We start from the raw sequence: 57,671 nt of genomic DNA on the forward strand, positions 1-57,671 counted from the left end.
GCCACACAACAACAGTTGACCAAGATGATCCGACACACGCCAACGATTAGTCTACCCTTGTAGGGTAATTGATATTTCCCGGCCTGCCCACCACACCAGAAACATCAAACACAAAACCTTACATCAAAAGTCAATTAACAATAAATGAATAGCAAAACTGATATATCCGAACTATAAATCCACCGCTACCATATAAACTCTACACCCTAACAACCACCAACTAACACAATGAGAAAAGACGAACTAATATGAGTAAAAAATATGATAAAACTCAAACAACGAATCACCAACCCCATGACAGTCATCGCGATATTCGCAACACTGTCTGAAACATCGGCCGCCATCTCTCTACCCTTCCTCGATGACGAAGATAAAGAGATCTACATCTGGTTTTTGATCAGCTTTCCCTTTTATTTGCTTTTTCTTTTCTTCGCCACCCTTAACTTCAATTATCGATCGCTTTACGCGCCTTCCGACTTTGAAAAGGGAAAGCATTTCATAAAGGTGATGGACAACGCAGAGCGTTCAGGTAACGCGCAAGATCCGCCCGACGAGATCGGCTTACAGCCAAGTCTCTCGGTTCAGTACCCTATTCGGCTGCCTGAGTCACTCAAGGATCTGCACATCATTGATGCGCGGTGGATGAACAAAAAAAATGAGTTCCGCGCCCTTCTGGAAAAGCTTCGCCAGCCCAAGGGGAATCCGGCACACGTTGTCGTGTTTCTCGTTGTTGGCGAATCGGAGACGTTACTGAAAGAAAGCGCACTCAAGTTTTGCCGAAACGCAAAAAAACGCAGCAGCGCAACGTTCTGTATTGCTTACAATTTGAGTTCACGTGACGTGACGGTCATTGATCAATATTGCCGGGCTGACACACAGCAGGCAGTTGCTCTTTAGGATCAATGGGGGGCGGGCAGGAAGGAATTTAAAACAACAAGAATGTTGAATCGCAATGTCAGACAGAAAATCCCTGTTTTCAAATGTGTGGCCTTGTCCTGGACAAGGCCACACATTCCATCAGCGTGTCAAAGATCTCAGAACAGCTTGCGACCTTTGTTTGCCGCGATACGCATGCGCAGCGCGTTGAGCTTGATGAAGCCCGCCGCGTCGGCCTGGTTGTAGGCGCCGCCATCTTCCTCGAAGGTCGCGATGTTGGCATCGAACAACGATTCGTCGGACTTGCGGCCAGTGACGATCACGTTGCCCTTGTACAGCTTCAGGCGCACGACGCCGTTCACGTGAGCCTGGGACGCATCGATCATCTGTTGCAGCATCAGACGCTCAGGGCTCCACCAGTAACCGGTGTAGATCAGGCTGGCGTATTTAGGCATCAGCTCGTCTTTGAGGTGAGCCACTTCGCGGTCCAGCGTGATCGATTCGATCGCACGGTGGGCGCGCAGCATGATGGTGCCGCCAGGGGTTTCGTAGCAGCCACGGGACTTCATGCCCACGTAACGGTTCTCGACGATGTCGAGACGGCCGATACCGTGTTCGCCACCGATACGGTTCAGGGTCGCCAGCACGGTGGCCGGAGTCATTTCGACGCCGTCCAGTGCAACGATGTCGCCGTTGCGGTAGGTCAGTTCGAGGTACTGCGCCTTGTCAGGAGCCTTCTCCGGGGAGACGGTCCATTTCCACATGTCTTCTTCGTGCTCGGTCCAGGTGTCTTCCAGCACGCCGCCTTCATAGGAGATGTGCAGCAGGTTGGCATCCATCGAGTACGGGGATTTTTTCTTGCCATGACGCTCGATCGGGATCGCGTGCTTTTCAGCGTAATCCATCAGCTTTTCACGGGAGAGCAGGTCCCATTCGCGCCACGGAGCGATCACTTTCACACCTGGCTTCAAGGCATAAGCGCCCAGTTCGAAACGAACCTGGTCGTTACCCTTGCCGGTGGCACCGTGGGAAATGGCGTCAGCGCCGGTTTCGTTGGCGATTTCGATCAGGCGTTTGGCGATCAACGGACGAGCGATGGAAGTACCCAGCAGGTACTCGCCTTCGTAAACGGTGTTGGCGCGGAACATCGGGAATACGAAATCACGCACGAATTCTTCGCGCAGATCGTCGATGTAGATTTCTTTTACGCCCATGGCCTGGGCCTTGGCGCGAGCCGGCTCGACCTCTTCGCCCTGACCCAGGTCAGCGGTAAAGGTCACCACTTCACAGTTATAAGTATCCTGCAGCCACTTGAGGATCACCGAAGTGTCCAGGCCGCCGGAATACGCCAGAACGACCTTGTTTACGTCCGCCATGCCATCACTCCACGGGGTTCTACGGAAAGCCGTCAAGTCTACCGGTCATGCAGGATAATTTACAGAGGCGCGACAGCTTATGACGACGAAGCGACAGATTATGTCGAGCGGGCGACGATGACAGCCGGTTCAGTATGTCTTCGCGGGGCTCGCCGATGCGGTTGTCTGAGGCGCCGGTTGCTCGGTGGGTGCGACCCGCGCCAAGTGCACATTGACCCGACGGTTCTTCGCCCGATTGGCGGCATTGGTGTTGGGTGCCAACGGATAACGCTCGCCGTGGAAGCGCACGGTGATCTGCGATTCCTGAAAACCGTTGGCCTTGAAGAACTCCATGACCGCCAGGGCCCGACGCCGCGACAGGTCACGATTGGCCAGGCGATTGCCGCTGTTGTCGGAGTGGCCGTCGAGTTCGATGTGATTGACCGTCGGATCGGCCTTCATGAATTCCAGCATGACCTGCAACTGGGCCTTGGCCTGTGCGTCGAGATCCAGGCCGTCGCCGGGAAAGCCGATCTGCGTTTGTTTGACTTGCTCGAAATTCTTCGGCAGCAGCTTCGCCACACAGCTTTGATAATCGTTGAACGCCTTGCTGAACTTGACCGGCAACAACCGCACTTCCGACACCCGGCCATCGCCCGAAGAATGTCGAACGACCGGGCTGCGCCCGTCCATCAGGCCACTGATCAGGCGCCCGGCCTGAACTTGCGAACTGTTGAACAGCACATTGCCGCTGCCAATCTGCACGGAGCCCAGATTGATGTCGCCCCGCCCCGGCTGCCAGGGCGCTGCGGCTGCCAGCAGGGTCGCCGAGCCGCCGCCGACCATCGAGTTATAGGCTTTCAGACGAAACGTCGCCTGCTCGCCGGCGCGGCGCACGAACTCACCCGAACCGAAATCGGTGATCGGTTGAGTCAGGCGGCACTCGAACTTGTCCCCTTCGACCGTCCACTCGATGCTCTCCAGACGGGTCTGGAAAGTGAGCGCCATCGCGGGAAGGCTGGCAAACACGCTGAGCAAGGCTAAATAACGCTGGCGCACGGGAGGCTCCACTGGCTTCTACAACAAAAAGACCGACACACACATGTTTACGGCATACCTGTTGGATATCGGAAGCTTCCCGCAAAACTTGATAGCGAGTGCCTGAGAGAGTCTTTTCCGGTAGCATTCCCTTCAGTTTGACCCGCCTGGAATCCCCTCATGTCCGACCGCCTGACCCTGCTGCGTCCCGACGACTGGCATATTCATCTTCGCGATGGTGCCGTGTTGACCAATACCGTTGCGGATGTCGCGCGCACCTTTGGTCGCGCCATCATCATGCCCAACCTGGTACCTCCGGTGCGCAACGCCGCTGAAGCCGACGGCTATCGCCAGCGGATACTCGCTGCACGTCCGGCTGGCAGCCGTTTCGAACCGTTGATGGTCCTTTACCTGACCGACCGCACCCAGCCCGAAGAAATTCGTGAGGCCAAGGCCAGCGGTTTCATTCATGCCGCCAAGTTGTATCCGGCCGGCGCGACCACCAACTCGGACTCTGGCGTCACCAGCATCGACAAGATCTTCCCTGCGCTTGAGGCCATGGCCGAAGTCGGGATGCCTTTGTTGGTTCACGGTGAAGTCACCCGTGGCGATGTCGACGTGTTCGACCGCGAAAAAATCTTCATCGATGAGCACATGCGTCGTGTGGTCGAGCGTTTCCCGACGCTCAAAGTGGTGTTCGAACACATCACCACCGCGGACGCCGTGCAGTTCGTCAACGAGGCTTCGGCCAACGTTGGCGCGACCATCACCGCGCATCACCTCTTGTACAACCGCAACCACATGCTGGTGGGCGGGATTCGGCCGCACTTCTATTGCCTGCCGATCCTCAAGCGCAATACGCACCAGGAAGCCCTGCTCGATGCCGCCACCAGCGGCAGCGACAAGTTCTTCCTCGGCACCGACTCGGCGCCTCACGCCCAGCATGCCAAAGAAGCCGCGTGCGGCTGTGCCGGTTGCTACACCGCTTATGCGGCGATCGAGATGTACGCCGAAGCATTCGAACAACGTAACGCACTGGACAAGCTCGAAGCCTTCGCCAGCCTCAACGGCCCGCGCTTCTATGGCCTGCCGGTGAACACCGATCGCATTACTCTGGTCCGCGACGAGTGGACCGCCCCAACCAGCCTGCCATTTGGCGAGCTGACCGTTATCCCGCTGCGCGCCGGTGAAAAACTGCGCTGGCGCCTGCTGGAGGAACACGCGTGAGTGAAGACCATTACGACGACGAACAGGACGGTCAAGGCGGCGGAGGTGGTCCACGCCACCCGATGGCAGCTCGATTCCGTGGATACCTGCCAGTCGTTGTCGACGTTGAAACCGGTGGTTTCAACTCTGCCACTGACGCTTTGCTGGAAATAGCCGCTACCACGATCGCCATGGACGAGAAGGGTTTTGTCTACCCTGACCACACCTACTTCTTCCGCGTCGAGCCTTTTGAAGGCGCCAACATCGAAGCGGCCGCGCTGGAGTTCACCGGGATCAAACTCGATCACCCGCTGCGCATGGCGGTGAGTGAAGAAGCGGCGCTGACCGATATCTTCCGTGGCATCCGCAAGGCGTTGAAAGCCAACGGCTGCAAGCGGGCGATTCTGGTCGGGCACAACAGCAGCTTCGATCTGGGCTTCCTGAATGCGGCGGTTGCGCGCCTGGACATGAAGCGCAATCCGTTCCATCCGTTCTCCAGCTTCGACACGGCCACCCTGGCCGGTCTGGCATACGGTCAGACGGTGCTGGCGAAAGCCTGTCAGGCCGCCGATATCGACTTCGACGGTCGCGAGGCTCACTCGGCTCGCTACGACACCGAGAAGACGGCCGAGCTGTTCTGCGGCATCGTCAATCGCTGGAAACAGATGGGCGGCTGGGAAGACTACAACGACTGATCGGCTTTTCGTAGGAGCCGGCTTGCTGGCGATTCAGCCACTGCGGTTTGTCTGATTACCGAGGTGCCTGGATCGCCAGCAAACCGGCTCCTACAGGAATCACCGCTTCTCCGCCCATAAAAAAACCGGCCTCAACGGCCGGTTTTTTTGTGCCTCGAATGCGCCTTACAGGGCAGCAGCATTCTCGGTCAGGTAAGCCGCGACGCCTTCGGTCGAAGCGGTCATGCCTTTGTCGCCTTTTTTCCAGTTGGCTGGGCAAACTTCGCCGTGCTCTTCGTGGAATTGCAGAGCGTCGACCAGACGGACCAGCTCTTCGATGTTACGGCCCAGTGGCAGGTCGTTGATGATCTGCGAACGGACAACGCCTTTGTCGTCGATCAGGAACGCGCCACGGAAAGCCACGCCGCCTTCGGATTCAACGTCGTAGGCCTTGGCGATTTCGTGCTTCAGGTCGGCTGCCATGGTGTAGCGAACTTCGCCGATGCCACCATTGTTGACCGGGGTGTTGCGCCACGCGTTGTGGGTGAAGTGCGAGTCGATCGAAACAGCGATCACTTCAACGTTGCGGGCCTTGAAGTCGGACATGCGGTTGTCCAGAGCGATCAGCTCGGATGGGCAAACGAAGGTGAAGTCCAACGGGTAGAAGAACACCAGGCCGTATTTGCCTTTGATGGCCGACGACAGGGTGAAGCTGTCGACGATTTCGCCATTGCCGAGTACGGCTGGTACGGTGAAGTCAGGGGCTTGCTTGCCTACGAGTACGCTCATTGAATATCTCCTGGTGTAAAAACGTGAAGTTCCGGGTTTGCGCCAGCCTGCCACCCTCAGGCGACAGCCCTGTGACACCCACCCGCTTCATAAGGACCGGCCATCATACACTGCGTTTTTGAGCTGTCCTCAACGGATTTTCACCGACAGGCCAAATTCCCGGCGACACGCTTACTGGCAGATTGCCCGAAGAAAACCGTTCGTCAGTCACCCTCGCTTATAACGCAAAGCTTTCAGAAACCACTTTGACAATCATTCTCGTTAACATTAAGATCCATCGCAATTGAGTCATAACCAGCGACGGTTTCAGTTATGTATGTCTGCCTCTGCACTGGCGTCACCGACGGACAAATCCGCGAAGCAATCTATGAAGGTTGCTGCAGCTACAAGGAAGTCCGCCAAGCTACCGGCGTAGCCAGCCAATGCGGCAAATGCGCCTGCCTTGCCAAGGAAGTGGTGCGTGAAACCCTGACCAAATTGCAAACAGCCCAGGCTGCGATTCCTTTCCCTGTAGAATTTACTGCCGCGTAAATACCCTATTCCAAAGAAACGGACTTCATGTCCGCCTATATTCAGCTTTATATTTTAAAGAATACTATACAAAACAAGGGCTTGCAGCGATGCAGGCCCTTGTCGTTTCTGGTCGTGGTTACTCATGGGTTACGCTGGCACTTCATGCAAACGTACGATATTCGGTTGCCCCCGGTGTTCGGCCTGCCACAAGTCATAGGCTGCCTTCATGGCCAGCCACTGGCGGCCGGTGCTTATACCGGCGAGTTCCAAGCGCAGCGCTAGGTCAGCAGAAATCGCTGCATGACCGTTGAGCACGGTCGATAGGTGGCCACGCGAATAGCGTCCCCGCTTTCGACTTTGCTGACATTTCTCGTTCTCCTTCTCCTTGCTCAAGGGCCGACCAAAGTTGTTTGGCTACTGGGAGCTAAAATTTCCTGTTCCCTCCTGCTTTGATTTTCCGGCCGAGAGAGTTTCCTGCCGAATTGACGCAATCCAATGTCACTGCTACACAAATAGCATGCGACACAAACTCGGGGGAGGGCGCTTTGTTAAATCTCAGCCTGGTAAAAAACGTTTATGCGCTCATCCTGATTAGCGTCACGATATCCGCCTTTGCGCAGATCGCCCTCAAGGCCGGCATGGACTCCCCTTCCGTCCAGAGGGGGATCGCAGAAGGAGGGGCACGAGTATCAGCATTGCTCGATATTGCCCTCAACCCCCTAATATTGCTCGGCCTTTTCCTGTATTTCAGCAGTGCGGCGGTCTGGCTGATGGTGCTATCCAAGGTGCAGGTCAGTTTCGCCTATCCGTTCGTGGCACTGGGCTTTGTGCTAACGGCCGTGCTCGGCCGCCTCGTCTTCAATGACACCTTCTCCGCGGCCAAGGTCATCGGCACATTGCTGATCATGAGCGGGGTTGTCGTGATGGCGAGGGGGGCGTGACGTCATGACGAACATGAACGAAATCGATGACGCGCCGATTCCGCTTTGCGTGGATCTGGATGGCACACTGGTGCGCACCGACATGCTGCTCGAAACATTTCTGTTGCTTGCAAAGACCTCGCCTCTCTCGCTGGCCTCCCTGCCGGGCTGGCTCATGAAGGGCAAGGCGAGCCTCAAGCACCGCATCGCCGAGCGAGTAACGATCGATGCAGCTAGCCTCCCCTATCGCACCGATGTGCTAGTCCTGATCGAAACCGCCCGCGCAGCGCAGCGCCCTATCATTCTTGCCACGGCATCTTGCGCCGGCGTCGCCAATGGTATTACGGACCATCTGGGCCTCTTCGACGAGGTACTGTGCAGCGACGAAGGCACCAATCTTTCCTCCCACGCCAAGGCTAGTATGCTCGTCGAACGCTTTGGCGAACGAGGCTTCGACTATATCGGCAACGACAAAGCGGACTTGCCCGTATTCGCACGGGCGCGCCGGGCGTTTCTGGTTTCCTCACAGGACGGTCTGAGGCAAGCGGCGCGGGATAGCAATCACGACATTGATTTTATAGAGGATCCAAGCGGTGGTTTTCGTGTCTGGTGGAGAGCCCTGCGCATTCAGCAGTGGCTGAAGAATCTCCTTGTCTTCGTCCCCCTGCTAGCGGCGCATCAGGTGACGAATCCGCAACTATTGTTCTGGGCGATCCTTGCCTTCATCTCGTTCAGCCTGTGCGCCTCGTCCGTCTATCTGCTGAATGATCTGCTCGACCTGCCCGCAGATCGCAAGCATCACCGCAAGAAGAACCGGCCTTTTGCCGCTGGGACCTTGTCCGTGAAATCGGGCATCGCCGCCATCCCCTTGCTGCTTGGTTCATCCCTGATACTTGCGCTGCAATTGCCGCCACGCTTTCTCGTTGTGCTCGGTGTCTACTATTTTCTGACCGCTGCCTATTCCTTCCTGCTGAAGAAGCAGGTGATCGTCGATGTGATGATACTGGCCAGCCTTTATTCGATTCGTGTCATAGCGGGCGCCGCCGCGACGGATATCAAACCGTCCTTTTGGTTACTCGCTTTTTCCATGTTCATCTTCCTCAGTCTTGCCCTGGTGAAGCGTTACTCGGAGCTGCGGGATACTGCCTTTTCGGTCAAGTTGTTGCCTGGTCGCGGTTATCGTCCTGAAGATCTGCCGGTGGTGCTGGCGCTTGGCTCATCCAGCGGCATGATCAGCGTTCTGATCCTCGCCATGTACACGCAGGCCGAGATTGTGCCCGTCATGTATCCTTCGCACGAATGGTTGTGGTTTGCGCCTTCGCTCATGCTCTATTGGACTGCACGCCTGTGGATGAAGACTGTGCGAGGCGAGGTGGATGAAGACCCCGTGCTCTTCGCGGCGCGGGACTGGCAGAGCATCGTCGTGGTAGCACTGATGGGCTGCACCTTCTTCATGGCAATAAGTGGTCCTTCCTTATGGTGAACACAACATGGCTACTCGCACAGGCCAGCTTCAAGTCAGGTGTCTTGCCCATTCTGATGCTGACTTTTGCGATCCGGTTGATATGGGGACTATTGGTTCCAGTAAGCCCTGTATCGGACGCGAACATGTATCACAGCTTCGCGCAGGAAATCGCAGCAGGCCGAGGCTATGTCTATCCTGGTGGTGAAGCCACGGCTTACTGGCCTGTTGGCCCGTCCGCCCTTTACGGCGCCTTTTATGCGATGTTGGGCGTGCATGGCTGGGTAGTCATTCTTGTCAACCTGATTCTCAGCTCTATATCGGTAGCTGGAATCTATCAACTCGGCCTTTTGTATTTTGACAGGACGATCGCACGCATCGCGGCGCTGCTATTCGCCTTCTGGCCCGCATGGATCGCCTTCACCACCGTTCCAAACAGCGAATTGCCTCTCATGACGCTGGTGATCTGGGCTTTTGTGGCTCGTGGTACGGGGAAGTTGCCGCACTGGGCTCGCACCGTTCTGTCGACTGCTCTTCTGGTCGCCGCCGCATTCATGCGGCCGACGGCTCTACCGCTAATTGTTTTGCTACCGCTTCTGGATCAGCCCTTCCGTAAACCGGCGCAAACTGTTCTGCACGTCATTCTGGCGCTGGTCGTCGCAGCAATATTGCTGACTCCTTGGGCAGAGCGTAATCGCGCTTTATTTGGCGAGCCGGTACTTATTTCTGCGAATTTCGGTATCAATCTGTGGATGGGCAATAACCCCCAGGCAAATGGGGCCTATATGTCGGTGCCCGAAATAAATCTCAATACAAAAAACGAAGTAGTCCGCGATAACCATTACAAAGGTCTCGCGCTCGACTTCATTCGCGAAAATCCAGGTCTCTATCTTCGGTTATGCCTGAACCGGGTCGCCCACAGCTTTGATCGCGAAAGCATCGGCATAGCATGGAACCAGAACTCGCTAGCTCCTGCATTGCAACCGATACTCAAGGCTGGCTCTGCCGCCTATTGGTTAGCAATTTTCTCCCTCTCTCTCATTGGCGTCGGAGTATTTCTCCGGGAAAATCCTTTGCGTTTGTTCGATCCGCTGGTGGTAACGCCCGCCTTGTTTGCAGCCGTGGCTCTGCTGATCGTCGGCCAGGATCGCTATCATATGCCGATGACGCCGTTCATCGCCTTGTTTGCTGCCTTTTTCATCAATCACATCCTGCACCGTCGATCATCTCGATCAGTGCCGGATACTGCTGCTTAGTTATGATTCGTATGTTCATTTAAGTTTCAATAAGTTAGGTTTGACACTCTTAGTTGTGCGGCTCAAACTCTGGTTTATAGACAGCTATTACAGGGCAGGACCCCATCATGAAAGGCGACATTACAGTCATCCAGCATCTCAACAAGATCCTTGCCAATGAGCTGGTCGCGATCAATCAGTATTTTCTGCATGCGCGCATGTATGAAGATTGGGGTCTGAACAAGCTCGGAAAGCACGAATACCACGAGTCCATCGACGAGATGAAACACGCGGACAAGCTGATCAAGCGCATCCTGTTCCTGGAAGGCCTGCCAAACGTGCAGGACCTGGGCAAGCTGCAGATCGGCGAGCACACCCAGGAAATGCTTGAGTGCGACCTGCGCATCGAACGCACCGGCCACGCTGACCTGAAAGTCGCGATTGCTCATTGCGAAACCGTTGGCGACTACGGTAGCCGTGAACTGCTCGAAGATATTCTTGAATCCGAAGAAGAACATATCGACTGGCTGGAAACCCAACTGGGCCTGATCGATAAAATCGGTCTTGAGAACTATCTGCAATCGCAGATGGGCGACGACGAGTAATTTAGCGCCCGTTAGATTCAAGACAATAAAAAGCCCCGCTCTCTTTTAAGAGGCGGGGCTTTTTTATGCCTGTGCTGTTGTAGGAGCGAAGCTTGCTCGCGAAAGCGGTGTGTCAGGTACAACGCCTTCGCGGGCGAGCCTCGCTCCTACAGAAAGCAGGTCAGGCTTCGGTCTTGGCAGCAGCGGCGGCTTCAACAGCCGCTTTGATGGTGCTTTGCAGCGAACCGTCTGCAGCCATCTCGGTCATGATGTCGCTACCGCCGACCAGCTCACCACCGACCCACAGCTGCGGGAAAGTTGGCCAGTTGGCGTATTTTGGCAGGTTGGCGCGGATTTCCGGGTTCTGCAGGATGTCCACGTACGCAAACTTTTCACCACATGCCATCACGGCCTGTGCGGCTTTCGCGGAGAAGCCACACTGCGGGGCATTCGGCGAACCTTTCATGTAAAGCAGAATGGTGTTGTTGGCAATCTGCTCTTTAATCGTTTCGATGATATCCATGAAGCACCTCGGCTGAACTTTCCGACTCGGGGGTCGGCACGGTGGCGCATTGTAACGGAAAGCCGAGCGCCATGCTCGGTCTCCCCGACAGACTCAATCAAGCCGCCGCTACGGTCACCGGCACACCGTTCAATGCCGCATTCCCCGACAACTCATCGAGCTGACACTCGTCGGTCAGGTCATTGGCACTGGAACCTGGCTGGCCGCTGGCAATCGTCATCTGCACGCCAGGCCGCGCATGGCCCCAACCGTGCGGCAGGCTGACCACTCCTTTCATCATATCCTGACTGCCCAGCACTTCCACTTCGATCATGCCGACCCGGGAACTGACCCGCACCCGCTGCCCATCGCTGAGCCCGCGACTGGCCAGGTCGTCCGGATGCATCAGCAACTGATGACGCGGCTTGCCCTTCACCAGTCGGTGATAGTTGTGCATCCACGAGTTATTGCTGCGCACGTGACGACGGCCAATCATCAGCAGTTCATCAGCCGCCGGTGCTTGCAGCGCCGCAAATCGCGAGAGGTCGGCAAGGATCGCCGCCGGTGCTGCCTGAACGCGCTGGTTGGCGGTTTTCAGGCGTGGCGCCAGGTTGGATTTCAGCGCGCCAAGATCAACGCCATGCGGTTGATCAAACAGCGTCGCCAAAGACAGCTTGTGCGGCGAAGCGTCGCCATACAGCCCCATTCGCAAGCCACGATCGATCATCTGCGCTGGGGGAATCGTCGGTTTCAGTTCCTTGCCGGTCTTCGCGGCAAAGGCCTTGGCCAGCCCGACGAAAATCTCCCAGTCGTGCAACGCGCCTTCCGGCTTGGCCAGGATCGCGCGATTGAACCGGCTGACGTTACGCACCGCAAACATGTTGAACGTGGTGTCGTAGTGATCGTTTTCCAGGGCTGAAGTGGATGGCAGGATCAGGTCGGCATAGCGCGTGGTTTCGTTGATGTACAAATCAACACTGACCATGAACTCCAACCCGTCCAGCGCCTGCTCCAGTTGCCGGCCATTGGGCGTCGACAACACCGGATTGCCGGCCACGGTAATCAACGCGCGAACCTGCCCTTCCCCTTCGGTGAGCATCTCTTCGGCCAGCGCCGACACTGGCAGCTCGCCGCTGTATTCCGGACGCCCAGACACGCGGCTCTGCCACAGATTGAAATGCCCGCCCGAGGTAGACGCCACCAGGTCCACCGCCGGCTCGGTGCACACCGCACCACCGACGCGATCAAGGTTGCCGGTGACCAGGTTGATCAACTGCACCAGCCAATGACACAACGTGCCGAACGCCTGTGTTGAAACGCCCATGCGGCCATAACAAACCGCTGTCGGCGCCGCCGCGAAGTCCCGCGCCAATTGGCGGATCTGCTCGGCCGGCACGGCACACAACGGGCTCATGGCTTCGGCGGTGAAAGCCGCGACGGCCTCGCGCACGTCATCCAGGCCGTCGACCGGCAAATGGCTGTCGCGGGTCAGGCCTTCAGCAAACAACGTGTTGAGCAGCCCGAACAGCAATGCCGCGTCGCCACCCGGACGGACGAACAGATGCTGATCGGCAATCGCAGCCGTTTCGCTGCGACGCGGATCGACCACCACCACTTTGCCGCCCCGGGCCTGTATCGCTTTCAGGCGCTTTTCGACATCCGGCACAGTCATGATGCTGCCGTTGGAGGCCAGCGGATTACCACCAAGAATCAGCATGAAATCGGTGTGATCGATGTCCGGGATCGGCAACAGCAGACCGTGGCCGTACATCAAATGGCTGGTCAGGTGATGAGGCAACTGATCGACCGAGGTCGCGGAAAACCGGTTGCGGGTTTTCAGCAGGCCAAGAAAGTAATTGCTGTGGGTCATCAGCCCGTAGTTGTGCACGCTGGGGTTGCCTTGATAAACCGCCACCGAGTTCTGCCCGTGGCGCTCCTGTATCCCCGCCAGGCGTTCGGCGACCAGATTGAAGGCATCTTCCCACTCGATGGGCTGCCATTCGCTGCCAACGCGCAGCATCGGCTGACGCAGGCGGTCAGGATCGTTCTGGATGTCTTGCAGGGCAACGGCCTTGGGGCAGATGTGCCCGCGGCTGAACGTATCGAGGGCATCGCCCTTGATCGAGGTGATCTGCACATCGCCATCGAGCTCGGTGGTCTCGATGGTCAGGCCGCAGATGGCTTCACACAGGTGGCACGCACGGTGATGGAGAGTCTTGGTCATGGCCAGTCTCTGTCTTGTTCTGGGCGGGCAATAACGGCCGCGGGAACAAAACTATGGCGCGTGCCCCGCCACTGCGCCAGCGACGTTCGTCTTGTGAATCGGCGGCCATCAGGCCAGCCGATGACCGCTCGGGATCAGTTCGACGGCAGCCTCGGTGGCGCCTGCAACTGAATCTCCTAGATGGTTTCAATCTGTTCGTGGGCGACATGCACGCCGGTGAGCTCGCCGATCAGCCGCCAGTGCTCGTCGAGCCCTGTGCTGATGGTGGCCATGCGGTCGATCATCCGCCGGCCAGCGGCCCTGGTCACCTCGTCGTTACTTCGCAAAAGCTCAAAGGACATTGAGGTCATGGAAGCAGTGAGATGCGTCAGTGAGCGGGCCGTGAGACCTAGTAATTCCATCAATTGCTGTTCTTTCGATTCCATTCCGAAGGCTTCCTGCGTCGCTCGTGACTTAGTTATAACCCAGCACATTGCATTAGCAAGTGTTACAAACGAGGCACATTGCCATCAGCTGACTGGAATGCCGGGTCAGAAACCGACCATCAGCGCACCATGCCCGCCCTGTTTGATTGCAAAGCCCCGCAGCCGCAGTGTACAAATGAGCAGCTGCTGTCAGGAAACAGGCTTCAAAAGCGCTACTGCGGTCACCCCATAGCCCCTCTGAAATCCCCTAAAAACCGTAGCCCTATTGGTAAGACGCGACATTTAATTATAAGATCGCGCCTTCCCCTATTTCGTCGCCCTGTGCGGCTTACGCCGCAGGTCTCGCCCGTTTTCCAGTTAAACAAGGCTTTGAGCATCTGCGGTTTGTAGCAAAAAGGTAGTCAATGATGAGCGCAAGGCACTTTCTCTCCCTGATGGATTGCACGCCCGAAGAGCTGGTCAGCGTGATCCGTCGAGGCGTTGAGCTCAAAGACCTGCGTAACCGCGGCGTACTGTTCGAGCCCCTGAAAAACCGCGTGCTCGGGATGATTTTCGAGAAGTCCTCGACCCGTACCCGGATCTCGTTCGAGGCCGGCATGATCCAGCTCGGTGGCCAGGCAATCTTCCTGTCGCCGCGCGACACGCAACTGGGCCGTGGCGAACCGATCGGCGACGCCGCCATTGTCATGTCGAGCATGCTCGATGCGGTGATGATCCGTACGTTTTCCCACAGCACCCTGACCGAATTCGCCGCCAATTCGCGCGTCCCGCTGATCAACGGCCTGTCCGATGACCTGCACCCGTGCCAGTTGCTGGCCGACATGCAAACCTTCCTCGAACATCGCGGCTCGATCCAGGGCAAGACCGTTGCCTGGATCGGCGACGGCAACAACATGTGCAACAGCTATATAGAAGCGGCGATCCAGTTCGACTTCCAGTTGCGCATTGCGTGCCCTGAAGGCTATGAACCCAATCCTGAGTTCGTGGCCAGCGCCGGTGACCGGGTGACCATCGTCCGGGATCCGAAGGACGCCGTGCGCGGCGCGCATCTGGTGAGCACCGACGTCTGGACCTCCATGGGCCAGGAAGAGGAAACCGCCAAGCGCCTGAAGCTGTTCGCACCGTTCCAGGTCAACCGCGCCCTGCTGGACCTGGCCGCCGAAGACGTGCTGTTCATGCATTGCCTGCCCGCCCACCGTGGCGAAGAAATCAGCCTCGACCTGCTCGATGACCCGCGCTCAGTCGCCTGGGATCAAGCGGAAAACCGTCTTCACGCACAAAAGGCCCTGCTCGAGTTTCTCGTTCCGCCTTCGTACCACCACGCATGAGCCAGCCATTACTGCTTAACCTGCGCAACCTCGCTTGCGGCTATCAAGACCAGCGCGTCGTGCAGAACCTCAACCTGCATTTGAATGCCGGTGATATCGGTTGCCTGCTCGGTTCTTCGGGTTGCGGCAAAACCACGACGCTGCGGGCGATTGCCGGTTTTGAACCAGTGCACGAAGGTGAAATCACCCTGGCGGGCGAGACGATCTCAAGCGCCGGCTTCACCCTCGCACCGGAGAAACGCCGGATCGGCATGGTGTTCCAGGATTACGCACTGTTTCCGCATTTGAGCGTGGCCGAAAACATCGCGTTCGGGATTCGCAAGCATCCGCAAAAGGATCGCGTGACCGAAGAGCTGCTGGAACTGGTCAACCTGAAAAACCTCGGCAAACGCTTTCCGCACGAGCTTTCCGGCGGTCAGCAACAGCGTGTCGCCCTGGCTCGCGCCCTGGCACCGGAACCGCAACTGTTACTGCTCGACGAACCGTTTTCCAATCTCGACGGCGAACTGCGGCGCAAGCTCAGCCACGAAGTGCGCGACATCCTCAAGGCCCGTGGCACCAGCGCGATTCTGGTGACCCACGACCAGGAAGAAGCCTTCGCGGTAAGCGATCATGTCGGGGTTTTCAAGGAAGGTCGCCTGGAACAGTGGGACACGCCCTACAACCTGTATCACGAACCGCTGACGCCCTATGTGGCCAGTTTCATCGGTCAGGGATACTTCATTCGTGGTCAGCTGAGCAGCCCGGAATCGGTGCAGACCGAGCTGGGTGAGTTGCGCGGAAATCGGGCCTACACCTGGCCGATTGGTGGCGCCGTGGACGTATTGTTGCGCCCGGACGATATCGTTTATGCACCGGACAGTGGCTTGAAGGCGCGGATTGTCGGCAAGTCGTTCCAGGGTGCGTCGACGTTGTATCGGTTGCAGATGCCGACGGGCGCGCAGCTGGAATCGATTTTCCCGAGCCATGCCGATCATCTGGTCGGTGCAGAAGTTGGCATCCGGGTTGCTGCTGAACACCTGGTGTTGTTCCAGGCGTCCGGCAGCATCGCCGCGCAGATTCCGACGGTCGAATCCGGCGTTCGGCGTTACAGCACCGCCAGCTGATACCTGAATCTGTAGGAGCGAGGCTTGCCCGCGAAGGCGTAGTGTCAGTCGATATTTGCATTGCCTGACACTACGCCTTCGCGGGCAAGCCTCGCTCCTACGGGATTGGGGTTAACCCAGCATCAGCATTCCGCTCGCAACCAGCGTCGCATTCCCGCCGATCTTCACCCGATCGCCTTCCAGCCGACAGAACAACTCCCCGCCTCGCTTCGAACACTGATACGCCGTCAGGCTCGACTTGCCCAAACGCTTCGACCAATACGGGATCAAACTGCAATGGGTCGAACCGGTCACCGGATCCTCATTGATACCGATCGCCGGCGCGAAGTACCGCGACACAAAATCATGCTTGCTGCCCTTGGCGGTGACGATGGCTCCCGGCCACGGCAGTTTGGCCAACGCGACCATGTCGGGCTGACAGTCGAGCACGGCCTGCTCCGACTCCAGCACCACGAATAACTCATTCGAACCCAACACATCGACCACGTCGACGCCCAAAGCACGTTCGACATCCAGGGTCACGCCGACTGCAGACGGCACGATTGCCGGGAAATCCAGCCACAAGCGGCCACCCTCACGACTCACGCTCAGCGGGCCGGACTTACAAATGAAGTCCAGGCGTTCGACCGGCTCCTTATAGATCTCGAACAAGACATAAGCGCTGGCCAGGGTGGCATGCCCACACAAAGGCACCTCGGTGGTCGGAGTGAACCAGCGGATGTGCCAACCCTGCCCTTCACGCACCACAAAGGCCGTTTCGGCGAGGTTATGTTCAGCGGCGATTTTCTGCATCAACTCATCGGCGAGCCACGCATCGAGGCGATAGACCATCGCCGGGTTGCCACTGAACGGTCGATCACTGAACGCATCGACCTGATGGAACTCAAGCTGCATAACCTTCTCCCTGATTCAGGCGCGGCCGATATCGGCGAACTTGGCCTGGGTATGTTCGGCCAGTACCGCGGGGGCCAGTTCCACTTCCAGGCCACGTCGACCGGCACTGACAAAAATGCTGGCAAAGGGCTGGGCCGAATTATCGATAAACGTGCGCAGGCGCTTTTTCTGTCCCAGCGGGCTGATACCGCCCAACAGATAACCCGTCGAGCGCTGTGCAGCGGCAGGGTCGGCCATTTCGACTTTTTTCACCCCGGCCGCATGCGCCAGGCCCTTCAAGTCCAGACTTCCGACGACCGGCACCACCGCCACCAGCAATTCCCCTTTTTCACTGGCCGCCAGTAACGTCTTGAACACTTGCGCCGGGTCCAGCCCCAGTTTCTCCGCGGCCTCCAAGCCATAGGACGCCGCCTTCGGATCATGTTCGTAACTGTGCACGCGATGTTCGGCACGAACTTTTTTCAACAAATCCAATGCGGGGGTCATGACAGCTCCAGACTGGGCGGCAGAGAAAAATACTGCGCTGGATTCTAGGACATTGCTCCACAAAAGGCTCTATCACGGCAGCGTTTCCAGCGCTTGGCGCGATTCTTTACCGCTCGTCAGAGTTCGTCCGGTTCGCCAAACAAAACGATCATTCATGTGACTAATAGTTGCATTGTGACCGACAGTTCACTTTCGACCTTTGACAGCAGTGTTTCTTGTCTATATTTTTTCGAATCTGAATACAGTACAACGTGACAACGCAGTACCCAGCAGTAAGCCAGGAACAGGATGGGGATCCTGCCCTGGTGAAAATCGCGCTTTGGCCATGACGAAAAAAGCGCCAGACAACAAAAACAAAGAGGTTTTCAATGACAACTGCTTTACAACAACCGTCGCTTTCGAGCCAATGCATGGCCGAGTTTCTGGGCACTGCACTGCTGATCTTTTTTGGTACCGGTTGCGTTGCCGCGCTCAAGGTCGCGGGTGCCAGCTTTGGCTTGTGGGAAATCAGCATCATCTGGGGCGTCGGCGTCAGCATGGCGATCTACCTGACCGCCGGGGTTTCGGGTGCTCATCTCAATCCTGCCGTAAGCATCGCGCTGAGCATTTTCGCTGACTTCGAAAAACGCAAACTGCCGTTCTATATTCTTGCCCAGGTGGCCGGCGCCTTCTGCGGCGCGTTGTTGGTTTACACGCTGTACAGCAATCTATTCTTCGATTACGAACAAACTCACCATATGGTTCGTGGCACTCAAGCCAGCCTTGAACTGGCGTCGGTGTTCTCCACGTTCCCCAACCCGGTCTTGTCCACGGCCCAGGCCTTCCTGGTTGAAGTGATCATCACCGCCGTTCTGATGGGCGTGATCATGTCCCTGACCGATGACAACAACGGTCTGCCAAACGGGCCGATGGCGCCGCTGCTGATCGGCCTGCTGATCGCGGTGATCGGTAGTTCGATGGGCCCGCTGACCGGTTTTGCGATGAACCCGGCGCGTGACTTCGGTCCCAAACTGATGACTTTCTTCGCTGGCTGGGGTGAAATTTCCTTCACTGGTGGCCGCGATATCCCGTATTTCCTGATCCCGATTTTTGCACCGATTGTCGGTGCCTGCCTCGGTGCTGCAGCGTATCGCGGGCTGATTGCCCGTCATCTGCCCAGCGCCGAACCTGCTACAAAGGACGCAACACCGGCCATTGACGGCAAACCAAGAACTTCTTGATACCGTAGGCGCGTGATCCTGCCCATTTGGTCCCGCGCCTGACCTCACTCCCTTTTTTCGTCCAAGGCAATCGACATGACCGACATTCAGAATAAGAACTACATCATTGCCCTCGATCAGGGTACGACCAGCTCCCGCGCGATCATTTTCGACCGCGACGCGAACGTGGTTTGCACCGCCCAGCGCGAATTCGCCCAGCATTACCCGCAAGCCGGTTGGGTCGAACACGACCCGATGGAAATCTTCGCCACCCAAAGCGCCGTGATGGTCGAGGCCCTGGCGCAAGCCGGCCTGCATCACGACCAGGTCGCGGCCATCGGCATCACCAACCAGCGCGAAACCACTGTGGTCTGGGACAAGACCACCGGCCGCCCGATCTACAACGCGATCGTCTGGCAGTGCCGCCGCAGCACCGAGATCTGCCAACAGCTCAAACGTGACGGCCACGAGCAATACATCAGCGACACCACCGGCCTGGTCACCGACCCGTACTTCTCGGGCACCAAACTCAAGTGGATCCTCGACAACGTCGAAGGCAGCCGCGAGCGTGCGCGCAAAGGCGAACTGCTGTTCGGCACCGTGGACAGCTGGCTGATCTGGAAATTTACCGGCGGCAAAGTCCACGTCACCGACTACACCAACGCCTCGCGCACCATGCTCTTCAACATCCACACCCTGGAGTGGGATGCGAAGATGCTGGAGGTGCTGGATATTCCGCGCGAGATGCTGCCGGAAGTTAAATCCTCGTCAGAAATCTACGGCCACACCAAAAGCGGCATCGCCATCGGCGGTATCGCCGGTGATCAGCAGGCTGCCCTGTTCGGCCAGATGTGCGTCGAGCCAGGCCAGGCGAAAAACACCTACGGCACCGGCTGCTTCCTGCTGATGAACACCGGCGACAAAGCGGTGAAGTCCAAGCACGGCATGCTGACCACCATCGCCTGCGGTCCGCGTGGCGAAGTGGCCTATGCGCTGGAAGGCGCGGTGTTCAACGGCGGCTCCACCGTTCAGTGGCTGCGTGACGAACTGAAAATCATCAACGACGCCCACGACACCGAATACTTCGCCAACAAGGTCAAGGACAGCAACGGCGTGTACCTGGTGCCAGCCTTCACCGGCCTGGGCGCTCCGTACTGGGACCCGTATGCCCGTGGCGCACTGTTCGGCCTGACTCGCGGCGTACGCGTGGATCACATCATTCGTGCAGCGCTGGAGTCGATTGCCTACCAGACCCGCGACGTGCTCGACGCCATGCAACAGGATTCCGGCGAACGCCTCAAAGCATTGCGTGTGGATGGCGGCGCGGTGGCAAACAACTTCCTGATGCAATTCCAGGCCGACATCCTCGGCACTCAGGTCGAGCGCCCGCAAATGCGCGAAACCACCGCACTCGGTGCCGCGTACCTGGCCGGTCTGGCGTGTGGCTTCTGGGGCAGCCTGGAAGAACTGCGCGGCAAGGCGGTGATCGAGCGTGAATTCGAGCCGACACTGGACGAAACCGCCAAGGAAAAACTCTACGCCGGCTGGAAAAAAGCGGTCAGCCGCACGCGTGACTGGGAACCTCATGAAGGCGCTGAATAAGCCAACGTAAGTACTCGTATCTGTATGTAACTGGTAGGGAGCAGATTCCTGCGGCATCATGGGCAAATTTTGCACGGCAGCCCAAAGGAAGCCCCATGAATCTGCCTCCCCGTCAGCAGCAAATCCTCGAACTGGTCCGCGAACGCGGCTATGTCAGCATCGAGGAAATGGCCACGCTGTTCGTCGTTACACCGCAGACCATCCGCCGCGACATCAATCAGCTCGCGGAATCCAATTTATTGCGTCGCTACCACGGTGGCGCAGCCTACGATTCCAGTGTCGAAAACACCGCCTACGCCATGCGTGCCGATCAGATGCGCGATGAAAAGCAGCGTATCGGCGAAGCCATTGCCGCACAGATCCCCGATCACGCCTCGCTGTTCATCAACATCGGTACCACCACCGAATCGATCGCACGGGCGCTGCTCAACCACAACCACCTGAAGATCATCACCAACAACCTGCATGTGGCTTCGATGCTCAGCGCCAAGGACGACTTCGACGTTCTGCTGACCGGTGGCAATGTGCGGCGCGACGGTGGCGTGGTCGGTCAGGCGAGTGTCGACTTCATCAACCAGTTCAAGGTCGACTTCGCGCTGGTCGGCATCAGCGGTATTGATGAAGACGGCAGCCTGCTGGACTTCGATTATCAGGAAGTGCGGGTGTCGCAGGCGATCATCGCCAATGCACGGCAGGTGATTCTGGCAGCGGACTCCAGCAAATTCGGGCGCAATGCCATGATTCGCCTGGGGCCGATCAGCTTGATCGATTGCCTGGTGACGGATCAGCAGCCAGTGCCGGCGCTGGCGCAGTTGTTGAGTCAGCACAAGATTCGGTTGGAGGTTGTTTAACCCCTCTGACTGCTAAACAACCTCCTTGTAGGAGCCGGCTTGCTGGCGATGGCGTCTTCAAGGCCGCCATCGCCAGCAAGCCGGCTCCTACAAAATGCGTGCCCCCCCGCAATCCCCCCTCGGCTACTAATGTTCGTAAATTTTCCTTTAACGGCCCTTCGATCAGTATTTTCAATCGAAGTTAACTGGCTGTGGGCGGCTTTATGGGCTACCATTTTCGCAAATGAACATTAATGTTCGAAATCCAATATCGACAATCAAAAAAACCGAGGCCAGCCGATGCCCACTTCTACCTTGCCTACGCCCCCACTCGCCGAGGTCTACGATATCGCCGTCATCGGTGGCGGGATCAATGGCGTGGGGATCGCAGCGGATGCCGCCGGTCGCGGTCTTTCGGTGTTCCTTTGCGAAAAGGATGATCTGGCCAGCCACACCTCGTCGGCCAGCAGCAAACTGATCCACGGTGGCCTGCGCTACCTCGAACATTACGAATTCCGCCTGGTCCGCGAAGCCCTCGCCGAGCGCGAAGTGTTGCTGGCCAAGGCGCCGCACATCGTCAAGCAAATGCGCTTCGTCCTGCCGCACCGTCCGCACCTGCGTCCGGCCTGGATGATCCGCGCCGGCCTGTTCCTGTATGACAACCTGGGCAAACGGGAAAAACTGGAAGGTTCGAAAAGCCTGAAGTTCGGCCCGGACAGCCCGTTGAAAAGCGAAATCACCAAAGGCTTCGAATACTCCGATTGCTGGGTCGACGACGCGCGCCTGGTGGTCCTGAACGCCATGGCGGCCCGCGAGAACGGCGCCCATGTGCACACCCAGACCCGCTGCGTCAGCGCCCGTCGAACCAAAGGCCTATGGCATCTGCACCTGGAACGCGCCGACGGCAGCCTGCTTTCGATCCGCGCCAAGGCGCTGGTGAATGCGGCCGGCCCATGGGTTGCCAAGTTCATTCGTGATGATTTGAAGATGGAATCGCCGTACGGCATCCGCCTGATCCAGGGCAGTCACCTGATCGTGCCGAAACTGTACGAAGGTGATCACGCGCACATTCTGCAAAACGAAGATCAGCGCATCGTCTTTACCATTCCGTACCTGAACCATTTCACCCTGATCGGCACCACCGACCGCGAGTACACCGGCGATCCGGCAAAAGTGGCGATCACCGAAGGCGAAACCGATTACCTGTTGAAAGTGGTCAACGCCCACTTCAAGAAGCAGATCAGCCGCGACGACATCCTGCACAGCTATTCCGGTGTTCGTCCGCTGTGCAACGACGAATCCGACAATCCGTCGGCCGTCACCCGCGACTACACCCTCGCGCTTTCGGGCACGGGCGAAGAAGCGCCGTTGCTGTCGGTGTTCGGCGGCAAGCTGACCACCTACCGCAAACTGGCCGAGTCGGCGCTGGCACAACTGGCGCCTTACTTCACGCACATCAAGCCGAGCTGGACCGCCAGCGCCACCCTGCCGGGCGGCGAAGACATGACCACCCCGCAGGCGCTGAAATCGCGCATCCGCGACCAGTTCGACTGGGTACCGACCGAAATCGCCCGTCGCTGGGCAACCACTTACGGCAGCCGCACCTGGCGCATGCTTGAAGGCGTGCAAAGCCTCAGCGACCTGGGCGAGCACATCGGCGGCGGTCTCTACACCCGCGAAGTCGATTACCTGTGCAGCGAAGAGTGGGCAACCACGGCGCACGACATTCTGTGGCGTCGCAGCAAGCTGGGCTTGTTCACCACCCCGGCCGAGCAGCAAGCGCTGGCGGAGTATCTGAGCAAGGTCGAGCAGAACCGCAGCAAGATTGAAGCGGCCTGATCGGTAATCCGCTTGAACGAAAGCCCCTGAATCTCACGATTCAGGGGCTTTTTGCTATTCGGGAAACACCATCAATCCCCTGTAGGAGCCGGCTTGCTGGCGATGGCGGTGTGCCAGTCAACTTCTTTATTGACTGGCACACCGCCATCGCCAGCAAGCCGGCTCCTACAGGGGAATGCGTTTACAGCATGGGGCGTTCGGTTTTCCGAACGCGACCCGTCGGTCTATTCGGTTAACCGGACTATCTCTCTCCAAAAAACGCGCCATAAATATTTAATCTCCTTATAAATCAATATCTTAGCTTGTATCGACTGGTCTGGCACGAGTCATGCTCTACACTCTTGGACGAATGCTTGTTGCGCGGACCTTGAGAAGCCGACAGACATTCGAAGCACAAAAGGGCCGATGAACTGGCTCCATAAAAAAAACAATGTCGAGGAAAATTTGATGCGCATCGTTCCCCATATCCTGGGCGCAGCCATTGCTGCAGCTCTGATTACCACTCCAGTTTTCGCTGCCGAACTCACCGGCACACTGAAGAAGATCAAAGAGTCCGGCACCATCACCCTCGGGCATCGTGACGCTTCCATTCCGTTTTCCTATATCGCGGACGCTTCCGGCAAACCGGTTGGCTACTCCCACGATATTCAGCTGAAAGTCGTTGAAGCCCTGAAAAAAGACCTCGACATGCCGAATCTCCAGGTCAAATACAACCTGGTGACCTCGCAAACCCGCATCCCGTTGGTGCAGAACGGCACCGTGGACCTCGAGTGCGGTTCCACCACCAACAACGTCGAGCGTCAGCAGCAAGTTGACTTCTCCGTCGGCATTTTCGAAATCGGTACTCGCCTGCTGTCCAAGGCAGACTCCAAGTACAAGGATTTCGCTGACCTGGCCGGCAAGAACGTCGTGACCACCGCCGGCACCACGTCCGAACGCATCCTGAAGGCGATGAACGCCGACAAGCAGATGGGTATGAACGTCATCTCCGCCAAAGACCACGGCGAATCCTTCCAGATGCTGGAAACCGGCCGTGCCGTGGCTTTCATGATGGACGACGCCCTGCTGGCAGGTGAAGCAGCCAAAGCCAAGAAGGCAACTGACTGGGCCGTGACCGGCACTCCACAGTCCTACGAAATCTACGGCTGCATGGTCCGCAAGGGCGACGAGCCGTTCAAGAAGGCTGTAGACGACGCCATCGTGGCAACCTACAAGTCGGGCGAGATCAACAAGATCTACGACAAATGGTTCATGCAGCCAATCCCGCCAAAAGGTCTGAACCTGAACTTCCCGATGAGCGACGAGCTCAAGGCCCTGATCGCCAATCCGACTGATAAAGCGGCTGACGACAAGAAGTCCTGATTTTCTGACTAACCTTATCTCCTGAGAGGGCCGTCGCCCTTTCAGGAGGTGGTCACTTCCTGCTGGTATTTTTTGGAAACACTCGAACCGGTGGCTGTCGAGCCGGGAGCGTGTGCCTGATCGAAAAGGTCAGGCGGGAACGGAGCTTCCCCCAAGCGGGCACTTGCACATCGATTGAACTGAGGGGAGACCCTAATGAATTACAACTGGGACTGGGGCGTGTTCTTCAAGTCCACCGGCGTGGGCAGCGAGACCTATTTCGACTGGTACGTGTCCGGTCTGGGCTGGACCATCGGCATCGCCATCGCGGCCTGGATCATCGCCCTGACACTGGGCTCGATCCTGGGCGTCATGCGCACCGTGCCGAACCGCATCGTATCGGGCATCGCCACCTGCTACGTCGAACTTTTCCGTAACGTACCGCTGCTGGTGCAGTTGTTCATCTGGTACTTCCTGGTGCCCGACCTGCTGCCGCAAGACCTGCAGGAATGGTACAAACAGGACCTGAACCCGACCACCTCCGCGTTCCTCAGCGTGGTTGTCTGCCTGGGCCTGTTCACCACGGCTCGCGTTTGCGAACAGGTGCGCACCGGTATTCAGGCACTGCCAAAAGGCCAGGAATCCGCTGCTCGCGCCATGGGCTTCAAGCTGCCGCAGATCTACTGGAACGTGCTGCTGCCCCAGGCCTACCGGATCATCATTCCGCCGCTTACCTCGGAATTCCTGAACGTATTCAAGAACACCTCCGTCGCCTCGCTGATCGGCCTGATGGAGCTGCTTGCACAGACCAAACAGACCGCCGAGTTCTCCGCGAACCTGTTCGAAGCGTTCACCCTGGCGACCCTGATCTACTTCACCCTGAACATGAGCCTGATGCTGCTGATGCGCCTGGTCGAGAAGAAAGTGGCTGTACCGGGCCTGATCTCCGTAGGGGGTAAATGATGGAATTCGACTTCTCGGGCATCATCCCGTCCCTGCCGGGCCTGTGGAACGGCATGATCATGACCCTGCAACTGATGGCGCTGGGCGTCGTCGGCGGGATCATCCTCGGCACGATCCTCGCGCTGATGCGCCTGTCCCACAGCAAAGTGCTGTCGAACATCGCCGGCGCCTACGTTAACTACTTCCGTTCGATTCCACTGCTGCTGGTCATCACCTGGTTCTACCTGGCGGTGCCGTTCGTGCTGCGCTGGATCACCGGCGAAGACACACCGATCGGCGCATTCGCCTCGTGCATCGTGGCGTTCATGATGTTCGAAGCGGCGTACTTCTGCGAAATCGTCCGCGCCGGCGTGCAGTCGATTCCCAAAGGCCAGATGGGCGCTGCCCAGGCTCTGGGCATGTCGTATGGCCAGATGATGCGTCTGATCATCCTGCCGCAAGCGTTCCGCAAGATGACCCCGCTGCTGCTGCAACAGAGCATCATCCTGTTTCAGGACACCTCGCTGGTCTACGCCGTCGGCCTGGTGGACTTCCTCAATGCCTCGCGTGCCAGTGGCGACATCATCGGCCGTTCGAATGAGTTCCTGATCTTCGCAGGTCTCGTGTACTTCACAATCAGCTTTGCCGCCTCGCTGCTGGTCAAGCGTCTGCAAAAAAGGTTTGCCGTATGATCTCTATCAAGAATGTCAACAAGTGGTATGGCGACTTCCAGGTACTGACTGACTGCAGCACCGAGGTCAAAAAAGGCGAAGTGATCGTGGTGTGCGGGCCGTCCGGCTCCGGCAAATCCACCCTGATCAAATGCGTCAACGCCCTGGAACCGTTCCAGAAAGGCGACATCGTGGTCGACGGCACGTCCATTGCGGACCCGAAGACCAACCTGCCGAAGCTGCGTTCACGCGTGGGCATGGTGTTCCAGCATTTCGAGCTGTTCCCGCACCTGACCATCACCGAAAACCTGACCATCGCGCAGATCAAGGTGTTGGGCCGCAGCAAGGAAGAAGCCACCAAGAAAGGCCTGCAACTGCTGGAGCGCGTAGGCCTCTCGGCACACGCTCACAAGCACCCGGGCCAGCTCTCCGGTGGTCAGCAACAGCGTGTGGCGATTGCCCGTGCGCTGGCGATGGACCCGATCGTCATGCTGTTCGACGAACCGACCTCCGCGCTCGACCCTGAAATGGTCAACGAAGTGCTCGATGTGATGGTGCAACTGGCCCACGAAGGCATGACCATGATGTGCGTGACCCACGAAATGGGCTTCGCCCGTAAAGTGGCGGACCGGGTGATTTTCATGGACGCCGGCAAAATCATCGAAGACTGCAAGAAAGAGGAGTTCTTCGGCGACATCAGCCACCGCGCCGAGCGTACCCAGCACTTCCTCAACAAGATCCTGCAGCACTAAAAGATCGAAGCCGCTCCAGTCCCCAGTGGGAGCGAGCCTGCTCGCGATGAGGCCCTGACAGTCAACATTGATGTTGAATGTCAGTCCGCTATCGCGAGCAGGCTCACTCCTACAGGGGCCAGCGGTGACTCTCCTGCAAGTGTTGTGGTTGACCCAAGGCATCTGTGATGAAATGCGACCCCACTCTCTATCGCGCAGCGCCGCCATCACTCGTCGTGAAACCCCGTCTGATCCGCCACTTGTTCCTGCCGCCACTGGTCATCGCCCTGATGATCGGATTGGGTTACCTCGGCTTCTGGGTCAGCGAGCACTACGGGATCCGCAGCCTCAGCGAGAACGGCCAGCGTCAGCTCGAACTGCACGCCCGCGCCGTCGAGAGCGAGATCAGCAAGTACACCTACCTGCCCAGCCTGCTGGAACTCGAAACCAGCGTTTCGAAGCTGCTGGCCGACCCGTCGCCGGAACACCGGCAAACGGTCAATGAATACCTCGAAGGCCTGAACCGGCGCAGCCGCAGTCGGGCCATCTACGTGATGGACACCACCGGTCGTGTCATGGCCACCAGCAACTGGCGCGACGTCGACAGTTATCTCGGTGAAGACCTGTCCTTTCGCGCCTATTTCCAGAACGCCGTGCGCGGCCAGCCGGGTCGCTTCTATGGCATCGGTAGCACCAACGGCGAACCCGGTTATTACCTGGCCCATGGCCTGGAAGAACACGGCAAGATCATCGGTGTCGCGGTGGTCAAAGTCCGCCTCGAAGCCATGGAAGAACGCTGGCAGCGCGCGCGCCTGGAAGCCTTCGTCAGCGACGAAAACGGCATCATCATTCTCTCCAGCGATCCGGCGCGACGGCTGAAATCAGTCGTTCCATTGAGCGACGAGACCAAGGAAAAACTCGCCCGCAGCCTTCAGTACTACTGGTTTCCACTGAACGAACTGCAACCGCTGGCCCGTGAAAGACTGGCCGAAGGCGAGGAAAAACTGACCTTCCCGGCCAACAGTGAAGTGGAGTCCGACGAAGAGGACATCAGTTACCTCTCGCAAACCCGCCCCTTGAGCGACACCCCGTGGAATTTCACCCTGCTCACGCCGCTGCAGGATTTGCGTCGCGAAGCGATCAATCAGGGGATTCTGGTGGCCGTGGCGTTTGCCCTGGTGGCGTTCCTGCTGATTGCCTGGAACGAGCGCCGCAAGGTGATCGCCACCCGTCTCGCCGCCCGGGAAGCCTTGCAGGAAGCCAACAATCAACTGGAGCGTCGGATTACCGAACGCACCACCGACCTGCGCGCCAGCAACGAACGGCTCAAGGGCCAGATTCGCGAACGCCGTCAGGCCGAAGAGACCTTGCGCCGCGCCCAGGATGAACTGGTGCAGGCCGGAAAACTCGCGGCCATCGGCCAGATGTCCACCAGCATCGCCCACGAATTGAACCAGCCGCTGGCGGCGCTGCGCACCTTGTCCGGCAACACCGTGCGCTTCCTCGAGCGCGGGCAACTGGATGTGGCCAGCACCAACCTCAAGACCATCAACGAACTGATCGACCGCATGGGCCGGATCACCGCAAGCCTGCGCTCCTTCGCCCGGCGCGGCGACGACAAGGGCCAGGCCTGCCTCGGCAAAGCGGTGGACGCCGCGCTGCAACTGCTCGGCGGACGTGTGGAAAGTGTCCCTCTGCACTTGCATCGCGAGTTCGCCGACGTGCAGGTGCAGATTGACCAGACCCGCCTGGAGCAGATTCTGGTCAACCTGATCGGCAACGCCCTCGACGCCATGCAGTCGCAACCCCAACCGGAATTGTGGCTCGAAGGCGAAGCGTTCGACGGCAAGTATCGCCTGCGGGTACGCGACAACGGCCACGGCATCGATGCCGAAGCGCGCAAGCATCTGTTCGAACCGTTCTTCACCACCAAACCCGGCGAGCAAGGCCTGGGCCTCGGCCTGACCCTGTCCGCCAGCCTGGCCGCCGCCACCGGCGGACACCTGGGTGTCGAACACCCGGCCAGCGGTGGTACCACCTTCGTCCTCAGTTTACCGTTGGTAAGCCCCCTTCAAGCCGAGCCAATATGAACAACGACCTTAGTGTGCTGATCGTCGAAGACGACCCTCATGTGCTGCTCGGCTGCCAACAGGCGCTGACCCTGGAAGACATTCCCTGCGTCGGCGTGGGCAGCGCCGAAGAAGCGCTGGAGCGGGTCGGCGACAACTTTGCCGGCATCGTCATCAGCGACATTCGCCTGCCGGGCATCGATGGCCTGGAATTGCTGACCCGGCTCAAGGCCCGTGATCGCAGCCTGCCGGTGGTGCTGATCACCGGCCATGGCGACATTTCCATGGCCGTCGGCGCGATGCAGAAAGGCGCCTACGACTTCATGGAGAAACCTTTCTCCCCCGAACGCCTGGTGGATGTCGCCCGTCGTGCGCTGGAGCAACGCAGCCTCGCCCGGGAAGTCTCTTCGCTGCGCCGGCAATTGGCGGAGCGGGATTCCCTGGAAGGCCGGATCATCGGTCGTTCGCCAGCCATGCAGAACCTGCGGGAATTGATCGCCAATGTCGCCGATACCTCGGCCAACGTGCTGATCGAAGGCGAAACCGGCACCGGTAAAGAACTGGTCGCGCGCTGCCTGCACGACTTCAGTCGGCGTCACACCAAACAGTTCGTCGCCCTGAACTGCGGTGGCCTGCCGGAGAACCTGTTCGAAAGTGAAATCTTCGGTCACGAAGCCAACGCCTTCACCGGCGCCGGCAAGCGGCGGATCGGCAAGATCGAACACGCCGACGGCGGCACGCTGTTCCTCGACGAGGTGGAAAGCATGCCGCTGCCGTTGCAGATCAAACTGCTGCGGGTGTTGCAGGAACGCACCCTCGAACGCCTCGGCTCGAACCAGAGCGTGGCGGTGGATTGCCGGGTGATCGCGGCGACCAAGTCCGATCTCGACGAGTCGAGCAAGGCCGGCGAATTCCGCAGCGACTTGTATTACCGGTTGAACGTGGTGACCCTGGAACTGCCGCCGCTGCGCGAGCGCCGCGAAGACATCCTGCAACTGTTCGAGCACTTCCTGCAGCAATCGTCCTTGCGCTTTGACCGTGCCGTGCCGGAGCTGGACAACCAGACCGTGTCGAACCTGATGAGCCACGACTGGCCAGGCAACGTCCGTGAACTGCGCAACGTTGCCGAGCGGTATGCCCTCGGTCTGCCGGCCTTCAAGAAGTCCGGCGCCAGCGGCAGCAATCAGGGCCTGGCCTTCGCCGAAGCGGTGGAAGCCTTCGAACGCAACCTGCTCGGCGACGCCTTGCAACGCAGCGGCGGCAACCTGACCCAGGCCAGCCTGGAACTGGGCATGGCCAAAACCACGCTGTTCGACAAAGTGAAGAAGTACGGGTTGAGCCACTGATGGACCTGATGCTCAAGGCAACCCTGGGCGCAGCGGTGGTGCTGATCCTCGCTGCGCTGGCCAAGACCAAAAACTATTACATCGCCGGCCTGGTGCCGCTGTTTCCGACCTTTGCGCTGATTGCGCACTACATCGTCGGCAAGGGCCGCTCGCTGGACGACTTGAAGACCACGATTGTGTTTGGCATGTGGTCGATCATTCCGTACTTCATCTATCTGGCGACGTTGTACGTGATGGTCGACCGTATGCGGCTGGAGGCTTCGCTCGCCGTGGCTGCGGTGGCGTGGTTGATCGCGGCTACGATCCTCGTCAGCGTCTGGGTACGCTTCCAGACCTGACCACACCCCCTGTAGGAGCGAGGCTTGCCCGCGAAGAACGATAACGCGGTGTATCAGTTGCTCCGCGGCGGACCATTCGCGGGCAAGTCGGATCGCCGCACCGCTCGCTCCTACAGGATCTGCGTTGTTTCGAGACTGAAGGCTGGCCCGCCCCTTGCATTTACCCCCCAAAGCCCCCTCGGCCGGCCTTCATGATGGATGGAGCCGGTGTCTGGGAGGGTCTGCCAAGGGTGAATTGCGACCTTGAACATTTTAGATCTCGACCACAGCCTGACTGCCCAGGCCCCCATCGCACGGTTGCTCGACAGCGGCCGCGCGAAACGCCTGGACCTGCTCGACCTCGGTCCGAAATTGCGGCTCTGGTCCAGCGAACGCACCTGGCGCCGCTTCGCCGAACGCCTGCAACAACGTCCGCGCCACAGCGGTCCGCAACCGGAAATCTTCTTCGTCGGCTCCGGCGATTACCACCACTTGACCCCGGCCTTTCTCACTGACTTGCCGGTGCCGGTGAGCCTGATCCACTTCGACAATCACCCCGACTGGGTCCACTTCGCCCCGCGTCGACACTGCGGTTCGTGGGTCAACCAGGCGCTGAAACTGCCGAACGTCCAGCGCATCGTCACCCTAGGCCCGTGCAGCGATGACCTGCAAAATCCACAGCTCAAGGGCGGCAACCTCAGCGCCCTGAAACGCGGGGTCTTGCAGCTGTTTCCGTGGCAGCATCCGCCCTCGAAAGTCTGGGGCCGGGTCGGCGATGGTGCCGGGCATCTGCAACTGGAAAACCAGCTGCACTGGCGCAACCTCGCCGAACTGGATTGGCCGGTGTTTCTCGATCAGTTGATCGCCAGCCTGCCCACCGAGGCGGTGTGGATCACCATCGACAAAGACGTCCTGGCCAGCGAAGACGCGGCGACCAACTGGGATCAGGGCGGCATGCGCCTGAGCCATCTGCTGCAAGCGATACGCGTGCTGGCCGCGAACAAGCGGATCCTCGGCATCGACATCTGCGGCGAATACGCCCGCCCCGCCTTCAGCAACGCCTTCAAACGCTGGGAAGCCAAGGCCGACCAGCCGCCGGCGGAACGCTGGAGCGCAGACGATCTGCTGCGAAACTCGGCCACCAATCAGGCACTGATCGAGCTGTTCGAGGAGCTGTTCCCATGACCATTACCGTGATTGTGCTGGTGGCGTTTTCCATCGTGCTGGACGTCATTGGCCAGCTCTGTTTCAAGCTCGGACTCGACCGTTTGCCGGAACTTGAAGGCGGTTTTCGCCTGAATGCATTCTGGGGCCAGGTGTTCAACGCGCCGCTGCTGTGGTGCGGGATCGGCGCCTACGTGATCGAGTTTTTTGTCTGGCTCGAAGCCCTCTCCCGCGCGCCGCTGAGCCTGCTGTTTCCGGCTGCGGCGCTGGCGTATTGCGGCGTGGTGCTGGCCGGCAAACTGATCCTCGGCGAAACCGTGAGTCGCCGGCGCTGGCTCGGCACCTTAGTGATTACGGCGGGCGTGATGCTCGTGTGTGTCGCCCATGCATGAGGCTCAATCGATGATCAGAGGCAAGACCGACTGGCTGCATGAGCGCTTGGGCACCATCGTGCTGTGGGCGCTGTTGATCGCTTTTGAAAGTGCCGGGCAGATCGCCACGAAGGTGGGCGGTGATCAACTGGGGCAGATGGATTTCAACCTGAAATGGCTGATGGCGGTGGCGGTCAATCCGGGGGTGTGGCTGGCGATCGCCTGTTACATCGGGGCGTTTTTCGTGTGGATGCTGATCTTGCGGCGTAGCAGCCTGTCGCTGGCGTTTCCGTTGAGTTCGCTGGTGTTCGTCGGGGTTTTGCTTGGGTCTTGGCTGGGGCTGGACGAGCAGATCAGCGTGCTGCACTGGGTGGGGGTGGCGGTGATCATGGGGGGGATTGCGTTGCTGGCGGAGGGTGAAGAAAGTTGAATATCCGTTGAATTCAAGGCCGCCTTCGCGAGCAAGCCCGCTCCCACAAGGACCGCGCATAACCTGTGGGAGCGGGCTTGCTCGCGAAGGCGTCAGACCTGCCAACAAACTTTTCTAATTGAACTTGTAGGCCACCGCCGCCTGCACCTCCCCCTGGTTGGTATCCCCGACCGCTTTGACAATGCTGCTATCCGCCGCCGACCCCGTCAGGTGAATCCAGCTCGCGCTCGTCAGCAGTGACCATTGCGGCGCCAGGGGAAATTCGAAGCTCTGGGTCAGCGCCACGTTCTGCAAGCCACCACCGGCGTTGTACGGGCGGATCCCCGAGGCTTGAGACTCGTCGGCACTGACGCCGAAGAACGTCTGAGCCTGCCGGGCATTGGCAAAATGTGCGGTCAGGTTTGAGCTGCCGATCACCCCGCCACCCAGTGGATAACCCACCTCCCCACCCAGCCGTCCCAATACCCCGCCCTGCCCGCCTCGCCCGCCAACCGCCTGGCCAACCGAAGCAAATACCCGCCAGAAGTCGGCCGGCGCGTACTGCACAAACCCGCCCACTTCGCCCATGTCCGGCACATCGCGCAAGCCTTGCAGCTCACCGTTGGAGGTCCGTCCCGGCAAGTAATTCAGGAACGGCCCGGCGCTGAAGCCACTTGCGTTGAACGCGTCCCAGGTCAGCCCGCCATCGGTGCTCAGGCTGACATCGCCCCAGTCCAGATCGAGGTACGGCACGGGCCGGGTTTCGTAACGGCTGCCGGTTGGATCGTGTGGCTGATAGCTGAGGCCAACCCCTGCTTCGCCGGTGATGCCGTCTGCTGAAACGTTGGCCGAAAGGCACGTCAGCGCGGCGAATAGAGCAACAGTAATCCTCGACATGAGGCAATTCCTTGAACGGGACATGCGCGCATCAATCCCCGGATCGCGCTCCCGGCGCAAGCACTCATGTTGTTTGTAGCGACCTACAAAAATTGTAGCTTCGAAGACACGAACACACGCCAGAACCCCGCCCCTGCTGGGCCAAACCCGGTTGGCACAGTCCCTGCTCTACCCCTTGTGCAGCGCAGACAGCACACCCGGCGCACACTTTTTACAAGATAGGTAACGCAGATGATTGACTGGCATATCGTGTGTGATTTCGACGGGACCATCACCCGCACCGACGTGATCGACAGCATCCTTCAACGGTTCGCCGACCCGAGCTGGGAAGCGATCGAAAACGAGTGGCTGGCGGGCGACATCGGTTCCCGTGAATGCCTCAGCCGCCAGCTCTCGCTGGTCAAGGCCACACCCTCCGAGCTGCTCGGGTTCTTCGACTCGGTCGAGATCGACCCGGACTTCCCTGACTTCGTCGACCACGTGATCGGCCTCGGCGCCTCCCTCGAAGTGGTCAGCGACGGCATCGAGCAAGGCATCGCACGGATCCTGGCGCGCAACTACGTCAGCCTCTTGCCGATCCTCGCCAATCGCCTGCGCCAACTCGATCACGACAGTTGGCGCATCGACTTCCCCCATGCCAGCGACGCCTGCCGCGCCGCCTCCGGCAACTGCAAATGCAAGTCCACCCCCAGCACCAAACGGGTGCTGGTAATCGGCGACGGCCAGTCCGACATGTGCGTGGCCGCCACCGCCGATTTCGTGTTCGCCAAGGATCGCCTGGCCGAGCACTGCGAGCGCAACGGCATCGCTTACGCACGCTTTGACAGCTTCGCCGAACTGCCTGCGTTGCTGGCCTTGCTGCCAAGCGCCAACGCCGCCAATGCCACCTCTTTCAACGTTGAAACACAGGAACTCCTCCACCATGTCTGATATTCGAATCGCTACTGCAGAAGACCAGATCCTCCTGGATAAAGAAGCCAAATACTGCTCCTACGGCGACACCGTTCACTACATCGACCCGCCGCGTATCTTCAGCCGATGCGAAGGCTCCTACGTCTGGGACACCGAAGACCAGGCCTACCTCGATTTGCAAATGTGGTACTCGGCGGTCAACTTCGGCTACGCCAACCCGCGCCTGAACAATGCGCTGAAACAGCAGATCGATACGCTGCCGCAGATCGCCAGCCAGTACCTGCACAAAGGCAAGATCGAGCTCTCGGAAATGATCGCGGTCGACGCGAAGAAAAAATTCGGCCTCGACGGTCGCGTGCACTTCAACGTCGGCGGGTCGCAGTCCATCGAGGACTCGCTGAAAGTCGTGCGTAACGCCACCAACGGCAAGAGCCTGATGTTCGCGTTCGAGGGCGGTTACCACGGGCGTACACTCGGCGCGTCGTCGATCACCTCCAGCTACCGCTATCGCCGCCGCTACGGCCACTTCGGCGAGCGCGCCAATTTCATCCCGTTCCCGTACCACTTCCGTGGCCCGAAAGGCATGACCAAGGAAGAATACGGCAGCCATTGCGTGCAGCAATTCGCCCGCCTGTTCGAGACCGAATACAACGGCGTCTGGGACCCGAAAGTCGGTCAGAGCGAATACGCCGCGTTCTACGTCGAGCCGATCCAGGGCACCGGCGGCTACGTGATTCCGCCGATGAACTTCTACAGCGAACTCAAGCATGTGCTCGACCAGCACGGCATTCTGATGGTGGTCGACGAAATCCAGATGGGCTTCTATCGCACCGGCAAGCTGTGGTCGATCGAGCACTTCGACGTCAAACCCGACGTCATCGTCTTCGGCAAAGCGCTGACCAACGGCCTCAATCCGCTGGGCGGCATCTGGGCAAAAGAAGAGTTGATCAACCCGAAAATCTTCCCACCAGGCTCGACCCACTCGACGTTCGCCTCCAACCCGTTGGGCACGGCGGTGGGCCTGGAAATGTTCAAGATGACCAGCGAAGTCGACTACGGCGCGATGGTCATGAACAAGGGCAAGTACTTCCTCGAAGGCTTGAAAGACTTGCAGAAACGCTACCCGATCATCGGCGACGTCGACGGCCTGGGCCTGGCGCTGCGCTGCGAAATCTGCGGCCCGGACGGTTTCACGCCGGACAAGGCCACGCTCGATTTCATGGTCGAAGAAGGCATGAAGGGCGACATCGAAATCGACGGCAAACGCCTGGGCCTGATTCTCGATGTGGGCGGTTACTACAAGAACGTCATCACCCTCGCGCCGTCGCTGGAAATCAGCTATCCGGAAATCGATTTGGGCATCGCCCTGCTCGACCGCTTGCTGCATCGGGCGATGACACGATGAACGAGCAAGAGATCGACATGGGCGAAGGCAGCGCCGGTTTCGTTCTCGGCAGCGGGGAGGTCGCGGTGTTGTTGATCCACGGCCTCACCGGCACCCCGACCGAGTTGCGTCGGGTCGCCATCGGCCTGGCCAAGGCGGGTTGCACGGTGTACGTGCCGACGCTGGCAGGGCACTGCGGAGACAACGCCGACCTGCAAGCCACCGGTTGGCGTGACTGGTACGAGAGCGCACGCAATACCTTCATCGGTGTGCGACGCAAACACGAGCACGTGTTCGTCGGCGGTTTGTCGATGGGCGCGGTGCTGTCGATGTACCTCGCCGCCGAGCATCCGGGGCAGATCGAAGGCTTGTTGCTGTATTCGACGACCCTGCGCTACGACGGCTGGAACATGCCCAAGGTCGCCGTGCTCACGCCGTTGCTGATGGCGATTCCGTTTGGCGTGCACCTGTGCCGCTTCAACGAAAAATCACCTTTTGGCATCAAGGACGAACGCTTGCGAGCGGTCGTCGAGCGGCAGATGAAGGCTGGCGAGAGCAGCAATGCCGGGCTGCTGACCATGTCCGGGGTGAGTGTCCGGGAACTGCATCGACTGGTGGCGGCGGTGAAAAAACGCATGCCGCAGATCACCACGCAAACGCTGGTGCTGCACTCGCGCGAAGACGACATCACCAGCCGCTGGAACGCCGATTATGTGGAACGCAAACTCGGCGGTCCGGTGGTGAAGGTTCTGCTCGACGACTGCTACCACATGATCACCGTCGACCTGCAATACCGCCGCGTGGTGGAACTGAGCGCGGACTTCATCCGGCAACGTTTCATTCAACAGCGCTGCGCCCCCAAACCCATGCGCCAGGACTATCGGCAACTGGCCTGACTCAAGGAAACGATGTGATCACAGCCCTTGCCTTTTCGACGATCGAGGCCATCGACCGCGATGCCTGGAATGTCTGTTTCCCTGCCGAGTTGGAGGATTGGAATTACTACCGGGCGGTTGAACGGGCCGGCATCGCAGACTTTCAATGGCGCTATCTGGCGTTGTACGAAGACGAGGTATTGATCGCGGCGGCCGTGGCGTTCACCACCGCTTACTCGCTGGACACCACGGTTCAGGGGCTGGGTAAACGCATCAGTGAACGGCTGCGTCGCGTGTGGCCGGGGCTGTTCGACGTGCACCTGTATGCCCTCGGTTCGCCGGTGGCCGAGCAGTGCCACGTCGGGACCGCGCCGCACATCGACCCGGCCCGGCGCGTGGACCTGCTTCAGCAATTATTACGGCTGGCGCGCCATGATGCCGATCAGGCCGGGGTCGGTTTGCTGGCCGTCAAGGATGCCTCTCACCGCGACCCGCAATGGTTGCAGGTGTGTCAGGACGCGGGTCTGCAAAGCATGCCCGGCCTGCCCAGCGCCGAGCTGCCGATCCGCTTTGGCTCGGTGGACGCCTACCTTGGCACGCTCGGCAAATCCACCCGCAAAGACCTGCGCCGCACCCTGCGTGGCCAGGGGCCGCGCATCGAATGGCGGCGCTCGGTCGATGACCTGCTGCCGCGCATGATGGCGCTTTACGAGGCCACGCTGAGCCGCAGCGACCTGACCTTCGAACGCCTGCCGCCCGGCTACTTCCGCCAGGTCCTGGAACACCTCGATGAACGTGCCGCGTGCGTGTTGTATTGGGTCGGCGAAGAGTTGGTGGCGTTCAACCTTGTGCTGTTCGACGAACTGCGACTGGTCGACAAGTTCTTCGCCCACGACCTGGCCCAGACCCGCGAACACAATCTCTACGTGCGCAGCTGGCTGGCCAATGTCGACTACTGTATTGAGCACGGCATCCCGATCTACGCGTGCGGCCAGGCCGGTTATGCCAGTAAGCTGCGCCTGGGTTGCTCGTTTACCGGCAACACCGTGTTTTTCCGCCATCGCAACCGCTTGCTCGACAGCCTGTTGCGTGTGGTGAAACTGTTTATCCGACCGGACCGTTCCGACCCTGCCATGGCCGCCGCGATCAGCGAGCAGCAATAAGCGAAGCACAATGACCAAAGACTCACGCACCAACGCTCGACCTTTCGCCCTCTCCGGCTGGAGCCTGCAGCGCAAACTGGTGCTGGCGTTCTGGCTGGTCAGCGTCATTCCGACGATGATCGCCGCCGAACTGGCGGCCACCACGCTGTCGCAGATTTTCGACAGCAACGTACGCATCTGGCTGCAGGAATCGACCAAGATCGTCGAGGACGAGATCAGCGAAATCCTGCGCGACAACGCCCGGGTCGCGCAGCTGTTCCTGCGTTACACGCGCCCGCCCACCGATCGGCAGGCGAACAAACACGACAAGCTGACCACCGACATCGCCGACTCCATGGGCATCGACGTCGTGGCGCTGGTGCGCACCAGCGATCACAAAGTGGTGTTCAGCACCGCCGCCGACGACATCGTCCGCCAGATCAGCACCGCGCCCAAAGCCGTGCTGCAAACCCTGCAAGTCGGTGGCGTGGCGACCGGCACGGTGGTCTCGACCTTCGAAACGGATCAGGACGGCGTCGAGTACAAACTGGTGATTGCCACCTACCTCGACAACAGTTTCCTCACCAGCGTGGCCGACGTGCACTCGCTGGACCTGCGCCTGTATCTGGCCAAGGCCAATGACTTCTCGGAGATTTTTTCCACCCAGCGCTTCGAGGACCACCCGGCGGCCGTACCGGAAAAAATCGAACAAATCCTGCGCAGCACCAAACAGCCGATCGAACAGTTCACCAACCGCTACAGCGGCATCTACCGGCCGATCCTCAATGAAAACGGCGAGCTGCAAGGGGTGATTTTCAGCGGTCTGTTGCGACACACCAGCCTGGTCGGGCTGGTCAATCAGAGCAACCTGTTCTTCCTGATTTTCCTGCTCAGCTCGGCGGCGTCCCTGGCGGTCGGCTGGCTGGTTTCGCAGCGCCTGACCAAGCCGTTGCGCGGGTTGTCCAAAGGCGTACAAGCGGTGATCGCCGGGGATTATCGCCAACGCCTGCCGGTCACCGGCGGCGACGAACTGGCGGAACTGAGCAGCACCTTCAACCACATGAGCGAACGCCTCGGCGAGTTGCAGCATCTGGAATCGCAACTGCGTCGGCGTGACCGCCTGCATGCGCTGGGCGAAGTGGCGATGGGCCTGGCCCATGAAATCCGCAACCCGCTGGGCATCATCAAAACCGCCACGCAACTGCTGCACCGGCGCGCCGATTTGCCCGAGACCGACAAGCGTCATCTGGAATACGTGGTCAGCGAAGTCAGCCGGATCAACGACCTGATCACCGACTTCCTCGACTTCGCCAAACCCAGCGCACCGATGCGCTCGACCCAACTGGCACGCCCGCTGGTGGATGAACTGGTCGGCTTCTGCGCGCCGGAGCTGGCCAGCCACAACATCGATGTACAAGTCGAAGATCAATCGCCCACCGCGACGCTTTACGCCGACGCGCGGCAAATCAAGCAGGCCGGCCTGAACCTGATCGTCAACGCCATCGACGCCATGCCCGACGGCGGGCGGCTGACCCTGGGCATCAGCAGCGACCGGCACTACACGGTGATCAGCATCAGCGACACCGGCCAAGGCATCGAACCGGACATGCTCGAACGGATCTTTACACCGTTCGTCACCACCAAGGCCTCGGGCACCGGGCTGGGTCTGGCCAAGGTGTTCTCGATCATGGAGAGTCATGACGGGCGCATCGAATGCGTCAGTGAAAAAGATGCCGGGGCCACATTCACCCTGTACATTCCGGCCAACGGTGAAGACTTCGACGAGGGCAGCGATGACACATAACGTACTGGTGGTCGACGACGAGCCCAAGCTCTGCGACCTGCTGGCCTCGGCGCTCAGTCAGAACGACATTGTGGTGTTCACCGCCGGCAACGGCCTGCACGCGCTCAAGGTGCTGGAGTGCGAAGACATCGACCTGGTGATCAGCGACTGGCGCATGCCCGGCATGGACGGCCCGCAACTGCTGGCAGAAATCAAAAGCCGTTTTCCGCAGTTACCGGTGATCGTCATGACCGCCTACAGCACCGTGAAAAACGCCGTGCAGTCGATGCGCAACGGCGCCTTCGACTACATCGCCAAACCGTTCGACATTGATGAGCTGGACATCACCGTCAACAAGGCCCTGCAATTTCGCGACATTCTCAAAGACAACCAGCGCATGCGCGCCGAGCTCGACGAGCACCGGCAGATCGACAGCCTGATCGGCGACAGCCCAAGCTTTCGGCGGGTGCTGCACGCCATCGACTCGGTGCGCGAAAGCAACGCGACCATTCTGCTGACCGGCGAAAGCGGCACCGGCAAGGAAATGGTCGCCCGGGCGATCCACACCCACGGCAATCGCGCCGACAAACCTTTTGTCGCGGTGAACTGCGCGGCAATCCCCGAAGGGCTGCTGGAAAGCGAAATGTTCGGCCACCGCAAAGGCGCGTTTACCGGCGCGGTGGCGGATCGCGTCGGACGTTTCCAGCAGGCCGACAAGGGCACGCTGTTTCTCGATGAAATCGGCGAAATGCCGCTGGCGTTGCAGGCAAAAATCCTCCGGGCCTTACAGGAGCGAGTGATCGAACCGGTGGGCGATCCGCGCGAGCGCAAGGTCGATGTACGGGTGATCGCGGCGACCAACAAAAACCTGCTGGACGCGGTGGCCAACAAGGAGTTTCGCGAAGACCTCTACTACCGCCTCAACGTCTTCCCGATTCCGCTGCCGGCCCTGCGCGAACGGGTTGAAGACATTGCGCCGCTGGCCCGGCATTTCGCCCACACGCTAGGGGCTGCGGCCGGCAAACGTTTCAGCGGTTTCAGCGCGCAAGCGTTGCAGGCCATGGCCCGGTATTCATGGCCAGGGAATATTCGCGAACTGCAGAACTGCGTGGAACGGGCGACCATTGTCGCCTCGGGCGCGGTGATTGAAGAGGAAGACCTGCCGGCGTATCTGTTTGCTTCAAGCTCCGCCGACGGCGGCACGTTGATCGCTGAGGGCAGCGTACCGGCAGACCTGGAAGCGGCGCTGGCCGAGGTGGAAAAAACCTACATTCTGGCGGCGCTGGCACAGAGCAACGGCGTGCAGGCAGCGGCGGCGCAGTTGATTGGGATTTCCGAGCGCAGCTTCTGGTATCGGTTGAAGAAGCTGGGGATTCATGTGGACAAAATTGTGCGCTGATCCCTGCCTGTGGGGGCGCAATGCTGTTCACTTGGGCGCTAACCGTGGGCTTTGAATGGGGCATATCCGTTGCTGCGGTAACGGCGGGTATTGGTTTCGCCCTTACGGCGAGTCACTTTGGAAAAGCCCCAAAGTAACCAAAGGGCTCTTGCCCCTTTCGTTCGGTGGCTCGCTAAGGCTCGCCATGCCCTCGCTCCGGTCCTGCTCCGTGGGCCCGCCGCCATCGGCCATCCATGGCCGGGGGCGGCTAACCCGGCATCCATGCCGGGTTGCCCACTGCGCAGAACCTCCACTCGGCCTCTCGAGGGGGCGACTACCGCCACAGCCGCCGAGGCGGCCTGAAAGCCGACCTGGCTCTTTGGGGGTACGCGTTGTCCTTCTCTGCTGCGTTCACTCATTCCCGACATGTACACCAACCCCTGTAGGAGCCGGCTTGCTGGCGATAGCGTCCTTTCAAGCGATAGATGTGTCGACTGACCCACCGCTATCGCCAGCAAGCCGGCTCCTACAGGGGGTCGTATTTATCCAAATGCATATGCGTTTCCCTTGTAGGAGCCAGCTTGCTGGCGATGGCGTCCTTTCAGGCGACAAATGCGTCGACTGACCCACCGCCATCGCCGGCAAGCCGGCTCCTACAGGGAATCGCGTTTGCTTTTGATTTTCACCACTCATCAGGCCGAGCGTTAGCTCGCCTTCCGCTTTTGATCTGAGCGCCCCCTCGAGAGGCCGAGCGCAGGTTCTGCGCAGTGGGCAACCCGGCATGGATGCCGGGTTAGCCGCCCCCGGCCATGGATGGCCGATGGCGGCGGGCCCACGGAGCAGGACCGGAGCGAGGGCATGCCGAGCCTAGGCGAGGCACCGAACGAAAGGGGCAAGAGCCCTTGGTTACTTGGGGCTTTTCCAAGTGACTCGCTGTAAAAGCGAAACCGTCAGCCGCCATTACCGCAGCAACGGATATGCCCCCCATCCTAACCGTGGAAGCAAGCCCGCACCCACAGTAATCAATCCAGTCAACCAAGCGATCAGCTTACAGTCCCGCCTTTTGATTCACTCATGATCTGCCGAATCGCCCCCACAAACGTCTCCACCGGCTGCCCGCCACTGACCGCATATTGCCCGTTGAACACCACCGTCGGCACCGAACTCACCCCCCGCGACAACCACAACTGCTCTTCCTCTCGCACCTCTTTAGCGAACGCGTCCGAGGCCAGAATCGCCTCAGCCCGCTGCCGGTCCAGACCAACGCTTTGCGCAATCTGCACCAACTGAGCGTGGTCGGACGGATTGCCGCCCTCCGTGAAATACGCCTTGAACAACGCCTCTTTCAAATTGAACTGCAACCCTTCCAGCCCCGCCCAGTACAGCAAGCGATGCGCATCGAACGTGTTGTAGATGCGGCTGTTGCCGTCGGTGCGAAAGGCGAACCCGACTTCGGCGCCACGCGCACGGATCATTTCGCGGTTCTTCTGCGACTGCTCCGGGGTCGAGCCGTATTTCTCGGTGATGTGTTCGGTGATGTTCTGCCCTTCCGGGCCCATCTTCGGGTTCAGCTCGAACGGCTGGAAACGGATCTCGGCCTGGACCTCGTCCCCCAGCAGATCCAGGGCACGGGTCAGGCCGTACAGCCCGACAACGCACCAGGGGCAGGACACGTCGCTGACGAAATCGATTTTCAGGGGGGTACTCATCACTCACCTCGCGGGCTGGATACGGGCCGGAAAAGTTGAACGATACACCTGTGGGTCTGAGTACATCTGCTAGAAATTGGTTGGCTGTCAGGCCGTCATCGCTAGCAAGCCAGCTCCTACAAGGTAAGGTGTGTCAACCCGGTCTGTAGGAGCCGGCTTGCTGGCGATGGGGCCTTCAAATCCTGCATCGTTGTCGAGACCGCCTTCGCGGGCAAGCCTCGCTCCTACAATTACAAGGATTGGGGTTACAGGAGGTTGTGTTCGGCCACCGGATCAATCTGCGCCCAGTGCGAAGTGTCCTCGCGATGAGCCTGCAAATAGGGCAGCACCGCCGCAAGCAATGGCGCTTTGAAGGCCTCCTGAAAACGATGGGCCAGCCCCGGAATCAGCTTCAACTGGCTGCCACGAATATGCGCCGCCAGGTGCACGCCATGCATTACCGGCAACAGCGGATCGGCAGTGCCATGAACCACCAGCGTCGGCACCCGCAGTTGATTGAGCAGTGCCACCCGGCTCGGCTCGGCGAGGATCGCCATGATCTGACGCTTCACGCCCTCGGGGTTAAACGCACGGTCATAGGACTGCGCCGCCTGATGCAGCAGCGCTTGCCGATCATCACTCACTGACGGGCTACCCAGCGCCGCCAACAAATCAGCCTGCTGCTCCAGCGCCACTTCACGATTCGGTGCGCCACGCCGCGAAAGCAGTTGCACCAGCGCCGCGTTCGGCGCCGGCAAGCCTTCGGCACCGGAACTGGTCATGATCAGCGTCAGGCTCTCGACCCGCTGCGGCGCCATGGCCGCCATGTGCTGGGCAATCATCCCGCCCATGCTCGCGCCCAACACGTGGAATTGCTCGACGTGCAAGGCATCCATCAAGCCCAGCGCATCGTCGGCCATATCGGTCAGGGAATACGGCGCCGATACCGGCAAACCAAGTTTGTAGCGCAGCACTTCGAAGGTCAGGTTGGCGTCGGCAGGCGATTGCCGCCAGGTGGACAGGCCGACATCGCGATTGTCATACCGGATGACCCGAAAACCCTGCTGACACAGCGCGACCACCACCTCGTCCGGCCAGTGAATCAACTGCCCGCCCAGGCCCATCACCAGCAGCAACGCAGGATCGGAGGCGCGGCCGATGCTCTGGTACGCCAGGCTCACCTGCGCCAGATCGACCCGTTCGGTCGGAACATTGACATCGCATCGAGACGCCGCAAAGGACGGCAGGCCAAAGAACAACGCGGCCAGGAAGGCCGCCGTTGATAAAAATCGTGCACGCATGAAAAACACCGAAACGCAGAACCCCAGTAGAGCGCGAGTCTGATGAAGTTTGTTGAAGCGCGCTGCCACAGTTACGTGACAGTTTGATGAAGAGTGCTGAACGGTCGTTTCCGAGACTGCGTCGCCTGCTTCGCGAGCAAGCCCGCTCCCACATTCGATCGCATTCCAATTGTAAGAACGCGGTCAACTGTGGGAGCGGGCTTGCTCCGGGCGGCGTTCCGACGAAGGCGCCAGAACAGGCGCCTCAGGACTTTAGGCCAGCTGACTGCGCAGTTGCCGCGCCGCAGCCACCATGTTCACCAATGCTGCTTCAGTCTCCGGCCATGCCCGGGTCTTCAAACCGCAATCCGGGTTCACCCACAACCGCTCTGCCGGAATGCGCTTCACGGCCTTGCTCATCAACTTGACCATCTCGGCCGTGTCCGGCACGCGTGGCGAGTGAATGTCGTAGACGCCCGGACCGATGTCATTCGGGTAGTCGAACGCTTCGAAGGCTTCCAGCAATTCCATGTCCGAGCGCGAGGTTTCGATGGTGATCACATCGGCATCCATGTCGGCAATCGCCTTGATCACGTCATTGAATTCGCTGTAGCACATGTGCGTGTGGATCTGGGTTTCATCGCGCACGCCGGAGGCGCTCAAGCGGAACGCTTCCACCGCCCAGTCGAGGTATTCCTGCCATTGCGCCCGACGCAGTGGCAAGCCTTCGCGGAACGCGGCTTCGTCGATCTGCACGATCTTGATGCCGGCGTTTTCCAGGTCGACTACTTCGTCACGCAGGGCCAACGCCAACTGCTGCGCCTGGACTTTGCGCGAAACGTCTTCACGCGGGAACGACCACATCAGCATGGTCACGGGACCGGTGAGCATGCCTTTCATGACCTTGTCGGTCTGGCTCTGCGCGTAGCTGATCCAGTCGACCGTCATGGCTTTCGGCCGGCTCAGGTCGCCATAGATGACTGCCGGTTTCACGCAGCGCGAGCCGTAGCTCTGGACCCAGCCGAAACGGGTGAACAGGTAGCCGTCCAACTGCTCGGCGAAGTACTCGACCATGTCGTTACGTTCGGCTTCACCGTGTACCAGCACATCCAGCCCCAGACGTTCCTGGACTTGCACGGCATGGCGAATTTCGTGGTGCATGGCGTCGGTGTAGTCGTTGGCTGACAGCTTGCCTTGCTTGTAGGCCTGTCGCGCCAGACGGATCGAACCGGTCTGCGGGAACGAGCCGATGGTGGTGGTCGGGAACGCCGGCAGTTTCAAGCGCGCACGTTGTTGCTCGATACGTTTGGCGAACGGCGATTGGCGTTGGCTATCCGCTGCACTGATGGCATTGATGCGGGCTTGTACTTCCGCTTTGTGAATACGCGGGGACTCGGCACGGCTGGCCTGAATCGCCCGGCTGTGTGCCAGCGCGGTTTGCACTTTGGGCGATTGCGGATCGTTGAGCGCGTCGCGCAGCACGGCGATTTCGCCACACTTCTGCACCGCAAACGCCAGCCAGCTTTTCAGTTCCGGATCGAGTTTGTCTTCGCGTTCCAGGTCTACCGGGCTGTGCAGCAGCGAGCAGGAACTGCTGACCCACAGGTTGTCGCCGAAACGCTCCTGGGCCAATTGCAGTTGTGCGAGCACCGGCTCCAGTTCGCAGCGCCAGACGTTGCGGCCGTTGACCAGGCCCACCGAGAGAATCTTGTAGGTCGGCAGACGATCGAGCACGTGCAGCAGTTGGTCGGGCGCGCGCACCGCATCGATGTGCAAGCCTTGTACGGGCAAGCCGACGGCCAGGCCGAGGTTGTCTTGCAGGCCGCTGAAGTAGGTCGCCACCAGTTTTTTCAGCGGCGAATACTGGAGGATGTGATAGGCGCGTTCGAAGGCGTTTTTCCATTCTTGCGGCAGGTCGAGGGTCAGGATCGGTTCGTCGATCTGCACCCACTCCACACCTTGTGCGGCGAGGCGGCCGAGGATTTCACCGTAGATCGGCAGCAGGCGCTCCAGCAGGTCGAGCTTGTCGAAGTCATTGCCTTTGGCCTTGCCCAGCCACAGGTAAGTCAGCGGGCCGATGATCACCGGTTTGACGTTGTGGCCAAGGGCCTTGGCTTCGTCGACTTCGTCGAACAGCTGTTCCCAGCTCAGCTTGAACTGCTGGTCAGCGCTGAATTCCGGGACCAGGTAGTGGTAGTTGGTGTCGAACCACTTGGTCAGTTCCTGGGCGTATTGCGCTTTGCTGTGTTCGCCACCGCAGCAAGTGGTGGTGGCGCCACGGGCCATGGCGAACAACGTGTCGAGCGTCGGCAGGCCCCTGGCATTCTTGGCGCTGTCGAAACGCTCCGGGATCACACCGAAGGTCAGGGAATGCGTCAGGACCTGGTCGTACCAGGCGAAGTCGCCGACCGGCAGCAGGTCGATGCCGGCGTCTTTCTGTAATTGCCAGTGGGTGGCGCGCAGTTGGCGGCCGACGCTCTTCAGCGCGTCCTGATCGAGATCGCCCTTCCAGTAGGATTCGAGGGCTTTTTTCAGTTCGCGGTCAGCGCCGATGCGTGGAAAACCAAGTGTGTGGGCCAGAGCCATGGTGAGTTTCTCCTTGTAAAAGATGGCGCTATTGTCGACAGCCAACCCAACATGAGACAAACTCAACCTTTTCGTGTTGATCACAAGTTTTCCTCATGGAGCCCTCCGGTGCTTGAAATCCGTCACTTGAAGACCCTGCACGCCTTGCGCGAAGCCGATAGCCTGGTCGATGCCGCCGACCGCCTGCACCTGACGCAGTCGGCGCTGTCCCACCAGTTCAAGGAGCTGGAAGAGCGCATGGGCATGCCGCTGTTCGTGCGCAAGACCAAACCGGTGCGCTTCACCAGTGCCGGTTTGCGCCTGCTGCAACTGGCCGACGCCACCCTGCCACTGCTGCGCGGCGCCGAGCGCGATATCGCGCGGCTGGCCGGTGGCACCGCCGGGCGCCTGCACATGGCGATCGAGTGCCACAGTTGCTTTCAGTGGCTGATGCCGACCATCGACCAGTTCCGCGATGCCTGGCCGGAAGTCGAGCTGGACCTGGCCTCGGGCTTCTCTTTCGCGCCGCTGCCGGCGTTGGCCCGTGGTGATCTGGATCTGGTGGTGACCTCCGATCCGCTGGAACTGGCCGGGATCACGTATGTGCCGTTGTTCACTTATGAAGCCATGCTCGCGGTTGCCAATCAGCACCGCTTGGCGAACAAGGCGTACATCGTTCCGGAGGATTTGCTCACGGAAACCCTGATCACTTACCCGGTGGAACGTGACCGGCTGGACATCTTCACCCGCTTCCTGGAGCCGGCCGACATCGAACCGGCCCAGGTCCGCACCTCGGAACTGACGGTGATGATGATGCAGTTGGTCGCCAGCGGTCGTGGCGTGTGCGGCATGCCGCACTGGGCGCTGCATGAATACAGTTCACGGGGCTACGTGAAGGCCAAGCGACTGGGCGAGAAGGGATTGTTTGCGACGTTGTACGCGGCGGTTCGTGCGGACATGCTGGATGCGCCGTATATGCGCGACTTCCTGCTGACGGCAAAAGATACGTCGTTCTCGACACTCGACGGTGTCAGCGCCGTCCGATAACACAACACGGACTTGTAGGAGCGAGGCTTGCCCGCGAAGAACGATAACGCGGTCTCTCCAAATAACCGCGTCGTTCCTTTCGCGGGCAAGTCGGATCGCCGCACCGCTCGCTCCTACAGGGGATTGCGGTGATCTTTAGATCTCGCGCCACATATGAATCTTGTCGAAGTAGTCCTCGCCCACCCGCACCGCCAGCGGTTCGAGGCCGAACTGGATGAAGCCGCATCGCTGGTACAGGTTGAACGCCGCGTCATTGCCGGCGGTAACGGTCAGTTGAATCAGCCTCAACCCCGGGTGGGTTTGCGCTTCGGCCAACGCCGCCTGCACCAGTTGATAACCGAGCCCGCGCTGGCGGACCTGACTGGACACGTACATGCCAAACAGCGTCGCCTTGTGCCGGGCCTTTTCCCGAGGATCGAAAGCGAGGCCGACGATGCCCGCCAACTTCCCCTCCTCAAACGCCCCGAACACCACATCGAGCTTGCTGGTCAGGCGTGACTCCCACCAGCTCAGCGGCATCGTGGCCCGTTCGCGCACGGTGGAGGTAAACGCCTGGGGATGCAGGTCGTAGGCTTCGAGCATCAACGCCCGATAGTCCAGGGCATGGCTGGCATCAAGCCGTTCAATCCACATGTTCACGCTGTCCGTCGTTGCTCAAGCATCAGCCGCACGGCCAGCGCCGCCAACACAAACCCCATGAAGTAACGCTGCACCGCCAGCCAGGTCGGGTTGTTGACGAACCACGACGCGATGCCGGCGGCGAACACCGCGATCAGCAGGTTGACGCTGAAACTGACGCTGATCTGGGTCAGGCCGAGGATGATGCTTTGGTTGAACACCGAACCGTGCTCAGGGGTGATGAATTGCGGAAACACCGAGAGGTAAAACACCGCGATTTTCGGGTTCAGGGCGCTGGTCAAAAAGCCCATGGTGATCAGTTTGCGCGAGGAATCCGGCGGCAACTGCTGTGCCTCGAACGGCGAACGCGCGCCCGGTTTGACCGCCTGCCAGGCCAGCCACACCAGGTACAGCGCGCCGGCCCACTTCAACACTTCATAAGCCATCGGCACCGCGAGGAACACCGCAGTCAATCCCGCTGCCGCAGCGAACAGGTGCACAAAAAAGCCCGCCACCACACCGAGCAACGAAGTGACTCCGGCCTTGCGCCCCTGGCAGATCGAACGAGAGATCAGGTAGATCATGTTCGGTCCCGGCGTCAGTACCATCAGCAACGCGGCAGCGGCGAAGATCAGCAAGTCTTGAAGCGGGATCATGGCGGTTCCTTGGCGTGAATGATCAGGCGATTGCGCTCAGCGAGGCTCGATAAAACGGCAGGATCAGGTCTCGTGTCAATGGCGCCAGCGTCACATCGCCGTCGGTGGCGGGGTCGATCCAGCGCACCTCTTCGATTTCCGCCGCAGGCGATACGTCTGAATCGATGGTCAGCAGAAAGAGTTCGGCCTGTACGACAAAACCTGGCTCGTTGGCGGCCGGTGCCGAGAACTGCCCCAGATAAGTAGCGTGCGCCGGATCGATGGCCAATCCCAATTCTTCTTCCAGCTCACGCACCAGGGCGTGAACCGGTTGTTCATGGGCTTCGATCTTGCCGCCCGGTTGCATGAAAGCTTCAGTGCCACGTTTGCGCACCAGCAGCGTGCGACCGTCGGGGCCGATCAACAGGGCGGCGGCGATGTGGATGATGCGGGGGGAAGTGGCGGATGCAAGCGTCATGAGTGAGGCGTGGCCTTGGCTGAAAGGTGCAAGCATCACATGAGTGGCGGGACATCGTCACGCCGAAAAAACCTCCGCGAAACACCGCCCCCTGTGGGAGCGGGCTTGCTCGCGAAGCTGTGTGTCAGTCGCCTCTATGTCGGATGTGACGCCGCCTTCGCGAGCAAGCCCGCTCCCACAGGGGGATCAGTGCTGAGCCTGGGGAACCTGTTCCATCTCGAGAATCGCGCTGTTCACCTCTTCCGGCACCTTCACGAAAATGCTGTATTTCGCGCCCTCCATGGCCTCGAAGGCGATCAGCTTTTCCACCAGCGGTCCGTTCAGCACCTTGCCGGCGTTGAGCAACAGCATGCCGTTGTCGGCGTTGAGGTTGCGCGCCAGGACCATCCCCGCAGCCAACTCCCGGGTGGTCATGACCTTGACCATCGGATCGGCCAGGGACACATCGCTCAGGTACGCGGCACACACCTTGATGAAGTCCTCCACCATCTCGGGGTCGTAGAGTTTTCCGGCATAGCTGCGGATATACACCAGCGCCTCATCACTGTTCATCTGCCGTTCCAGGATCAACCCGCGCTGCAACTCGATGAAATCCACTGCCAGTTTCAACAGCCGGGAACCGACCGGTATCGCCTCGCCCTTGAGCCGGTCGGGAAAACCGCTGCCGTCCCAACGCTCCTGATGGTGAAGAATCAGACGGGCAGCGTCCTTCATCGGATCGAGCGTCATCAACAGGGATTCGCTCTGCTTCGGGTAATTGCGATAACGCTCGCGATCATTGTGATGCAACAGGTCCGCGGGGGCGGTCATCATGCTGTCGGTCCAGCTCAGCTTGCCGATGTTGTAGAGCGCCGCCGCCATGGTCAGGTCGCGGCTGGTGCCTTCGTCCAGATCATGAAGTTTGCAGTACACCCGCACCAGCTCGATGATCTGGCGGTTGGTCTGTTTGGCCGGCGGCATGCGCAGGTTGGCCAGCAGCGAGAACATTTCTGTGCCGGTAACGTAGCTGTGCTTGAGCTCTTCGTAGGCCAGGTCGAGCATGTCGGCGGTCTGCTGCAACTCAGCGGTGCGGGAGGCGACGCGTTTGTCCAGGGTGATGTTGAGCAGCTTCAATTCCTGATTCTGATCCCACGTTTCCTGGACCAGACGCAACCGTTCACGCTCGGAATGCTGATACGCGAGTGATTGTCGCAGGACCAGCAGCATTTCCTCATCGTGCCAGGGCTTGCTGATGTAACGGTGAATCTGCCCGTCATTGATGGCTTTGATAATGGCTGACGGATCGGCATAACCGGTCAACATGATGCGCACGGTATCGGGGTAATGCTGATGGATGAGGGCCAGCAGCGTGGCGCCGTCCATGTTGGGCATGCGCGCGTCACTCATCACCAGGTCGATGGGCTGCTGCGCCATGATTTCCAGGGCCTGGGCGCCGCTGGTGGCCAGCAACACGTCGTAGGGCTGGCCGCGCAACAGTCGACGCAGGCTATTGAGGATGGACTCCTCATCGTCGACCAGCAGCACTTTGGGTTTATAGGTGGACCTCGTGGGGAGTTGCTCTTCCATGGCATTACCTCGGGCGAAAACGGTTACAGCGATATGTCGGGAACCGGGCAAACATCCCCTATTGCCGGATCCTGACCTACAGGCTAGATGATTTTCGACCCACCACTGCAATGATTCGTTTCAGTCGGTTGCGCGAAGTCTGATCCGGGCGACTATGCTCACGTCACTCGGATCCATTATCTGTACGCTCGGCCAAGTGGTCAGGGAAAGGATGCCCCTTATGAACACGGTGTATCAAAACGCTGTCGGTCCCGGCATATGGCGATGAATACGCTGTTGTCGCGGACCAATCGTCGGATTCTTATCGTCGACGACACCGCTTCAATCCACGAGGACTTCATCAAGATCCTCAGCCCGCCTTCGTTTGACGACGACAGCCTGATCAGCGCTGAAAATGCCCTGTTCGGCACCACGGCGGCCGTCACGTTGCAGAGTTTCATCCTTGACTCGGCGTTTCAGGGCCTTGAAGCACTGGACAAGGTCGAGACGGCCCTGGCCAACGACATGCCTTATGCAATGGCCTTCATCGACATGCGCATGCCGCCGGGCTGGGACGGCCTGGAAACCATCGAACGGTTGTGGCAGGTCGATCCGAAGCTGCAAGTGGCGCTTTGCACGGCCTACTCCGACTATTCCTGGGAAGACATCGACGAACGCCTGGAACTCGGCGACCGCCTGCTGATTCTGAAGAAGCCATTCGACGCCATCGAAATCCGTCAGATGGCCAGCGCGCTGACCGCCAAGTGGCAAATGACCGAAGACGCGGCGCTGAAGATGTCGCTGCTCGAACAAGCGGTCGAGGAGCGTACCCGGGAACTGTCCGATGCCAACATCATCGTGCAGAACAGCCCGACCATTCTCTATCGGCTGCGGGGCGAACCGTCGTTTCCACTGATGTACATCTCGCACAACATCACCAAATACGGGCATGTCGCGGCGAAACTGGTGGCCTCGGCCAACTGGGCCCGAGAGCTGATTCATCCTGACGATCAAGCGAAGGTCGACACGGCGATGGCGCGGGTGCTGGACCGCCATGCCGCCGGAGCGTCCATCGAGTTTCGGATGCGCACTGGCGAAGGGGCCTGGCGTTGGGTGGAAAACCGCTACATCCCGGTGCGCGACGATGAAGGCCGCCTGCTGGAAGTCGAAGGCATCATCATCGACATCACCGAGCGCAAGCTGGCCGAGGAGAAAATCTTCCTGCTGGCGCGCACCGACGGGCTGACCGGGCTGGTCAACCGCGCGACGCTGATCGAACGGCTGCACCAGGCCTTCGCCGCTGCGCGTCGTGGCGCGACCCCGTTTGCCATCTTTTATCTGGACCTGGATCACTTCAAACGCATCAACGATACCCTCGGGCACCCGGTGGGCGATCTGTTGCTGCAAGAAGTCGCCCGGCGGATCAAGGCGTGTGTACGTGAGAACGATATCGTCGCCCGCCTTGGCGGCGACGAGTTCGCGATCCTGCAACTGGACGTCAGCGACCCGACCCACTCCGCGTCCCTGGCCACCAAGGTCCGCGACGCGCTGGTGCTCCCCTACTCCCTGGCCGGCAACGATGTCCGGGTGTCGGTCAGCATCGGCATCAGCAGCTACAGCCCGGCCTGCACCAGCGCCGACGGCCTGCTGACCCAGGCCGACATGGCGCTCTATCGCTCCAAGGAAAAGGGCCGAAACCAGTACCACTTCCACTCCGAAGAGATCAATCAGGAGATGGTCGAGCGCATGACCATCGCCAGCGAATTGAGAGAGGCCATCGAGCACGATGAACTCGAACTGCGTTACTGGCCGGAAGTGGACCTGAGCAGCGGCAAGATCCTCGGGATGGAAGCGCAGGTCACCTGGAATCACCCCGGGCGCGGCTTGCTGGAAGCCTCCGCGTTCCTGCCCGCCGCCGAAAAGACCGGCACCATCATCGCCCTCGGTCACTGGGTGCTCGATCGCGCCTGCCGGCAAATGCGCCAGTGGCGGGATGAAGGTGTCGCGCCACCGGTGATTGCGATCAAGCTGTCCCTGGCCCAGCTCAAGAGCGGCCCGGAACTGATTTATGACGTGTTGCGCACCACCGCGCGCTGGGAGCTCTGCGCCTGGGACCTGCGCTTCGACGTCACCGAGGCGACGCTGGCCCAGACCAAATGGACCCACAACGATGTGCTGCCGCGCCTGCGGGAGCTGGGGGTGAAGATTGCCATCGACGACTTCGGCACCGAATATTCGTCGTTCGATTACCTCAAGACCTATCAGGTCAATCACCTGAAGCTCGCTCAACCTTTCATCGATACCGCCGCCCGCGACCCGGCCAGTGCCAACACCTTGCGCGCCATTATCAATTTCGCCCGGGAGGTAGGGATCGGAATCATCGCCGAAGGTGTCGAAACCCAGGAACAGCGCAGTTCATTGATGGCCACCGGGTCGCCGATGAACGCCCAGGGTTACTTCTTCAGCAAAGCGGTCAGCAGCCAGCAGGCCGCCGAGCTGCTGAAAGCCGGAAGCATCGTGCCGATCCGGGACAACCCGCACCGGTCCACGGAGGACAAAGGATGAAAGTGCCTTGCGTGCGGACCAACCGGCGCATCCTGATCGTCGACGACACGCCTTCGATTCATGATGACTTCCGCAAGATCCTCGGCCCCGAAACCGACGATGAACAGACCCTCGCTGGCACAGAAGCCGCACTGTTTGGCACGCCGCACACGGATCGCCTGACGTTTCAGCTCGACTCGGCGTACCAGGGGCAGGAAGCCCTCGAACTGGTCAAACACGCATTGGCTGAAGGCCGCCCCTATGCGCTGGTGTTCACCGACATGCGCATGCCGCCCGGCTGGGACGGCCTGGAAACCATCAAGCAAATGTGGCAAGCCGACCCGCACCTGGAAATCGCGCTGTGCACCGCTTTTTCGGATTACACCTGGGAAGCCATGACCGAACGACTGGAGTTCGGCGACCAGATGCTGGTGCTGAAAAAGCCCTTCGACAGCCTGGAAATCCGCCAGATGGCCAGTGCCCTGACCTGGAAATGGCAGATGGCGCAGGACGCAGCGATGAAAGTGCTGAGCCTGGAGCAAACCATCGAGGCGCGGGTTCACGAGCTGCTCAAGGTGTCGCACTTGCTGCAGTACGACGTGTTGACCGAGTTGCCCAACAGCACGTTGCTGGGTGACCGGTTGAACCAGTCGCTGGCCCTTTCACGACGCAATGACAAACAACTGGCAGTGATGTTTCTGGGGCTCGACCGCTTCAAGCGCATCAACAATGCGCTCGGCCATCCGGCCGGTGACGAGATGTTGAAACAGGTCAGCCGCAATCTGGTGGCCACCGTGCGCGAGTCGGATTCGGTGTTTCGCTATGGCTCCGACGAGTTCGTGGTCATCCTCGCCGACATTCGCCACCCTCAACAGACCAGGGGCATCGCCGAAAAACTCTTGAACGCCATTCGCATCCCCCTGCATATCGCTGGCCACGACTTGAGCGTGACTGCGAGCCTGGGCATCAGCATTTATCCCGATGATGGCCTCGAAGCGATCGAGCTGATCAAAAAAGCCGAGACCGCGATGCGCAACATCAAGGAAATCGGCCCGAATGATTTCAGCTTTTTCATCGATGAAATGAACCAGCGCGCCAGGGATCAGCAAAGTATCGAAACCGGTATTCGCCTGGCGCTGGAGCGCAACGAGTTTGTCCTGCACTACCAACCCAAACTGGACCTGAGCAGTGGTCAGGTGGTTGGCGCCGAGGCGTTGATCCGCTGGCAGAAACCGGGGCACGGGTTGATCTACCCTTCGGAGTTCATCGGTGTGGCCGAAGACAGCGGTCTGATCGTGCCGCTGAGCAAATGGGTGCTGGCCGAGGCCTGCCGGCAGGCCTGCGCCTGGCAAGCCGAAGGGCTGCCAAAAATATGCATGTCGGTGAATATGTCGGCCATCGATTTCCGCCAGCGCGACTTTGTCGATGGCATCGGACTGACCCTCGAACAAACGGGCCTGGAACCGGCGTTGCTGGAACTGGAAATCACCGAAGGCGTGTTGATGCAAAACATCGACACCACCGTCACCGCCCTGACCCGACTCAAAGTCATGGGTATCCGGCTGGCCATCGATGACTTCGGCACCGGCTACTCCAGCCTCAGCTACTTGCGGCGCTTTCCCATCGACGTGCTGAAAATCGACCAGTCGTTCATTCGCGGTTTAAGCACCGACAGCAACGACGCTGCACTGGTCAGCGCCATCATCAGCCTGGGCCGCAGCCTCAAGCTGACCATCATCGCCGAAGGGGTGGAAACCCTCGAACAGCTGGATTTCCTCAAGGCCCATCGATGTGAAGAAGGCCAGGGTTACTACTTCAGCAAAGCCGTCGAACCGGACGCCTTCGCCCGATACCTTGAGTCGGTGAAACCTGCTCCATTTACCGCCACGTGAACGATGCGCAACGACACACGGGCTATCAGCCAAGGAATTATCAGATGTCGCCGTCCATTCACTACCTGCTCCTGGTGCCGCTGCTCGGTTTCTGTCTGAGCACCGTCGCCGCGCCGCTGGACGAACCCCTCAAGCCACTGCCAACGGCGCCTGCACAGAATCCTCTGCGCGTCGAACTCGGTCGCCAGTTGTTCAATGAAACACGGTTGTCGGTCAACAACACGCTGTCCTGCGCCAGCTGCCATCGACTGGAAAACGGCGGGGCCGATACCCAGGCGTTTTCCATCGGCTTCGCCGGTCAGCCAGTGACGATCAACACCCCCAGCGTGTTCAACGCCACCCTGAATTTCCGGCAGTTCTGGAACGGGCGCGCCGACACCCTGGAATCCCAGGTCCATGAAGTGGTGAAAAGCCCCAGCGAAATGGGCAGCAACTGGGAGCACGTAGTGGAAGTGCTGTCCGCAGACACGGGTTACCGCAGCGCATTTACCAACGCCTACCCGGATGGCGTGACCATGAACAATGTGCAAAACGCCCTGGCCACCTACGAACGAACGCTGCTCAGCAGCAACTCGCGGTTTGATCAGTATCTGCTGGGTAACACCGACATCCTCACGACCGAGGAAAAGTACGGCTACCAACGCTTCAAGGATTATGGCTGCATCGCCTGCCATCAAGGCGTGAACATCGGCGGCAACATGTTCCAGAAGTTCGGCGTCATGGGCGATTACTTCAAGGTTCGCGGCAACCCGACCGACTCCGACCTGGGTCGCTATCTGGTGACCAAGGATGAAGAGGACCGCAACGTGTTCAAGGTACCGAGCCTGCGCAATGTCGCGGTGACCGCACCGTATTTTCACGACGGCTCGGCCAACACGCTGGAAGAGGCGGTGGACGTGATGTTCAAGTTCCAGCTCGGTCGCATTCCTTCCGCCGAGGACAAAACCCTGATCATCAAATTCCTCAAGACCCTGACCGGTGAATGGGGAGGCAAACCCTTATGAAAATGTCCCGCCGTCGCAGCCTCGCACTGCTGGGCGTCGTCGCTTTGTTACTGGCCTCGACGCTGCTGTTCCTGTACCTCAAATCGAATTCGAACGAGACGTCGGCCTACGCCGAATCCCGGGACCTGATCGGCCGGATAAAGCAGCTCAATGCGCAATGGGAAACCGAGATTCTCAAAGCCAGGATCGCCACCAACCACAACTACGATCCGTTGGTCGCACCGCTGACCGAGATGACAAAGCTGTGGGAGCGGTTCGACACCATGGAGTCGAACCACGGCCGCAACGACTCGCCGATCTGGCGCGCCAGCCATGATGCGTACCTGGCCGCCATCGAGGAAAAGACCCGGCTGGTGGAGCAGTTCAAGTCCCACAACGCGCTGCTGCGCAATTCACTGGCGTTCCTGCCCACCGCCGAGGACGACATTCAGGAACCACTGGCCCGGTTGGTCGATGGCGACAAACTACAACTGCAGAACATCGCCACCGACACTTACGATTTGCTGCTCAGCAGCCTGGAGTTCGCCCAGGTCACTTCCGACGACAAGGCCGCTGACATTCTGGTCGGGCTGAACAAGCTAGGGGTGAACAAGCTGCGCCTGCCCGAGCAGTTTCACAGCCCGATCGATATTCTGAGCACCCACATTTCACTGATTCTGCGCGAACAACCGGTGGTCAACCGCTTGCTGGGAAATATCGAAGCGATTCCCGTCGCCGAGCGCCTGGACGACATCACCAGCCTGTTGAACAAGGACCAGCAACAGGCCGATGTGGTCGAGCAGCGTTATCACTTTTACATGCTGGTGTTCTCGGTGTTGCTGGTCCTGTTGCTGGTGTACCTGGCTATTCACTTGATGCGCAGTTTCAGCATCATCAATCGCGTCAACAGAGCCCTGAAAACCGCCAATGACGAACTGGAATTGCGGGTAGAAGAACGCACCCGTGAACTCAAGGATACCCAGAGCGAGCTGCTCGACACCGCGCGGCAGGCCGGCATGGCCGAGATCGCCACCAACGTGCTGCACAACGTCGGCAACGTGCTCAACAGCGTCAACATCTCGGCCGACCTGGTCTCGCGCAAACTGCGCGCCAGCAAGGCCCAGGGGCTGGGCAAAGCCATGCAATTGATCAACGAACACCCCGGCGACCTCGGCACCTTCCTGACCCAGGACGAGAAAGGCAAGTTGCTGCCCGGCTACCTCAACCAACTGGTCGAGGCCATCGCCCTCGAACAGCAAGGCATGAGCGACGAACTGGCCCAACTGAGCAAAAGTGTCGACCACATCAAGGACATCGTCGCCACCCAGCAATCCTACGCGGGCGCCAACAGCCTGGTGGAGCCGCTGCACATCAGCGAATTGCTGGAGGATGCCCTGCGCATGAATTCCGGCGCGCTGACCCGGCATCACGTCACGGTGGTCAAGGAGTACGGCGAGGTGCCGCAGGTCATGGGCGACAAGCACCGGTTGCTGCTGATCCTGATCAACCTGATCAGCAACGCCAAGTACGCGATGTCCGACCTCAGCAACCGCCCGCGACAGATGACCCTCGGGGTC

At 59.6% G+C, this 57,671-nt stretch carries 52 protein-coding genes (1 of these 52 only partly in view); 36 read left to right on the plus strand and 16 right to left on the minus strand.

The genetic code is table 11. The features are described 5' to 3' along the window. Window positions 1-261: 261 nt before the first annotated feature. Window positions 262-897, plus strand: coding sequence for a hypothetical protein (locus ACM6IO_RS21790; RefSeq protein WP_192228581.1), 636 nt, complete (start codon window positions 262-264; stop codon window positions 895-897). Between the two features lie 137 nt (window positions 898-1,034). On the opposite strand, the gene ACM6IO_RS21795 is transcribed toward ACM6IO_RS21790, so the two are convergent. Together ACM6IO_RS21795 and ACM6IO_RS21800 are read right to left on the minus strand one after the other, a co-directional pair. Further along, window positions 1,035-2,252 carry an argininosuccinate synthase gene (locus tag ACM6IO_RS21795; RefSeq protein WP_008032151.1) on the minus strand — a complete coding sequence of 406 codons (1,218 nt, stop codon included), beginning with the start codon at window positions 2,250-2,252 and terminating at the stop codon, window positions 1,035-1,037. Window positions 2,253-2,381: 129 nt separating this feature from the next. Next, window positions 2,382-3,290: a flagellar protein MotY gene (locus ACM6IO_RS21800; protein WP_192228580.1), complete on the minus strand. Its 909-nt coding sequence runs from the start codon at window positions 3,288-3,290 to the stop codon at window positions 2,382-2,384. A 159-nt stretch (window positions 3,291-3,449) separates the two neighbouring features. On the opposite strand from ACM6IO_RS21800, the gene pyrC reads away from it, so the two are divergent. Both pyrC and rnt read left to right on the plus strand, forming a co-directional pair. Then, window positions 3,450-4,496: a dihydroorotase gene (pyrC, locus tag ACM6IO_RS21805; protein WP_008032154.1), complete on the plus strand. Its 1,047-nt coding sequence runs from the start codon at window positions 3,450-3,452 to the stop codon at window positions 4,494-4,496. After that, window positions 4,493-5,170 carry a ribonuclease T gene (rnt, locus tag ACM6IO_RS21810; RefSeq protein ID WP_008036438.1) on the plus strand — a complete coding sequence of 226 codons (678 nt, stop codon included), beginning with the start codon at window positions 4,493-4,495 and terminating at the stop codon, window positions 5,168-5,170. The genes pyrC and rnt overlap by 4 nt, the downstream gene beginning before the upstream one ends. Window positions 5,171-5,335: 165 nt before the next feature. Here the strand turns inward: rnt and ACM6IO_RS21815 are convergent, their stop codons facing one another. Beyond that, a complete protein-coding gene (locus ACM6IO_RS21815) occupies window positions 5,336-5,938 on the minus strand; it encodes a peroxiredoxin (RefSeq protein WP_008032158.1) in 603 nt (200 codons plus the stop codon). A 312-nt stretch (window positions 5,939-6,250) separates the two neighbouring features. On the opposite strand from ACM6IO_RS21815, the gene ACM6IO_RS21820 reads away from it, so the two are divergent. From ACM6IO_RS21820 to bfr, 6 genes are all read left to right on the plus strand, one after another. Next, a complete protein-coding gene (locus tag ACM6IO_RS21820) occupies window positions 6,251-6,469 on the plus strand; it encodes a bacterioferritin-associated ferredoxin (protein WP_008032160.1) in 219 nt (72 codons plus the stop codon). Window positions 6,470-6,496: 27 nt separating this feature from the next. Then, complete coding sequence (locus ACM6IO_RS21825; protein WP_414912212.1) at window positions 6,497-6,733, plus strand: hypothetical protein; 237 nt, start codon at window positions 6,497-6,499, stop codon at window positions 6,731-6,733. Window positions 6,734-6,996: 263 nt separating this feature from the next. Further along, window positions 6,997-7,392: an EamA family transporter gene (locus tag ACM6IO_RS21830; protein ID WP_223480958.1), complete on the plus strand. Its 396-nt coding sequence runs from the start codon at window positions 6,997-6,999 to the stop codon at window positions 7,390-7,392. 4 nt (window positions 7,393-7,396) lie between these two features. Further along, window positions 7,397-8,854: a UbiA family prenyltransferase gene (locus tag ACM6IO_RS21835; RefSeq protein ID WP_414912213.1), complete on the plus strand. Its 1,458-nt coding sequence runs from the start codon at window positions 7,397-7,399 to the stop codon at window positions 8,852-8,854. Then, the gene (locus tag ACM6IO_RS21840) at window positions 8,848-10,089 is read left to right on the plus strand and encodes an ArnT family glycosyltransferase (RefSeq protein ID WP_223480959.1); all 1,242 of its coding nucleotides are present in this window, start codon (window positions 8,848-8,850) and stop codon (window positions 10,087-10,089) included. Before ACM6IO_RS21835 ends, ACM6IO_RS21840 begins: the two co-directional genes overlap by 7 nt. Before the next feature lie 107 nt (window positions 10,090-10,196). Continuing rightward, a complete protein-coding gene (bfr, locus tag ACM6IO_RS21845) occupies window positions 10,197-10,673 on the plus strand; it encodes a bacterioferritin (protein WP_008032161.1) in 477 nt (158 codons plus the stop codon). A gap of 160 nt (window positions 10,674-10,833) precedes the next feature. On the opposite strand, the gene grxD is transcribed toward bfr, so the two are convergent. The 3 genes from grxD to ACM6IO_RS21860 all read right to left on the minus strand — a co-directional run bounded on the left by grxD (window position 10,834) and on the right by ACM6IO_RS21860 (window position 13,803). After that, complete coding sequence (grxD, locus tag ACM6IO_RS21850) at window positions 10,834-11,175, minus strand: Grx4 family monothiol glutaredoxin (protein WP_008032163.1); 342 nt, start codon at window positions 11,173-11,175, stop codon at window positions 10,834-10,836. Window positions 11,176-11,272: 97 nt separating this feature from the next. Next, window positions 11,273-13,378, minus strand: a complete 2,106-nt coding sequence (locus tag ACM6IO_RS21855) for a molybdopterin oxidoreductase family protein (protein ID WP_253404826.1) — start codon at window positions 13,376-13,378, stop codon at window positions 11,273-11,275. Between the two features lie 176 nt (window positions 13,379-13,554). Then, window positions 13,555-13,803 (minus strand): hypothetical protein, encoded by a 249-nt coding sequence (locus ACM6IO_RS21860; RefSeq protein ID WP_414912214.1) that lies wholly within the window; start codon window positions 13,801-13,803, stop codon window positions 13,555-13,557. 407 nt (window positions 13,804-14,210) lie between these two features. On the opposite strand from ACM6IO_RS21860, the gene argF reads away from it, so the two are divergent. Then, a complete protein-coding gene (gene argF / locus ACM6IO_RS21865) occupies window positions 14,211-15,131 on the plus strand; it encodes an ornithine carbamoyltransferase (RefSeq protein WP_192228575.1) in 921 nt (306 codons plus the stop codon). Beyond that, window positions 15,128-16,237 carry an ABC transporter ATP-binding protein gene (locus ACM6IO_RS21870; protein ID WP_008040856.1) on the plus strand — a complete coding sequence of 370 codons (1,110 nt, stop codon included), beginning with the start codon at window positions 15,128-15,130 and terminating at the stop codon, window positions 16,235-16,237. Before argF ends, ACM6IO_RS21870 begins: the two co-directional genes overlap by 4 nt. 111 nt (window positions 16,238-16,348) lie before the next feature. Here the strand turns inward: ACM6IO_RS21870 and ACM6IO_RS21875 are convergent, their stop codons facing one another. After that, window positions 16,349-17,131 carry a PhzF family phenazine biosynthesis protein gene (locus ACM6IO_RS21875; protein WP_192228574.1) on the minus strand — a complete coding sequence of 261 codons (783 nt, stop codon included), beginning with the start codon at window positions 17,129-17,131 and terminating at the stop codon, window positions 16,349-16,351. Between the two features lie 15 nt (window positions 17,132-17,146). After that, the gene (ybaK, locus tag ACM6IO_RS21880; protein ID WP_007971306.1) at window positions 17,147-17,617 is read right to left on the minus strand and encodes a Cys-tRNA(Pro) deacylase; all 471 of its coding nucleotides are present in this window, start codon (window positions 17,615-17,617) and stop codon (window positions 17,147-17,149) included. A 368-nt stretch (window positions 17,618-17,985) separates the two neighbouring features. Between ybaK and ACM6IO_RS21885 the strand changes: the two genes are divergently transcribed. The 14 genes from ACM6IO_RS21885 to ACM6IO_RS21950 all read left to right on the plus strand — a co-directional run bounded on the left by ACM6IO_RS21885 (window position 17,986) and on the right by ACM6IO_RS21950 (window position 32,469). Next, window positions 17,986-18,837, plus strand: a complete 852-nt coding sequence (locus tag ACM6IO_RS21885; RefSeq protein ID WP_008032171.1) for an MIP/aquaporin family protein — start codon at window positions 17,986-17,988, stop codon at window positions 18,835-18,837. A gap of 75 nt (window positions 18,838-18,912) precedes the next feature. Further along, on the plus strand, window positions 18,913-20,418 hold the full coding sequence (glpK, locus tag ACM6IO_RS21890) for a glycerol kinase GlpK (RefSeq protein WP_008032172.1): 1,506 nt from the start codon (window positions 18,913-18,915) through the stop codon (window positions 20,416-20,418). A 95-nt stretch (window positions 20,419-20,513) separates the two neighbouring features. Then, window positions 20,514-21,269, plus strand: coding sequence for a DeoR/GlpR family transcriptional regulator (locus tag ACM6IO_RS21895; RefSeq protein WP_008032173.1), 756 nt, complete (start codon window positions 20,514-20,516; stop codon window positions 21,267-21,269). Window positions 21,270-21,548: 279 nt separating this feature from the next. Beyond that, complete coding sequence (glpD, locus tag ACM6IO_RS21900) at window positions 21,549-23,087, plus strand: glycerol-3-phosphate dehydrogenase (RefSeq protein WP_414912215.1); 1,539 nt, start codon at window positions 21,549-21,551, stop codon at window positions 23,085-23,087. Between the two features lie 447 nt (window positions 23,088-23,534). Then, window positions 23,535-24,449 (plus strand): glutamate/aspartate ABC transporter substrate-binding protein, encoded by a 915-nt coding sequence (locus ACM6IO_RS21905; protein WP_008032176.1) that lies wholly within the window; start codon window positions 23,535-23,537, stop codon window positions 24,447-24,449. 195 nt (window positions 24,450-24,644) lie between these two features. After that, on the plus strand, window positions 24,645-25,391 hold the full coding sequence (locus ACM6IO_RS21910) for an amino acid ABC transporter permease (RefSeq protein WP_008032179.1): 747 nt from the start codon (window positions 24,645-24,647) through the stop codon (window positions 25,389-25,391). Further along, on the plus strand, window positions 25,391-26,062 hold the full coding sequence (locus ACM6IO_RS21915) for an amino acid ABC transporter permease (protein WP_192228573.1): 672 nt from the start codon (window positions 25,391-25,393) through the stop codon (window positions 26,060-26,062). The genes ACM6IO_RS21910 and ACM6IO_RS21915 overlap by 1 nt, the downstream gene beginning before the upstream one ends. Further along, the gene (locus ACM6IO_RS21920; protein WP_008032183.1) at window positions 26,059-26,793 is read left to right on the plus strand and encodes an amino acid ABC transporter ATP-binding protein; all 735 of its coding nucleotides are present in this window, start codon (window positions 26,059-26,061) and stop codon (window positions 26,791-26,793) included. Before ACM6IO_RS21915 ends, ACM6IO_RS21920 begins: the two co-directional genes overlap by 4 nt. A gap of 167 nt (window positions 26,794-26,960) precedes the next feature. Next, window positions 26,961-28,862, plus strand: a complete 1,902-nt coding sequence (locus ACM6IO_RS21925) for a sensor histidine kinase (RefSeq protein ID WP_008040854.1) — start codon at window positions 26,961-26,963, stop codon at window positions 28,860-28,862. Next, complete coding sequence (locus ACM6IO_RS21930; RefSeq protein ID WP_008040853.1) at window positions 28,859-30,187, plus strand: sigma-54-dependent transcriptional regulator; 1,329 nt, start codon at window positions 28,859-28,861, stop codon at window positions 30,185-30,187. Before ACM6IO_RS21925 ends, ACM6IO_RS21930 begins: the two co-directional genes overlap by 4 nt. 8 nt (window positions 30,188-30,195) lie before the next feature. Then, window positions 30,196-30,525 (plus strand): GlpM family protein, encoded by a 330-nt coding sequence (locus tag ACM6IO_RS21935; protein ID WP_192228627.1) that lies wholly within the window; start codon window positions 30,196-30,198, stop codon window positions 30,523-30,525. Between the two features lie 243 nt (window positions 30,526-30,768). Further along, window positions 30,769-31,689, plus strand: a complete 921-nt coding sequence (locus ACM6IO_RS21940) for an arginase (protein ID WP_414912216.1) — start codon at window positions 30,769-30,771, stop codon at window positions 31,687-31,689. Continuing rightward, entirely contained in the window at window positions 31,686-32,060 is a 375-nt protein-coding gene (locus tag ACM6IO_RS21945; protein WP_008032192.1) for an EamA family transporter, read from the plus strand. Before ACM6IO_RS21940 ends, ACM6IO_RS21945 begins: the two co-directional genes overlap by 4 nt. A gap of 10 nt (window positions 32,061-32,070) precedes the next feature. Further along, window positions 32,071-32,469 (plus strand): transporter, encoded by a 399-nt coding sequence (locus ACM6IO_RS21950; RefSeq protein ID WP_414912217.1) that lies wholly within the window; start codon window positions 32,071-32,073, stop codon window positions 32,467-32,469. Window positions 32,470-32,583: 114 nt separating this feature from the next. On the opposite strand, the gene ACM6IO_RS21955 is transcribed toward ACM6IO_RS21950, so the two are convergent. After that, a complete protein-coding gene (locus tag ACM6IO_RS21955) occupies window positions 32,584-33,345 on the minus strand; it encodes a MipA/OmpV family protein (RefSeq protein ID WP_414912218.1) in 762 nt (253 codons plus the stop codon). Between the two features lie 231 nt (window positions 33,346-33,576). Between ACM6IO_RS21955 and ACM6IO_RS21960 the strand changes: the two genes are divergently transcribed. The 6 genes from ACM6IO_RS21960 to ACM6IO_RS21985 are packed head-to-tail and all read left to right on the plus strand — an operon-like array spanning window position 33,577 to window position 40,840. Next, the gene (locus ACM6IO_RS21960; RefSeq protein ID WP_414912219.1) at window positions 33,577-34,275 is read left to right on the plus strand and encodes an MtnX-like HAD-IB family phosphatase; all 699 of its coding nucleotides are present in this window, start codon (window positions 33,577-33,579) and stop codon (window positions 34,273-34,275) included. Then, a complete protein-coding gene (locus tag ACM6IO_RS21965) occupies window positions 34,268-35,662 on the plus strand; it encodes an aspartate aminotransferase family protein (protein ID WP_008032198.1) in 1,395 nt (464 codons plus the stop codon). Before ACM6IO_RS21960 ends, ACM6IO_RS21965 begins: the two co-directional genes overlap by 8 nt. Further along, window positions 35,659-36,537: an alpha/beta hydrolase gene (locus ACM6IO_RS21970; protein ID WP_008040846.1), complete on the plus strand. Its 879-nt coding sequence runs from the start codon at window positions 35,659-35,661 to the stop codon at window positions 36,535-36,537. Before ACM6IO_RS21965 ends, ACM6IO_RS21970 begins: the two co-directional genes overlap by 4 nt. A 14-nt stretch (window positions 36,538-36,551) precedes the next feature. Further along, window positions 36,552-37,679 carry a GNAT family N-acetyltransferase gene (locus tag ACM6IO_RS21975; protein WP_414912220.1) on the plus strand — a complete coding sequence of 376 codons (1,128 nt, stop codon included), beginning with the start codon at window positions 36,552-36,554 and terminating at the stop codon, window positions 37,677-37,679. A 10-nt stretch (window positions 37,680-37,689) separates the two neighbouring features. Then, window positions 37,690-39,462, plus strand: a complete 1,773-nt coding sequence (locus ACM6IO_RS21980; protein WP_414912221.1) for an ATP-binding protein — start codon at window positions 37,690-37,692, stop codon at window positions 39,460-39,462. Further along, on the plus strand, window positions 39,452-40,840 hold the full coding sequence (locus ACM6IO_RS21985; protein ID WP_192228566.1) for a sigma-54-dependent transcriptional regulator: 1,389 nt from the start codon (window positions 39,452-39,454) through the stop codon (window positions 40,838-40,840). Before ACM6IO_RS21980 ends, ACM6IO_RS21985 begins: the two co-directional genes overlap by 11 nt. Window positions 40,841-41,862: 1,022 nt before the next feature. Here ACM6IO_RS21985 and ACM6IO_RS21990 read toward each other — a convergent pair. The 3 genes from ACM6IO_RS21990 to metE form a co-directional block, all read right to left on the minus strand. Continuing rightward, window positions 41,863-42,528, minus strand: a complete 666-nt coding sequence (locus ACM6IO_RS21990) for a DsbA family oxidoreductase (RefSeq protein WP_414912222.1) — start codon at window positions 42,526-42,528, stop codon at window positions 41,863-41,865. A 245-nt stretch (window positions 42,529-42,773) separates the two neighbouring features. Further along, the gene (locus ACM6IO_RS21995) at window positions 42,774-43,808 is read right to left on the minus strand and encodes an alpha/beta fold hydrolase (RefSeq protein WP_008043579.1); all 1,035 of its coding nucleotides are present in this window, start codon (window positions 43,806-43,808) and stop codon (window positions 42,774-42,776) included. Between the two features lie 252 nt (window positions 43,809-44,060). Beyond that, window positions 44,061-46,373, minus strand: coding sequence for a 5-methyltetrahydropteroyltriglutamate--homocysteine S-methyltransferase (metE, locus tag ACM6IO_RS22000; protein WP_414912223.1), 2,313 nt, complete (start codon window positions 46,371-46,373; stop codon window positions 44,061-44,063). A 108-nt stretch (window positions 46,374-46,481) separates the two neighbouring features. Here metE and metR point away from each other — a divergent pair, with 108 nt between their 5' ends. Continuing rightward, on the plus strand, window positions 46,482-47,399 hold the full coding sequence (gene metR / locus ACM6IO_RS22005; protein WP_008032216.1) for a transcriptional regulator MetR: 918 nt from the start codon (window positions 46,482-46,484) through the stop codon (window positions 47,397-47,399). A gap of 135 nt (window positions 47,400-47,534) precedes the next feature. Here the strand turns inward: metR and ACM6IO_RS22010 are convergent, their stop codons facing one another. The 4 genes from ACM6IO_RS22010 to ACM6IO_RS22025 form a co-directional block, all read right to left on the minus strand. Beyond that, window positions 47,535-48,032: a GNAT family N-acetyltransferase gene (locus tag ACM6IO_RS22010; protein WP_192228626.1), complete on the minus strand. Its 498-nt coding sequence runs from the start codon at window positions 48,030-48,032 to the stop codon at window positions 47,535-47,537. 2 nt (window positions 48,033-48,034) lie between these two features. Next, window positions 48,035-48,673, minus strand: coding sequence for a LysE family translocator (locus ACM6IO_RS22015; RefSeq protein ID WP_008032220.1), 639 nt, complete (start codon window positions 48,671-48,673; stop codon window positions 48,035-48,037). Between the two features lie 22 nt (window positions 48,674-48,695). Continuing rightward, entirely contained in the window at window positions 48,696-49,130 is a 435-nt protein-coding gene (locus ACM6IO_RS22020) for an NUDIX hydrolase (protein ID WP_008043577.1), read from the minus strand. Between the two features lie 186 nt (window positions 49,131-49,316). Further along, entirely contained in the window at window positions 49,317-50,696 is a 1,380-nt protein-coding gene (locus ACM6IO_RS22025; protein WP_414912224.1) for an HD domain-containing phosphohydrolase, read from the minus strand. Window positions 50,697-50,954: 258 nt separating this feature from the next. Here ACM6IO_RS22025 and ACM6IO_RS22030 point away from each other — a divergent pair, with 258 nt between their 5' ends. The 4 genes in view from ACM6IO_RS22030 to ACM6IO_RS22045 are tightly spaced (at most 44 nt apart) and all read left to right on the plus strand, a layout consistent with a single transcriptional unit that may run on beyond the window. Continuing rightward, window positions 50,955-53,240: an EAL domain-containing protein gene (locus ACM6IO_RS22030; RefSeq protein WP_414912225.1), complete on the plus strand. Its 2,286-nt coding sequence runs from the start codon at window positions 50,955-50,957 to the stop codon at window positions 53,238-53,240. Next, the gene (locus tag ACM6IO_RS22035; RefSeq protein ID WP_008043572.1) at window positions 53,237-55,111 is read left to right on the plus strand and encodes a putative bifunctional diguanylate cyclase/phosphodiesterase; all 1,875 of its coding nucleotides are present in this window, start codon (window positions 53,237-53,239) and stop codon (window positions 55,109-55,111) included. The genes ACM6IO_RS22030 and ACM6IO_RS22035 overlap by 4 nt, the downstream gene beginning before the upstream one ends. 44 nt (window positions 55,112-55,155) lie before the next feature. Next, window positions 55,156-56,115 (plus strand): cytochrome-c peroxidase, encoded by a 960-nt coding sequence (locus ACM6IO_RS22040; RefSeq protein WP_207286683.1) that lies wholly within the window; start codon window positions 55,156-55,158, stop codon window positions 56,113-56,115. Continuing rightward, window positions 56,112-57,671 carry the 5' portion of a DAHL domain-containing protein gene (locus ACM6IO_RS22045; RefSeq protein WP_226300223.1) on the plus strand. It continues 252 nt past the right edge of the window, so the window shows 1,560 of its 1,812 coding nt (coding positions 1-1,560); its start codon is at window positions 56,112-56,114; the stop codon falls past the right edge of the window. The genes ACM6IO_RS22040 and ACM6IO_RS22045 overlap by 4 nt, the downstream gene beginning before the upstream one ends.

The sequence above is a fragment of the Pseudomonas sp. IT-P44 genome (assembly GCF_949768225.1).
Taxonomy (GTDB): domain Bacteria; phylum Pseudomonadota; class Gammaproteobacteria; order Pseudomonadales; family Pseudomonadaceae; genus Aquipseudomonas; species Aquipseudomonas migulae.

Bases quoted from the DNA above. Each gene is read 5' to 3' on its own strand.
- ACM6IO_RS21790 (WP_192228581.1), top strand. From the start codon at position 262: ATGATAAAACTCAAACAACGAATCACCAACCCCATGACAGTCATCGCG.
- ACM6IO_RS21795 (WP_008032151.1), bottom strand. From the start codon at position 2,252: ATGGCGGACGTAAACAAGGTCGTTCTGGCGTATTCCGGCGGCCTGGAC.
- pyrC (WP_008032154.1), top strand. From the start codon at position 3,450: ATGTCCGACCGCCTGACCCTGCTGCGTCCCGACGACTGGCATATTCAT.
- ACM6IO_RS21815 (WP_008032158.1), bottom strand. From the start codon at position 5,938: ATGAGCGTACTCGTAGGCAAGCAAGCCCCTGACTTCACCGTACCAGCC.
- ACM6IO_RS21820 (WP_008032160.1), top strand. From the start codon at position 6,251: ATGTATGTCTGCCTCTGCACTGGCGTCACCGACGGACAAATCCGCGAA.
- ACM6IO_RS21825 (WP_414912212.1), top strand. From the start codon at position 6,497: ATGTCCGCCTATATTCAGCTTTATATTTTAAAGAATACTATACAAAAC.
- ACM6IO_RS21835 (WP_414912213.1), top strand. From the start codon at position 7,397: ATGACGAACATGAACGAAATCGATGACGCGCCGATTCCGCTTTGCGTG.
- ACM6IO_RS21840 (WP_223480959.1), top strand. From the start codon at position 8,848: ATGGTGAACACAACATGGCTACTCGCACAGGCCAGCTTCAAGTCAGGT.
- bfr (WP_008032161.1), top strand. From the start codon at position 10,197: ATGAAAGGCGACATTACAGTCATCCAGCATCTCAACAAGATCCTTGCC.
- grxD (WP_008032163.1), bottom strand. From the start codon at position 11,175: ATGGATATCATCGAAACGATTAAAGAGCAGATTGCCAACAACACCATT.
- ACM6IO_RS21855 (WP_253404826.1), bottom strand. From the start codon at position 13,378: ATGACCAAGACTCTCCATCACCGTGCGTGCCACCTGTGTGAAGCCATC.
- ACM6IO_RS21860 (WP_414912214.1), bottom strand. From the start codon at position 13,803: ATGGAATCGAAAGAACAGCAATTGATGGAATTACTAGGTCTCACGGCC.
- argF (WP_192228575.1), top strand. From the start codon at position 14,211: ATGAGCGCAAGGCACTTTCTCTCCCTGATGGATTGCACGCCCGAAGAG.
- ACM6IO_RS21870 (WP_008040856.1), top strand. From the start codon at position 15,128: ATGAGCCAGCCATTACTGCTTAACCTGCGCAACCTCGCTTGCGGCTAT.
- ACM6IO_RS21875 (WP_192228574.1), bottom strand. From the start codon at position 17,131: ATGCAGCTTGAGTTCCATCAGGTCGATGCGTTCAGTGATCGACCGTTC.
- ybaK (WP_007971306.1), bottom strand. From the start codon at position 17,617: ATGACCCCCGCATTGGATTTGTTGAAAAAAGTTCGTGCCGAACATCGC.
- ACM6IO_RS21885 (WP_008032171.1), top strand. From the start codon at position 17,986: ATGACAACTGCTTTACAACAACCGTCGCTTTCGAGCCAATGCATGGCC.
- glpK (WP_008032172.1), top strand. From the start codon at position 18,913: ATGACCGACATTCAGAATAAGAACTACATCATTGCCCTCGATCAGGGT.
- ACM6IO_RS21895 (WP_008032173.1), top strand. From the start codon at position 20,514: ATGAATCTGCCTCCCCGTCAGCAGCAAATCCTCGAACTGGTCCGCGAA.
- glpD (WP_414912215.1), top strand. From the start codon at position 21,549: ATGCCCACTTCTACCTTGCCTACGCCCCCACTCGCCGAGGTCTACGAT.
- ACM6IO_RS21905 (WP_008032176.1), top strand. From the start codon at position 23,535: ATGCGCATCGTTCCCCATATCCTGGGCGCAGCCATTGCTGCAGCTCTG.
- ACM6IO_RS21910 (WP_008032179.1), top strand. From the start codon at position 24,645: ATGAATTACAACTGGGACTGGGGCGTGTTCTTCAAGTCCACCGGCGTG.
- ACM6IO_RS21915 (WP_192228573.1), top strand. From the start codon at position 25,391: ATGGAATTCGACTTCTCGGGCATCATCCCGTCCCTGCCGGGCCTGTGG.
- ACM6IO_RS21920 (WP_008032183.1), top strand. From the start codon at position 26,059: ATGATCTCTATCAAGAATGTCAACAAGTGGTATGGCGACTTCCAGGTA.
- ACM6IO_RS21925 (WP_008040854.1), top strand. From the start codon at position 26,961: ATGAAATGCGACCCCACTCTCTATCGCGCAGCGCCGCCATCACTCGTC.
- ACM6IO_RS21930 (WP_008040853.1), top strand. From the start codon at position 28,859: ATGAACAACGACCTTAGTGTGCTGATCGTCGAAGACGACCCTCATGTG.
- ACM6IO_RS21935 (WP_192228627.1), top strand. From the start codon at position 30,196: ATGCTCAAGGCAACCCTGGGCGCAGCGGTGGTGCTGATCCTCGCTGCG.
- ACM6IO_RS21945 (WP_008032192.1), top strand. From the start codon at position 31,686: ATGACCATTACCGTGATTGTGCTGGTGGCGTTTTCCATCGTGCTGGAC.
- ACM6IO_RS21950 (WP_414912217.1), top strand. From the start codon at position 32,071: ATGATCAGAGGCAAGACCGACTGGCTGCATGAGCGCTTGGGCACCATC.
- ACM6IO_RS21955 (WP_414912218.1), bottom strand. From the start codon at position 33,345: ATGTCGAGGATTACTGTTGCTCTATTCGCCGCGCTGACGTGCCTTTCG.
- ACM6IO_RS21960 (WP_414912219.1), top strand. From the start codon at position 33,577: ATGATTGACTGGCATATCGTGTGTGATTTCGACGGGACCATCACCCGC.
- ACM6IO_RS21965 (WP_008032198.1), top strand. From the start codon at position 34,268: ATGTCTGATATTCGAATCGCTACTGCAGAAGACCAGATCCTCCTGGAT.
- ACM6IO_RS21970 (WP_008040846.1), top strand. From the start codon at position 35,659: ATGAACGAGCAAGAGATCGACATGGGCGAAGGCAGCGCCGGTTTCGTT.
- ACM6IO_RS21980 (WP_414912221.1), top strand. From the start codon at position 37,690: ATGACCAAAGACTCACGCACCAACGCTCGACCTTTCGCCCTCTCCGGC.
- ACM6IO_RS21985 (WP_192228566.1), top strand. From the start codon at position 39,452: ATGACACATAACGTACTGGTGGTCGACGACGAGCCCAAGCTCTGCGAC.
- ACM6IO_RS21990 (WP_414912222.1), bottom strand. From the start codon at position 42,528: ATGAGTACCCCCCTGAAAATCGATTTCGTCAGCGACGTGTCCTGCCCC.
- ACM6IO_RS21995 (WP_008043579.1), bottom strand. From the start codon at position 43,808: ATGCGTGCACGATTTTTATCAACGGCGGCCTTCCTGGCCGCGTTGTTC.
- metE (WP_414912223.1), bottom strand. From the start codon at position 46,373: ATGGCTCTGGCCCACACACTTGGTTTTCCACGCATCGGCGCTGACCGC.
- ACM6IO_RS22010 (WP_192228626.1), bottom strand. From the start codon at position 48,032: ATGTGGATTGAACGGCTTGATGCCAGCCATGCCCTGGACTATCGGGCG.
- ACM6IO_RS22015 (WP_008032220.1), bottom strand. From the start codon at position 48,673: ATGATCCCGCTTCAAGACTTGCTGATCTTCGCCGCTGCCGCGTTGCTG.
- ACM6IO_RS22020 (WP_008043577.1), bottom strand. From the start codon at position 49,130: ATGACGCTTGCATCCGCCACTTCCCCCCGCATCATCCACATCGCCGCC.
- ACM6IO_RS22025 (WP_414912224.1), bottom strand. From the start codon at position 50,696: ATGGAAGAGCAACTCCCCACGAGGTCCACCTATAAACCCAAAGTGCTG.
- ACM6IO_RS22030 (WP_414912225.1), top strand. From the start codon at position 50,955: ATGGCGATGAATACGCTGTTGTCGCGGACCAATCGTCGGATTCTTATC.
- ACM6IO_RS22035 (WP_008043572.1), top strand. From the start codon at position 53,237: ATGAAAGTGCCTTGCGTGCGGACCAACCGGCGCATCCTGATCGTCGAC.
- ACM6IO_RS22040 (WP_207286683.1), top strand. From the start codon at position 55,156: ATGTCGCCGTCCATTCACTACCTGCTCCTGGTGCCGCTGCTCGGTTTC.